Source organism: Azospira restricta (assembly GCF_016858125.1).
In the GTDB taxonomy this organism is placed as follows: Bacteria; Pseudomonadota; Gammaproteobacteria; order Burkholderiales; family Rhodocyclaceae; genus Proximibacter; species Proximibacter restrictus.
Map to the genome: position 1 here is coordinate 3,069,633 of NZ_CP064781.1, position 56,661 is coordinate 3,126,293.

General features: G+C 68.3%; 49 protein-coding genes (2 of these 49 running past the window's edge). 13 read left to right on the forward strand and 36 right to left on the reverse strand.

Features of this window, described 5'->3' with window-relative positions:
• The 18 genes from IWH25_RS14745 to IWH25_RS14830 form a co-directional block, all read right to left on the reverse strand.
• Nucleotides 1–214 carry the start of an ATP phosphoribosyltransferase regulatory subunit gene (locus IWH25_RS14745; RefSeq protein ID WP_203386522.1) on the reverse strand. Its footprint begins 938 nt before the window's first position, so the window shows 214 of its 1,152 coding nt (coding positions 1–214); the start codon lies at nucleotides 212–214; its stop codon lies off the left edge, out of view.
• A complete protein-coding gene (locus IWH25_RS14750) occupies nucleotides 211–396 on the reverse strand; it encodes a DUF2065 domain-containing protein (protein ID WP_203386523.1) in 186 nt (61 codons plus the stop codon). The genes IWH25_RS14745 and IWH25_RS14750 overlap by 4 nt, the downstream gene beginning before the upstream one ends.
• A complete protein-coding gene (gene hflC, locus IWH25_RS14755; protein ID WP_203386524.1) occupies nucleotides 393–1,283 on the reverse strand; it encodes a protease modulator HflC in 891 nt (296 codons plus the stop codon). Before hflC ends, IWH25_RS14750 begins: the two co-directional genes overlap by 4 nt.
• Nucleotides 1,283–2,557, reverse strand: a complete 1,275-nt coding sequence (gene hflK / locus IWH25_RS14760) for an FtsH protease activity modulator HflK (protein ID WP_203389271.1) — start codon at nucleotides 2,555–2,557, stop codon at nucleotides 1,283–1,285. The genes hflC and hflK overlap by 1 nt, the downstream gene beginning before the upstream one ends.
• Nucleotides 2,558–2,577: 20 nt before the next feature.
• Entirely contained in the window at nucleotides 2,578–3,777 is a 1,200-nt protein-coding gene (hflX, locus tag IWH25_RS14765; protein ID WP_203386525.1) for a GTPase HflX, read from the reverse strand.
• Nucleotides 3,778–3,893: 116 nt separating this feature from the next.
• On the reverse strand, nucleotides 3,894–4,136 hold the full coding sequence (gene hfq / locus IWH25_RS14770) for an RNA chaperone Hfq (RefSeq protein ID WP_203386526.1): 243 nt from the start codon (nucleotides 4,134–4,136) through the stop codon (nucleotides 3,894–3,896).
• Nucleotides 4,137–4,225: 89 nt separating this feature from the next.
• A complete protein-coding gene (der, locus tag IWH25_RS14775; RefSeq protein WP_203386527.1) occupies nucleotides 4,226–5,608 on the reverse strand; it encodes a ribosome biogenesis GTPase Der in 1,383 nt (460 codons plus the stop codon).
• Complete coding sequence (gene bamB, locus IWH25_RS14780) at nucleotides 5,605–6,747, reverse strand: outer membrane protein assembly factor BamB (RefSeq protein WP_203386528.1); 1,143 nt, start codon at nucleotides 6,745–6,747, stop codon at nucleotides 5,605–5,607. Before bamB ends, der begins: the two co-directional genes overlap by 4 nt.
• Nucleotides 6,744–7,427: a YfgM family protein gene (locus IWH25_RS14785; protein WP_203386529.1), complete on the reverse strand. Its 684-nt coding sequence runs from the start codon at nucleotides 7,425–7,427 to the stop codon at nucleotides 6,744–6,746. The genes bamB and IWH25_RS14785 overlap by 4 nt, the downstream gene beginning before the upstream one ends.
• A complete protein-coding gene (gene hisS / locus IWH25_RS14790; RefSeq protein ID WP_203386530.1) occupies nucleotides 7,428–8,732 on the reverse strand; it encodes a histidine--tRNA ligase in 1,305 nt (434 codons plus the stop codon). It abuts the gene before it with no gap.
• Nucleotides 8,729–9,964: a flavodoxin-dependent (E)-4-hydroxy-3-methylbut-2-enyl-diphosphate synthase gene (gene ispG / locus IWH25_RS14795; protein ID WP_203386531.1), complete on the reverse strand. Its 1,236-nt coding sequence runs from the start codon at nucleotides 9,962–9,964 to the stop codon at nucleotides 8,729–8,731. Before ispG ends, hisS begins: the two co-directional genes overlap by 4 nt.
• Nucleotides 9,965–9,989: 25 nt before the next feature.
• On the reverse strand, nucleotides 9,990–10,877 hold the full coding sequence (locus tag IWH25_RS14800) for a helix-turn-helix domain-containing protein (RefSeq protein ID WP_203386532.1): 888 nt from the start codon (nucleotides 10,875–10,877) through the stop codon (nucleotides 9,990–9,992).
• Nucleotides 10,874–11,659 carry a type IV pilus biogenesis/stability protein PilW gene (gene pilW, locus IWH25_RS14805; protein ID WP_203386533.1) on the reverse strand — a complete coding sequence of 262 codons (786 nt, stop codon included), beginning with the start codon at nucleotides 11,657–11,659 and terminating at the stop codon, nucleotides 10,874–10,876. Before pilW ends, IWH25_RS14800 begins: the two co-directional genes overlap by 4 nt.
• Entirely contained in the window at nucleotides 11,656–12,750 is a 1,095-nt protein-coding gene (gene rlmN / locus IWH25_RS14810; protein WP_203386534.1) for a dual-specificity RNA methyltransferase RlmN, read from the reverse strand. The genes pilW and rlmN overlap by 4 nt, the downstream gene beginning before the upstream one ends.
• Nucleotides 12,751–12,778: 28 nt before the next feature.
• Nucleotides 12,779–13,207 carry a nucleoside-diphosphate kinase gene (gene ndk, locus IWH25_RS14815; protein WP_203386535.1) on the reverse strand — a complete coding sequence of 143 codons (429 nt, stop codon included), beginning with the start codon at nucleotides 13,205–13,207 and terminating at the stop codon, nucleotides 12,779–12,781.
• A gap of 143 nt (nucleotides 13,208–13,350) precedes the next feature.
• Nucleotides 13,351–14,634: a TRAP transporter large permease gene (locus IWH25_RS14820; protein WP_203386536.1), complete on the reverse strand. Its 1,284-nt coding sequence runs from the start codon at nucleotides 14,632–14,634 to the stop codon at nucleotides 13,351–13,353.
• Complete coding sequence (locus tag IWH25_RS14825; RefSeq protein WP_203386537.1) at nucleotides 14,631–15,401, reverse strand: TRAP transporter small permease; 771 nt, start codon at nucleotides 15,399–15,401, stop codon at nucleotides 14,631–14,633. Before IWH25_RS14825 ends, IWH25_RS14820 begins: the two co-directional genes overlap by 4 nt.
• Nucleotides 15,402–15,463: 62 nt before the next feature.
• Nucleotides 15,464–16,471: a TRAP transporter substrate-binding protein gene (locus IWH25_RS14830; RefSeq protein WP_203386538.1), complete on the reverse strand. Its 1,008-nt coding sequence runs from the start codon at nucleotides 16,469–16,471 to the stop codon at nucleotides 15,464–15,466.
• A 140-nt stretch (nucleotides 16,472–16,611) separates the two neighbouring features.
• Between IWH25_RS14830 and IWH25_RS14835 the strand changes: the two genes are divergently transcribed.
• The 3 genes from IWH25_RS14835 to IWH25_RS14845 are packed head-to-tail and all read left to right on the forward strand — an operon-like array spanning nucleotide 16,612 to nucleotide 21,682.
• Nucleotides 16,612–18,591: a sensor histidine kinase gene (locus IWH25_RS14835; RefSeq protein WP_203386539.1), complete on the forward strand. Its 1,980-nt coding sequence runs from the start codon at nucleotides 16,612–16,614 to the stop codon at nucleotides 18,589–18,591.
• Nucleotides 18,592–18,598: 7 nt separating this feature from the next.
• The gene (locus IWH25_RS14840) at nucleotides 18,599–19,198 is read left to right on the forward strand and encodes a response regulator transcription factor (RefSeq protein ID WP_203386540.1); all 600 of its coding nucleotides are present in this window, start codon (nucleotides 18,599–18,601) and stop codon (nucleotides 19,196–19,198) included.
• Between the two features lie 9 nt (nucleotides 19,199–19,207).
• Nucleotides 19,208–21,682, forward strand: coding sequence for an EAL domain-containing protein (locus IWH25_RS14845; RefSeq protein ID WP_203386541.1), 2,475 nt, complete (start codon nucleotides 19,208–19,210; stop codon nucleotides 21,680–21,682).
• Here the strand turns inward: IWH25_RS14845 and tilS are convergent.
• Both tilS and IWH25_RS14855 read right to left on the reverse strand, forming a co-directional pair.
• Nucleotides 21,654–22,967 carry a tRNA lysidine(34) synthetase TilS gene (tilS, locus tag IWH25_RS14850; protein ID WP_203386542.1) on the reverse strand — a complete coding sequence of 438 codons (1,314 nt, stop codon included), beginning with the start codon at nucleotides 22,965–22,967 and terminating at the stop codon, nucleotides 21,654–21,656. The two genes, IWH25_RS14845 and tilS, sit on opposite strands and share 29 nt — an antisense overlap.
• Nucleotide 22,968: 1 nt before the next feature.
• Nucleotides 22,969–23,937, reverse strand: coding sequence for an acetyl-CoA carboxylase carboxyltransferase subunit alpha (locus IWH25_RS14855; protein ID WP_203386543.1), 969 nt, complete (start codon nucleotides 23,935–23,937; stop codon nucleotides 22,969–22,971).
• A 185-nt stretch (nucleotides 23,938–24,122) separates the two neighbouring features.
• On the opposite strand from IWH25_RS14855, the gene IWH25_RS14860 reads away from it, so the two are divergent.
• From IWH25_RS14860 to IWH25_RS14870, 3 genes are read left to right on the forward strand one after another with little or no spacing between them, the layout of a single operon-like run.
• Complete coding sequence (locus IWH25_RS14860; RefSeq protein ID WP_203386544.1) at nucleotides 24,123–27,059, forward strand: EAL domain-containing protein; 2,937 nt, start codon at nucleotides 24,123–24,125, stop codon at nucleotides 27,057–27,059.
• Nucleotides 27,049–28,125: an ATP-binding protein gene (locus tag IWH25_RS14865; RefSeq protein WP_203386545.1), complete on the forward strand. Its 1,077-nt coding sequence runs from the start codon at nucleotides 27,049–27,051 to the stop codon at nucleotides 28,123–28,125. Before IWH25_RS14860 ends, IWH25_RS14865 begins: the two co-directional genes overlap by 11 nt.
• The gene (locus IWH25_RS14870; RefSeq protein ID WP_238998917.1) at nucleotides 28,122–30,092 is read left to right on the forward strand and encodes an ATP-binding protein; all 1,971 of its coding nucleotides are present in this window, start codon (nucleotides 28,122–28,124) and stop codon (nucleotides 30,090–30,092) included. The genes IWH25_RS14865 and IWH25_RS14870 overlap by 4 nt, the downstream gene beginning before the upstream one ends.
• 17 nt (nucleotides 30,093–30,109) lie before the next feature.
• Here the strand turns inward: IWH25_RS14870 and IWH25_RS14875 are convergent, their stop codons facing one another.
• Nucleotides 30,110–30,727 carry a DNA-3-methyladenine glycosylase family protein gene (locus tag IWH25_RS14875; protein ID WP_203386546.1) on the reverse strand — a complete coding sequence of 206 codons (618 nt, stop codon included), beginning with the start codon at nucleotides 30,725–30,727 and terminating at the stop codon, nucleotides 30,110–30,112.
• A 72-nt stretch (nucleotides 30,728–30,799) separates the two neighbouring features.
• On the opposite strand from IWH25_RS14875, the gene mobA reads away from it, so the two are divergent.
• Entirely contained in the window at nucleotides 30,800–31,384 is a 585-nt protein-coding gene (gene mobA / locus IWH25_RS14880; protein ID WP_203386547.1) for a molybdenum cofactor guanylyltransferase MobA, read from the forward strand.
• Nucleotide 31,385: 1 nt separating this feature from the next.
• Here the strand turns inward: mobA and IWH25_RS14885 are convergent, their stop codons facing one another.
• Both IWH25_RS14885 and IWH25_RS14890 read right to left on the reverse strand, forming a co-directional pair.
• Nucleotides 31,386–33,428, reverse strand: a complete 2,043-nt coding sequence (locus IWH25_RS14885; protein WP_203386548.1) for a sensor histidine kinase — start codon at nucleotides 33,426–33,428, stop codon at nucleotides 31,386–31,388.
• Entirely contained in the window at nucleotides 33,425–34,843 is a 1,419-nt protein-coding gene (locus tag IWH25_RS14890; RefSeq protein ID WP_203389273.1) for a sigma-54-dependent transcriptional regulator, read from the reverse strand. The genes IWH25_RS14885 and IWH25_RS14890 overlap by 4 nt, the downstream gene beginning before the upstream one ends.
• Before the next feature lie 271 nt (nucleotides 34,844–35,114).
• On the opposite strand from IWH25_RS14890, the gene IWH25_RS14895 reads away from it, so the two are divergent.
• Both IWH25_RS14895 and IWH25_RS14900 read left to right on the forward strand, forming a co-directional pair.
• Complete coding sequence (locus IWH25_RS14895) at nucleotides 35,115–36,314, forward strand: EAL and HDOD domain-containing protein (protein ID WP_203386549.1); 1,200 nt, start codon at nucleotides 35,115–35,117, stop codon at nucleotides 36,312–36,314.
• A gap of 5 nt (nucleotides 36,315–36,319) precedes the next feature.
• A complete protein-coding gene (locus IWH25_RS14900; protein WP_203386550.1) occupies nucleotides 36,320–38,812 on the forward strand; it encodes a putative bifunctional diguanylate cyclase/phosphodiesterase in 2,493 nt (830 codons plus the stop codon).
• 10 nt (nucleotides 38,813–38,822) lie between these two features.
• Here the strand turns inward: IWH25_RS14900 and IWH25_RS14905 are convergent, their stop codons facing one another.
• From IWH25_RS14905 to IWH25_RS14960, 12 genes are all read right to left on the reverse strand, one after another.
• Nucleotides 38,823–39,455 (reverse strand): MBL fold metallo-hydrolase, encoded by a 633-nt coding sequence (locus IWH25_RS14905; RefSeq protein ID WP_203386551.1) that lies wholly within the window; start codon nucleotides 39,453–39,455, stop codon nucleotides 38,823–38,825.
• An 88-nt stretch (nucleotides 39,456–39,543) separates the two neighbouring features.
• Entirely contained in the window at nucleotides 39,544–39,786 is a 243-nt protein-coding gene (locus IWH25_RS14910) for a hypothetical protein (RefSeq protein WP_203386552.1), read from the reverse strand.
• Between the two features lie 146 nt (nucleotides 39,787–39,932).
• Nucleotides 39,933–41,360: a dihydrolipoyl dehydrogenase gene (gene lpdA, locus IWH25_RS14915; protein ID WP_203386553.1), complete on the reverse strand. Its 1,428-nt coding sequence runs from the start codon at nucleotides 41,358–41,360 to the stop codon at nucleotides 39,933–39,935.
• An 87-nt stretch (nucleotides 41,361–41,447) separates the two neighbouring features.
• Nucleotides 41,448–42,677, reverse strand: coding sequence for a 2-oxoglutarate dehydrogenase complex dihydrolipoyllysine-residue succinyltransferase (odhB, locus tag IWH25_RS14920; RefSeq protein WP_203386554.1), 1,230 nt, complete (start codon nucleotides 42,675–42,677; stop codon nucleotides 41,448–41,450).
• 25 nt (nucleotides 42,678–42,702) lie between these two features.
• On the reverse strand, nucleotides 42,703–45,534 hold the full coding sequence (locus IWH25_RS14925) for a 2-oxoglutarate dehydrogenase E1 component (protein WP_203386555.1): 2,832 nt from the start codon (nucleotides 45,532–45,534) through the stop codon (nucleotides 42,703–42,705).
• A gap of 111 nt (nucleotides 45,535–45,645) precedes the next feature.
• On the reverse strand, nucleotides 45,646–46,944 hold the full coding sequence (gene gltA, locus IWH25_RS14930) for a citrate synthase (RefSeq protein ID WP_203386556.1): 1,299 nt from the start codon (nucleotides 46,942–46,944) through the stop codon (nucleotides 45,646–45,648).
• Between the two features lie 54 nt (nucleotides 46,945–46,998).
• Nucleotides 46,999–47,259 (reverse strand): FAD assembly factor SdhE, encoded by a 261-nt coding sequence (locus IWH25_RS14935; protein WP_203386557.1) that lies wholly within the window; start codon nucleotides 47,257–47,259, stop codon nucleotides 46,999–47,001.
• A gap of 1 nt (nucleotide 47,260) precedes the next feature.
• Nucleotides 47,261–47,971 carry a succinate dehydrogenase iron-sulfur subunit gene (locus IWH25_RS14940; RefSeq protein WP_203386558.1) on the reverse strand — a complete coding sequence of 237 codons (711 nt, stop codon included), beginning with the start codon at nucleotides 47,969–47,971 and terminating at the stop codon, nucleotides 47,261–47,263.
• A 21-nt stretch (nucleotides 47,972–47,992) separates the two neighbouring features.
• The gene (gene sdhA, locus IWH25_RS14945; RefSeq protein ID WP_203386559.1) at nucleotides 47,993–49,768 is read right to left on the reverse strand and encodes a succinate dehydrogenase flavoprotein subunit; all 1,776 of its coding nucleotides are present in this window, start codon (nucleotides 49,766–49,768) and stop codon (nucleotides 47,993–47,995) included.
• Nucleotides 49,769–50,116, reverse strand: coding sequence for a succinate dehydrogenase, hydrophobic membrane anchor protein (gene sdhD, locus IWH25_RS14950; RefSeq protein WP_203386560.1), 348 nt, complete (start codon nucleotides 50,114–50,116; stop codon nucleotides 49,769–49,771).
• The gene (sdhC, locus tag IWH25_RS14955) at nucleotides 50,113–50,505 is read right to left on the reverse strand and encodes a succinate dehydrogenase, cytochrome b556 subunit (RefSeq protein ID WP_203386561.1); all 393 of its coding nucleotides are present in this window, start codon (nucleotides 50,503–50,505) and stop codon (nucleotides 50,113–50,115) included. The genes sdhD and sdhC overlap by 4 nt, the downstream gene beginning before the upstream one ends.
• A gap of 101 nt (nucleotides 50,506–50,606) precedes the next feature.
• Nucleotides 50,607–51,359, reverse strand: a complete 753-nt coding sequence (locus IWH25_RS14960; RefSeq protein WP_203386562.1) for a GntR family transcriptional regulator — start codon at nucleotides 51,357–51,359, stop codon at nucleotides 50,607–50,609.
• A 208-nt stretch (nucleotides 51,360–51,567) separates the two neighbouring features.
• Here IWH25_RS14960 and IWH25_RS14965 point away from each other — a divergent pair, with 208 nt between their 5' ends.
• The 3 genes from IWH25_RS14965 to IWH25_RS14975 all read left to right on the forward strand — a co-directional run bounded on the left by IWH25_RS14965 (nucleotide 51,568) and on the right by IWH25_RS14975 (nucleotide 55,544).
• Complete coding sequence (locus IWH25_RS14965; RefSeq protein ID WP_203386563.1) at nucleotides 51,568–52,554, forward strand: malate dehydrogenase; 987 nt, start codon at nucleotides 51,568–51,570, stop codon at nucleotides 52,552–52,554.
• 151 nt (nucleotides 52,555–52,705) lie between these two features.
• Nucleotides 52,706–53,890 (forward strand): amino acid ABC transporter substrate-binding protein, encoded by a 1,185-nt coding sequence (locus tag IWH25_RS14970; protein WP_203386564.1) that lies wholly within the window; start codon nucleotides 52,706–52,708, stop codon nucleotides 53,888–53,890.
• A gap of 10 nt (nucleotides 53,891–53,900) precedes the next feature.
• Nucleotides 53,901–55,544 (forward strand): ATP-binding protein, encoded by a 1,644-nt coding sequence (locus tag IWH25_RS14975; RefSeq protein ID WP_238998918.1) that lies wholly within the window; start codon nucleotides 53,901–53,903, stop codon nucleotides 55,542–55,544.
• On the opposite strand, the gene IWH25_RS14980 is transcribed toward IWH25_RS14975, so the two are convergent.
• On the reverse strand, nucleotides 55,538–56,095 hold the full coding sequence (locus tag IWH25_RS14980) for a cytochrome b (protein ID WP_203386565.1): 558 nt from the start codon (nucleotides 56,093–56,095) through the stop codon (nucleotides 55,538–55,540). The two genes, IWH25_RS14975 and IWH25_RS14980, sit on opposite strands and share 7 nt — an antisense overlap.
• 111 nt (nucleotides 56,096–56,206) lie before the next feature.
• On the opposite strand from IWH25_RS14980, the gene IWH25_RS14985 reads away from it, so the two are divergent.
• Nucleotides 56,207–56,661, forward strand: partial view of an HpcH/HpaI aldolase/citrate lyase family protein gene (locus tag IWH25_RS14985; protein ID WP_203386566.1) — the 5' portion only. 532 nt of this gene lie beyond the right edge of the window; the window shows 455 of its 987 coding nt (coding positions 1–455); the start codon lies at nucleotides 56,207–56,209; its stop codon lies off the right edge, out of view.

The following is a 56,661-nucleotide window of genomic DNA, read 5'->3' on the forward strand; positions in this document are numbered from 1 at the left end:
GCCCGGACACCTGGTCGACCAGCTTGAAGGTGCGCAGCTTGAGGTCCTGGCCCGAGCCGGTCAGCAGCGAATCGAGGTACTCGATCAGCGGCGGCATCACCAGCTCGTAGCCATGCACGCGGAAGAGGTCGAGGACGGCGCGGCGGCGGCGCTCGATCGCGGCCGCCTCAAGCGGCAGCGCGTCGGCGAGGTATTCGGGAAGCAGCCAGTTCATTTGAAGATCATGATCAGGATCAGGCCGACCAGCATCGAGGTCAGGCCGACGAAGCGGATCTGGCCATCGGAAAACTGGATCAGCCGGCGGAACGTTTCCCGCCACGCATTCGGCGCGAGGAAGGGCAGCAGCCCCTCCAGCACCAGCATCAGCGCGAAGGCGAGCAGGATCGTCTCGGTCATTTGCCGGGTTTCTCGCCGCCGCGGCCCTGGCTCTTCAGGTACTTGAAGAAGTCGGAATTCGGCTCGACGACGATCACGTCGCCCTTGTTGCGGAAGCTCGAACGGTAGGCTTCGAGGCTGCGATAGAAGGCGTAGAACTCCGGGTTCTGGTTGAAGGCCGCGGCGTAGATCGACGCCGCCTTGGCATCGCCCTCGCCCTTGACCTTCTGCGCCTCGCGGTAGGCCTCAGCGACGATCACCTCGCGCTGCTTGTCGGCGTCGGCACGGATCTTCTCGGCCTCGGCGGAACCCTGCGAACGCAGCTCGTTGGCGACGCGCTTGCGCTCGGCCTCCATGCGGCGATAGACCGACTCGCTGACCTCGGACGGCAGGTCGACGCGCTTGATGCGCACGTCGACGATCTGCACGCCGATCTTGCGCGCGTCCTGGTCGGCCTTGGCGCGCATGTCTTCCATGATCTTGTCGCGTTCGCCGGAGACGACGTCATGCACGGTGCGCTTGCCGAACTCCTCGCGCAGGCCGGCGTTCACGGTCTGCGACAAACGGGTACGCGCGCGCACCTCGTCGCCCTGCACCGAGATGTAGTAGAGCTTGGGATCGACGATCCGCCACTTGACGAAGGAATCGACGAGCACGTTCTTCTTCTCCGAGGTGATGAAGCGCTCGGGCTCGTTGTTGTCCATCGTCAGGATGCGCCGGTCGAAGTAGCGCACGTTCTGGATCATCGGCCACTTGAAGTTGAGGCCGGGCTCGGAGATCACTTCCTTGACCTCGCCGAGTTGGAAGACGATCGCGAACTGGCGCTGGTCGACGGTGAAGATCGACAGGCCGAGGACGACCAGCAGCGCGCCGAGGGACGCGGCGACGAAGGAGAGGTTGTTTTTCATCAGCGGGACTCCCGGTCGCGGCGCAGGCCGATTTCACGGTCGCGCGACGAGTAGCCGCCGCCGACGCCCGGCGCCTTCTCCACCTGCGGCGGCGCCTCGTTGGAAACCACCGGCCCGGCGGCGCGGGGAACGACCGCCGAGTCCGTGTTGGTGGCGACTGCCGGCGTCGCAGCGGCAGCCGCGTTCATCAGCTTGTCGAGCGGCAGGTAGAGCAGGTTGCCCTGCCCCTTGGCATCGACCATCACCTTGCTGGTGTTGGCATAGACGGTCTGCATCGTTTCCAGGTACATGCGCTGGCGCGTCACCTCCGGCGCCTTCGCGTATTCCGTGTGGATCTGGCGGAAGCGCGAGGCATCACCCTCGGCGGTAGCGATGATGCGCTGCTTGTAGCCGTCGGCCTCCTGCATCAGGCGGGCGGCGGTACCCTGCGCCTTCGGGATGACGTCGTTGGCGTAGGCCTGGCCCTCGTTCTTCTGCCGTTCGCGGTCCTGGCCGGCCTTCACTGCGTCGTCGAACGCGGCCTGCACCTGCTCGGGCGGCTGCGCGTTCTGCATCGTCACCTTGGAGATCATGATGCCGGTCTTGTAGCGGTCGAGGATGTCCTGCATCAGCTTCGAGGCGTTCGCCGCCACCTGCTCGCGGCCCTCGTAGAGGACGAAGTCCATCCTGCTCTTGCCGACGATCTCGCGGATCGCCGTCTCCGCCGCCTGCATCACCGAATCGTCCGGATGGCGGTTCTGGAAGATGTACTCGACCGGGTCCTTGAGCACGTACTGCACCGCGAACTGGATGTTGATGATGTTCTCGTCGTCGGTCAGCATCAGGGCTTCCTTGAGCACCTTGTTCTTCTCGCTGCCACGGTAGCCGACCTCGATCGTGCGCACGCCGGTCAGGTTCACCAGTTCGTGCGACTGGATCGGATACGGCAGGCGCCAGCGCAGGCCGGGCTCGGTGGTTTCCTTGAACTTGCCGAACTGCAGCACGAGGCCGCGGTAGGCCGCATCGACGATGTAGAAGCCGCTCGCCAGCCAGACGACGACGAGCAGCGCGACCAGGATGCCGATGCCGCCGCCGAGGAACTTCGGGTCGAATTCGACCGGCGGGCGGTTGCCGCCGTCGTTGCCGCTGCCACCGCCCTTCCTGCCGAACAAGCCCGACAGCTTGCGGTTGAAGTCGCGCCACAGTTCCTCGAGGTCGGGCGGGCCCTGGTTGGGGCGCCGGCCGCCGCCGTTGTCGTTGCCGCGGTTGCCCCATTGCGGGTCGTTCAGCGACATGAGTAGTCCGAAGGTCGAAATCATTGGGGGGTGCCTGTGTCGATCACGGATTCCAGAAGCGTCGAAGCGCCTTCGACGGAAGGGTCGGCAGCGTGCGCTGCCTGCGCGCGCTGCAGTTTAATTCGTTGCGCCTTCTCCACGGCCTGCTCGGCGAGCGCCTGGCGCAGCAGCGGCAGGCCTTCGCCGGTGACCGCGCTGACGCGAACGCGGCGGATTCTACCATATTCGTCCCGCTCGGCCGCCGCCGGCAGCGCCGTCAGGTCCTGCTTGTTGAGCACGACGATCTGCGGCACGTCGGCGGCACCGATCTCGGCGAGCACCTTGTCGACCTCCTGCATCTGCTCCTCGCGCGCCGGGTTCGCCGTATCGACGACGTGCAGCAGCAGGTCGGCCTCGGCAGTCGCTTCCAGCGTCGCGTGGAAAGCGGCGACCAGCGAGTGCGGCAGGTCGCGGATGAAGCCGACGGTGTCGGAGACGACGATGTTGCCCGCCCCCTCCAGCCACAGCTTGCGCGAGGTGGTGTCGAGCGTCGCGAACAGCTGGTCGGCAGCATAGACGCCGGCGTGCGTCAGCGCGTTGAACAGCGTCGACTTGCCGGCGTTGGTGTAGCCGACCAGCGAGACGTTGAGCACGTCGCCGCGCGCGCGCGCCTTGCGCTGCACGCCGCGCTGCCGCTCGAGCTTGACGAGGCGCTCCTTGAGCAGCCTGACGCGGTTGCCGAGCAGCCGGCGGTCGGTCTCGAGCTGGGTCTCGCCCGGGCCGCGCAGGCCGATGCCGCCCTTCTGCCGTTCGAGGTGGGTCCAGCCGCGCACCAGCCGGGTCGCCAGGTGTTCCAGCTGCGCCAGCTCGACCTGCAGCTTGCCCTCGGCGCTCTGCGCGCGCAGCGCAAAGATGTCGAGGATCAGCGCGGTGCGGTCGACCACCCGGACCTTCAGCTCGCGCTCGAGGTTGCGCTGCTGCGCCGGCGACAGCTCGTGGTTGAAGATCACCAGCCCGGCGTCGGCGGCGGCGACGGTCGCCGCGATCTCGTGCACCTTGCCCTTGCCGGCGAAGGTCGCCGGATCGGGGCTGGCGCGCCGGCCGAAGACGATCTCGGCGACCTCGGCGCCGGCCGACTCGGCGAGCAGGCGAACCTCTTCGACGTCTTCGTGCAGGTCGGCGCGACCGAAGTCGAGCTGGACGATCACCGCACGCTCACCGCCGGCCGGACGTTCGAACATGGGAGGCGTTTTCGGAATTCAGAATGCAAGCGGCCCGCCGCGCTGGCGGCAGGCCGGGGAAAAAGACTGCATCAGCGGCTCGCGCGCCGGGGGCGCGCCAGCGGGACGGCAGGAGTTCACTCGCCGCCGTTGCCGCCGTCCTGCTGGATGCTGACCGGACGGGCCGGCACGACGGTCGAGATCGCGTGCTTGTAGACCATCTGGGTCACCGTGTTCTTGAGCAGCACGACGTACTGGTCGAAGGATTCGATCTGACCCTGCAGCTTGATGCCGTTGACCAGATAGATCGAAACCGGCACGTGCTCGCGGCGCAGGGTGTTGAGGAACGGGTCTTGTAGAAGTTGCCCTTTGTTGCTCATGGTTGAAACTCCATGCTTATGTGGTTATGAAAGCTGCGGTACCGGGAGAGTATCGGAAAACCCGACGAAAAGCCAACAATCCCGGCAAATCAGGTCGGCCGGGAACTGCGCGGCCCCCGTTTCGAACCCGGCTTGTCGATGTGCCGTTCGGCCTTCGCGGCGTACGGGTTCTCGGAGGTGTTGAACTGGATCTTCAACGGCGTTCCCTGCAATTTGAACGCTTCGCGGAAGTAATGTTCCAGATAGCGGCGATAGCTGTCGGAAACGTGGTCGAGGGCGTTGCCATGCACCACGATCAGCGGCGGGTTCATGCCGCCCTGGTGCGCATAGCGCATCTTCGGCCGGAACGCGCCGTGGCGCGGCGGCGCCTGCCGGGTCACGGCGTCGAGCAGCGCCCGCGTCAGCTTCGGCGTCGGCAGCTTGGCCATCGCCGCCGCGTAGGCGCCGTCGACCGAGCGGAACAGGCTGTCCAGCCCCTGCCCGCGCAGCGCCGAGATGTAGTGGAAGCGGGCGAAGTCGAGGAATTTCAGCTTGCGCTCGAGCAGCTGCTTGACCTGCTCGCGGGTGTAGCCTTCGAGGCCGTCCCACTTGTTCACCGCGACCACCAGCGCCCGCCCCGACTCCAGCGCGAAGCCGGCGATGTGCGCGTCCTGGTCGGAGATGTCCTGCTGCGCGTCGAGGACGAGGATGACCACGTTGGCGTCCTCGATCGACTGCAGCGTCTTGATCACCGAGAACTTCTCGATCGTCTCGAAGACCTTGCCCCGCCGGCGCAGGCCGGCGGTATCGATCAGCGTGTATTTCCGGCCGGCGCGCTCGAAATCGACGTGGATCGCGTCGCGCGTGGTGCCCGGCATGTCGAAGGCGATGACCCGCTCCTCGCCGAGCAGCGCGTTGATCAGCGTGCTCTTGCCGACGTTCGGGCGGCCGGCGATGGCGACCCTGACCACGCCGTCGTCGGCGACGTCCTCTTCCGGCTCCGGATAGGGGTCGAGGACCAGGTCGAGCAGGTTGCGCACGCCCTCGCCGTGCGTCGCCGAAATGCTGTACGGCTGGCCCAGGCCGAGCTCGTGGAAATCGGCGACGGCGATGCCCCGGTCCAGGCCTTCGGACTTGTTCACGGCAACGAAGACCGGACGGTCGATCTTGCGCAGCTTGTTGGCGATCTCCTTGTCCTGCGCGGTGATGCCGACGCGGCCATCGACGACGAAGACGATGATGTCCGACTCGGCGATCGCCTGCTCGGTCTGGCGCGCCATCTCGTGCATGATGCCGTCCTTGGCGAGCGGTTCGAAGCCGCCGGTGTCGACGACCAGGAAGGGTTTCCTGCCGAGCTTGCCGTGGCCGTAGTGGCGGTCGCGGGTGAGGCCGGGGATGTCGGCGACGATCGCATCGCGCGACTTGGTCAGGCGGTTGAACAGCGTCGACTTGCCGACGTTCGGTCGGCCAACGAGAGCGATGGTCGGCTTCACTGGACTTCCAGCGCCATCACGGTGCCGCCCCAGGTCTGCAGCACGAAGCGGTTGTCGACCACGCGCAGCGGCGCCGTCACCGGCGTGCCGTCGGTATTCACGCGGGCGACGAAGGCGCCGTCCTCGCGGCTGAGAAAATGGACGACGCCCTTGACGTCGGCGACCGCGACCAGGCGGCCGCGCGCGGCCGGCGCGGTGAGCTGGCGATGCGCGAGCTTGTCCTGCTTCCAGATGCTGGCGCCGCTGGCGAGGTCGAGCGCATGCACCGCCCCCTTGTCGTCGGCGACGTAGACATAGCGGCTGTCGGCGGCCAGGCCGGCAGCGCTCGACATGTCGCGCGCCCAGGCCAGATTGCCGGTATTCAGGTCGAAACAGGCGACCCGTCCCTGGTAGGCAACGGCGCAGATCATGCGGCCGGCAAGGATCGGCGCGCTGGTGATGTCGGCGACGCGGTCGAGTTCGGTGGTGCCCTTCGGCAGCGCCACCGTGCCTTCCCAGGCCGAGGCGCCGTTGTTGGTCGTGACTGCCAGCAGCTTGCCGCCGGGGAAGCCGGCGAAGACGTAGCTGCCGTCGACCAGCGGCGCGGCGAAGGTGCGCAACGACAGCGGCGGCGTCTGCCGCTGGTACACCCACTTGCGCTTGCCGTCGGCGACGTCGAAGGCGTAGAGGCGGTTGTCGCCGCTGCGCACGACGACCAGCGCGGCGTCGACCGCCGGCGCCGCCAGCACCTCGCTGGACACCTTGGCCCGCCAAATTTCCTTGCCGTCGGCAGCGTCGAGAAGCAGCACGTCGCCCTTCGCCGAGCCGACGACGACGCGCCGGCCGTCGCTGCCGACGCCGCCGGACAACGGCACGCCGACGTTGACCTTCCAGCGGACGACGCCGTCCTCGATGCGCAGCACGTCGCCCTTGGCGCCGGCGACGAAGATCGCGTTGCCCGATACCGCCGGCGTGAACACGTAGTTCTCGCCCTTGCCGGCATTCTCCTTCCAGACGACGCGCACCTCGGCCGCGGACGGAATCGGCGGCAGCTCGGCCATCTTCGGCGCCGACGAGGCGAACGGGTTGAGGCTGTCGAGACTCGAGCAGCCGGCCGCCAGCACCGCGGCGGCGAGGATCAGTAGCGGGCGCAGGCTCACTTCGTCTCCCCGAGCGAATCGAGCTTCTGCTGCAGCATCTCGCGGTACGGCGCATTCGCCTCCTTCGCCTGCAGCGTGCTGCGCGCCTTGCCGTCCTTGGCGGCGTTCTCCAGCGCCGCGAGCGCACCGCGGTAGGCGGCGGCGGCCTCGGCCTTCTTGCCCTGGGCGGCGAGGACGTCGCCGCGCAGCTCGCCAAAGCGCGTCTCGAAGCTCGCGCCGTGGCCGGCGGCGAGCACCTTCAGCGCCTCGTCGTAGGCCTGCTCGTCGAGCAGCAGCGCGGCCAGCCGCAGGCGGCCGATATCCTTCAGCTCGTCCTTGCCGTTCTCGGCGACCCAGGCCAGCTGCGCCTTCGCGCTCTTCGCGTCGCCCGCCTCGAACAGTGTCTTCGCCGCGGTCAGCGCGCCGAGCGGCGCGTAGGTGGTGCCGCCGAACTTCTCGACCAGCTCGCCGGCGGCGGTCTTGGTCTTCTGCGTATCCCTTTCCAGCGCCGCGCGCTGCAGCACGCCATAGACCGCCGACGCCTGCGTCGCCTGGTTGCGTTGATACCAGTTCCAGCCCTGCCAGGCGAGGACGCCGAGCGCCGCCGCGGCGACGATGCCGGTCACCAGATTGCCGTACTGCTTCCACCAGGCCTTGAGTTCGGCCAGCTGTTCCTGTTCTTCCAGATCGTAGGCAGCCATTTACGCTTCTTCCTTTTCGTTCTCGTCTTGCCAGTCCAGCATCGCATCCATGATCGCCGCCGCCAGCTGGTCGGCCGGCACGCGCTTCTGCCCGTCGCCCGCCTCGCGCAGCGGCTTCAGGCTGACCTCGTTGGCCGCCGCCTCGTCGTCGCCGATGATAACGGCAAAGGCGGCGCCGGAGCCGTCGGCCTTCTTCATCTGCGACTTGAACGAGCCGCCGCCGCAATGCAGCACGACGTCGATGCCGTTGTCGCGCAGCCCTTCGGCGACGCGGAAGGCCATCCGCGACGCGGCCTCGCCGGCATGCACGACATAGACGTCGGTGCCGCGCTTCGCCGGCTCGCCGCCGCTGTCCTTGATCAGCGCGATCAGGCGCTCGACGCCCATGGCGAAGCCGCAGGCCGGCGCCGCCTTGCCGCCGAGCTGGCCGACCAGGCCGTCGTAGCGGCCGCCGGCGCAGACGGTGCCCTGCGCGCCGAGGCGGTCGGTGACCCACTCGAAGACGGTCAGGTTGTAGTAGTCGAGACCGCGCACCAGGCGCGGGTTGATTTCGTACGGCAGGCCGGCGTCCTTGAGGATGCGCTGCACGGCGTTGAAGTGTTCGAGCGAGGCCTCGCCGAGGTAGTCGATCAGCTTCGGCGCGCCGCCGATCATCTCCTGCATCGCCGGGTTCTTCGAGTCGAGGATGCGCAGCGGGTTGCTGTACAGGCGGCGCTTGGCGTCCTCGTCGAGCAGGTCCTTGCGTTCCTCGAAGTAGGCGATCAGGTCGGCGCGGTGCCGCGCGCGCTCGTCCGGCTGGCCGAGGGTGTTCAGCTGCAGCGTGATGCCTTCCAGCCCGAGGTCGTCCCACAGGCGGGCGCCCATCAGGATCATCTCGGCGTCGATGTCCGGGCCGGCGAAGCCGAGCGCCTCGACGCCGACCTGGTGGAACTGGCGATAGCGCCCCTTCTGCGGCCGCTCGTGGCGGAACATCTGGCCCAGGTAGTAGAGACGCTGCGGCTGCTGCGCGATCAGGTTGTGCTGGATCACCGCGCGCACGCAGCCGGCGGTGCCTTCCGGACGCAGCGTCAGCGGCTCGCCGTTGAGGCTGTCGACGAAGGAGTACATCTCCTTCTCGACGATGTCGGTCACTTCGCCGATGGCGCGCTTGAACAACGGCGTCGGCTCGACGATCGGCATGCGGATCGGCCGGTAGCCGTAGCTCTGCAGCCACGCGCGGACGGTGTCCTCGAACAGTTCCCAGAATTCGGCCTCGTCGGGGAGGATGTCGGGCATCCCCCGTACGGCCTGGATGTTGTTGCTCATGCGTGCGGATTCTTTCTCTGGTAGGTGCGGGCCACGTAGGCGTCGACGATGGCGGTGAACTCCTCGGCGATGTTGTCGCCCCTGAGCGTGACGGTCTTGACGCCATCCTCGAACACCGGCGCCGCCGGCGCTTCGCCGGTGCCGGGCAGCGAGATGCCGATGTTGGCGTGCTTCGACTCGCCGGGGCCGTTCACGATGCAGCCCATCACCGCCAGCGTCATGTTCTCGGCGCCGTCGTACTGCTCGCGCCATTGCGGCATCCTGGCGCGGACGTGTTCCTGGATGGTCTGCGCCAGTTCCTGGAAGAAGGTGCTGGTCGTGCGGCCGCAGCCGGGGCAGGCGGTGACCATCGGCGTGAACGCGCGCAGGCCCATGGTCTGCAGCATTTCCTGCGCGACGATCACTTCCTGCGTGCGCGAGCCGCCGGGCTCCGGCGTCAGCGAGACGCGGATCGTGTCGCCGATGCCGTCCTGCAGCAGCACGCCCATCGCCGCGGTCGAGGCGACGATGCCCTTCGAGCCCATGCCGGCCTCGGTCAGGCCGAGGTGCAGCGCGTAATCCGATTTCGCGGACAGCGCGCGGTAGATGGCGATCAGGTCCTGCACGCCGGACACCTTGCAGGAAAGGATGATGCGCTCGGCCGGCAGGCCCAGCTCTTCCGCCTTCGCCGCCGATTCGAGCGCCGAGGCGACCATCGCCGCGTGCATCATCTCGACCGAATCGAGCGGTTCCGGGCGTTTCGCGTTCTCGTCCATCATCCGCGCCAGCAGGTCCTGGTCGAGGCTGCCCCAGTTCACGCCGATGCGCACCGGCTTGTCGTAGCGGCAGGCGAGCTCGATCATCTGCGCGAACTGCTCGTCCTTCTTCCTGCCGAAGCCGACGTTGCCGGGATTGATGCGGTACTTGGCCAGCGCCTCGGCGCAGGCCGGGTGGTCCAGCAGCAGGCGGTGGCCGTTGTAGTGGAAGTCGCCGATCAGCGGCACGTCGACGCCCATGCGGTCGAGCTGCTCGCGGATCTTCGGCACCGCGGCCGCCGCCTCGGGCGTGTTCACGGTGATGCGCACCAGCTCGGAACCGGCGCGCGCGAGTTCGGCGCACTGCACCGCGGTGGCGACGTGGTCGGCGGTGTCGGTGTTGGTCATCGACTGGACGACGACCGGGGCATCGCCGCCGACCGTCACCTTGCCGATCCTCACCGCCCGCGTCGGGCGGCGCTTGATGCTCTGCGTCATGCTTGCTTGCTTCTCTACTGGAACGTCATTCGACGGTGATGCGCGCCACGTCGTCCTTGCTGCGCGGCTGCAGCTCGACGTTGCGCCCCTGATAGGAGACCGTCACGTGGGCGGCGTTGCCGACCACCAGCGAATACGGCGGCTGGCCGTCGACCTCGCGTTCGCTGCCCGCCGGGTTGAGCTGCGAGAAGATGATCTGTCCGCTGCGGTCGCGCACTTCGACCCACGACGGCTGCGCGAAGCGGAGCTTGAGCGCATTCGCGGAGACGGCCGCGGCGGCCGGCACTTCCTTCGCTGCGCTCTCGGCGGCGGCGGTCGCCAGCGCCGGCGGCGCCGCGACGGCTTCCTGCGCGGCGGCCGCGCCCGTCGGCGCAGCTGCAGCCACCGGCGCACTGCCGGCGTCGCCGGCGGGACCGCCGGGCGGGAACAGCGGCGCCGGTCCGGTCGCCGCCGGCGCTTCCTCCTTCGGCGCCGACTGCCACAGGTCGGGCGGCACGACGAAATAGGCGACGACGGCGACCGCGACCAGCACGAAGCCGGCCAGCACCGCCGCGTAGTCGCGTTTCTGCGCCTGCCCGACCGGCGGCATCACCGCCGTGGCGTTCTGCGGCAGGTCGAGCCGCGGCGGCGTCGGCGCCGGCGCGTCGAGATCGGCCAGCAGCTCGTCGATGGGCAGCTGCGCGAAGCGCGCGTAATTGCGGACGAAGCCGCGGATGAAGGCGTGCCCCGGCAGGCCGGACCAGTTGCCCGTTTCCAGCGCCTCGATCTGCCGCGGCGACAGCTTCAGCGCCGCGGCGACGTCCGCCGCGCTCAGTCCCTTCGCCTCGCGTGCCGCGCGCAGGCGTTCGCCGACGCTGGGCTTCGCCGCGACGGCGACCTCCTCCACTTGCCCTTCCAGGCTGATTTCGCTCATTCGTAGTTTCCCTTGAGCAGTTCTTGATATTCCTTCGAGGTCGGGAACTTGCGCCGCAGCTGCGTGACGTAGCCGACTTCGGCATCGCGGTCGCCGACCTTGCGCTCGATGCGCGCACCGAGCCACAGCGCCTCGGCGTTCGGCTCGACCTTGCGCACCAGCTCGCCGATCTGCTTGCGCGCCTCGTCGAGGCGGCCGGTGCGGTAGTTCAGTTCGGCCAGGCGCAGCGTCGCCACCGGGCTGCCGCCGGAGAAGCGATAGGCCTTCTCCAGGTAGTCGGCGGCGAGCGGCAGGTCGCCCATGTTCATCGCGCACTGGCCGGCGTTCAGGTAGGCACGGTCCGGCGTCTGGTACAGCCGGTTGCGCAGCGCGCGCTCGAAATGCGGCATCGCTTCCTTGCCGCGGTTGTTCTGGCACAGGAACCAGCCGTAGTTGTTGGCGATCTCCGGGTCATCCGGCGCGTAGCGCAGCGCATCGCGGAAATTGTCGTCGGCGTGGTTGGGTTCCTTCAGGAAGTGGTGCACCAGTGCCCGCATGCTGTAGGCCGGGGCGTAGGTCGGATCGATGTAGATGGCGACGGTCAGCTCCTCCATCGCCACCGGGATGTTGCCGTCCTGGAAGTAGAGCGCGCCCAGTTCGGTATGCACCTTCGCCCGGCTGCGCGGGTCCTTCGCCGTCGCCTCCGGGTTGCCGCCGCCCTGCTGTGCCAGCGCGGCGGGCGGCAGCAGGAAGGAGATGGCGGCGGCCAGCGCGAGCGAGAAACGGACAACGGAAGCAATCATGATCGGGCCTCATGCACTTCGATGATGCGGCGGGAGGTGCGCCGGGTCTTGTCCTGCACCTGACCGGCGAGCTGGCCGCAGGCGGCGTCGATGTCGTCGCCGCGCGTCTTGCGCGTCGTCGTGACGATGCCGGCGTCGATCAGGATGCCGGCGAAACGGCGGATCCGCTCCGGCTTCGAGCGCAGGTACGGCGAGCCGGGGAACGGATTGAAGGGGATCAGGTTGAACTTGCACGGCACGTCGCGCGTCAGCGCGAGCAGCTGCCGGGCATGCGCGTCGGAGTCGTTCACCCCGTCGAGCATCACGTATTCGAAGGTGACGAAGTCGCGCGGCGCCTTCTCCAGATAGCGCCGGCAGGCGGCCATCAGCTCCGAGAGCGGGTACTTCTGGTTGATCGGCACCAGCTCGTCGCGCAGCGTATCGTTCGGCGCGTGCAGCGAAACGGCGAGCGCCACCGGGCATTCGTCGCGCAGGCGGTCCATCGTCGGCACCAGGCCCGAGGTGGACACGGTGACGCGGCGCCGCGACAGGCCGTAGGCGTTGTCGTCGAGCATCAGGCGCAGCGCCTTGACGGTGTTGTCGAAATTGGCGAGCGGCTCGCCCATGCCCATCAGCACGACGTTGCTGATGATGCGGTCGCCCTTCGGATCGAAGCCGAGGGCGCGGTTGGCCTGCCACAGCTGGCCGATGATCTCGGCCACGGTCAGGTTGCGGTTGAAGCCCTGCTTGCCGGTCGAGCAGAAGCTGCAGTCGAGCGCGCAGCCGGCCTGCGTCGACACGCACAGCGTGCCGCGGTCGTCCTCGGGAATGAACACGGTCTCGACGGCATTGCCGCCGCCGACGTCGATCAGGAACTTGCGCGTGCCATCGTCGGACAGCTTATCCGAGACGACCGCCGGCGGCGCCACGACCGCCATCGCCTTGAGCTTTTCGCGCAGGCTCTTGGCGATGTCGGTCATCGCGTCGAAGTCGCTCTGCCCGAAACGATGCATCCAGCGCAACACCTGGCGCGCCCGGAACGGCTTTTCGCCGATGCTGGCGAACCAGGCGGTCAGGCCTTCGGCATCGAAATCGAGCAGGTTGACGGTCATGCTGAGTTGCTGTGCTTCGTCTTTCGACTCAGCGACCCGAATAGACGTTCATTTCCGGGAAGAAGAAGGCCACTTCCACCTTGGCGGTGTCCGGGCCGTCCGAACCGTGCACGGCGTTGGCGTCGATCGACTCGGCGAAGTCGGCGCGGATCGTGCCCGGCTCGGCCTTCTTCGGATCGGTGGCGCCCATCAGCTCGCGGTTCTTGGCGATCGCGTTGTCGCCTTCCAGCACCTGGATCATCACCGGGCCGGAGATCATGAAGGCCACCAGATCCTTGAAGAACGGGCGCTCCTTGTGCACGGCGTAGAACTGACCGGCTTCCTGCGGCGACAGCCAAGCCATCTTGGAAGCGACGATCTTCAGGCCGTTCGACTCGAAACGGGAGTAGATCTTGCCGATCACGTTCTTGGCGACAGCGTCCGGCTTGATGATCGAAAGGGTGCGTTCAATGGCCATTCTAAAGCTCCAAAATACAATGGTTTAGTGAGATGAAACGGGCGATTTTAGCAGTTTTCAAGGCTTTCTTTTGCTCCGCCAAGAAAAAAGCGCGCCGGGGTTGCCCTCCGGCGCGCTCAGGAACGCAAGCTAGTACCCGGTCGTCACATCATGCCGAGCGCGCGCGGCAGCCACAACGACATCGTCGGCCAGTAGGTGACGAGCACGAGGAAGCCGAGCATCGACAGCAGCCACGGCCAGACGGCGACGGTCAGCTCGGTGATGCCCATCTTGGTGATGCCGGAGGCGACGTAGAGGTTGAGGCCGACCGGCGGGTGGCACATGCCGACTTCCATGTTCACCACCATGATGATGCCGAAATGCACCGGATCGATGCCCAGCTTCATCGCCACCGGGAACAGGATCGGCGCGAAGATCAGCACGATCGACGACGGCTCCATGAAGTTGCCGGCGAGCAGCAGGATGATGTTCACCGCCAGCAGGAAGGTGATCACCCCCAGGCCGTGGCCCAGCATCCAGTCGGCCAGCGCCTGCGGGATGTTCTCGTTGGTCATGATGAACGAGAAGAGCACGGCGTTGGTGATGATGTAGAGCAGCATCGCCGACATGTTGGCCGAGTTCAGCAGCACCTTCGGTACGTCCTTCAGGCCCATGTCCTTGTAGATGAACACGGCGACGACGAAGGCATAGACGGCGCTCATCGCGGCGGCCTCGGTCGGCGTGAACATGCCGGAGTAGATGCCGCCCATCACCACGACGATCAGGAATAGGCCCCAGGCCGACTTGCGGAAGGCGTCCAGACGCTCCTTCCACGACGCCTTCGGCTGGCGCGGGTAGTTGAACTTCTTGGCGCGATACCAGGTGACGCCGCCCAGCGTCGCCGCCAGCAGCAGGCCGGGGATGACGCCGGCCATGAACAGCGCGCCGACCGAGGTGTTGGTCGCCACCGAGTACATGACCATCACGATCGACGGCGGGATCAGGATGCCGAGCGCGCCCGAGGTCGAGATGACGCCGGCGCCGAACTTGTTCGGGAAGCCCGCCTTGACCATCGCCGGCAGCAGGATCGAACCGATCGCGACGACGGTCGCCGGCGACGAGCCGGAGACCGCGGCGAACAGCGCGCAGGCCAGCACGCCGGCGAGGCCGAGGCCGCCGTACCAGTGGCCGACCATCGAGGTGGCGAAGTTGATCATCCGCTTCGCCACGCCGCCGTGCGTCAGGAAGTTGCCGGCGAGGATGAAGAACGGGATGGCCATGATCTCGAACTTCTCGATGCCGGTGAACAGCTTCAGCGCGACCGATTCGAGCGGCACCTGCGTCATCGTGAACAGGAAGGTGAGCACGGTCAGGCCGAGCGAAATCGAGATCGGCATGCCGGTCAGCATCAGCACCGCCAGCAGGGAGAAAATCACGAGGGCGTTCATTGCTGATCTCCTTCCTTGCCGGGGGTACGGCGGTCGTCGCCGGCGCGGCGGTCGTCGCCGGCGCGGCGCTCGTCGCCGACGCGGCGCTCGCCGACCATGGTGTGCTTCAGGTCGTGCATGTGCAGGTTGTCGTCCATCGAATACGGGTTCAGGTTGACATCGGGCAGCGGCTTTTCCTCATCCAGCCCTTCGACATGGCCGTGATCGTGGTGCGGCAGTTCGCCGGTACGGATGAAGGCGACGCAGACCTGCAGGAAGCGGAAGCACATCAGCGACGAGCCGAGCGGGATCGCGCTATAGACGATCCAGGTCGGCCATTCGAGGTCGGGCGTGATCGGCCCTTCGAAGAGGTCGCCCATCTCGAGGCCGAGGAATTTGAAGATCGCGTAGTGGGCACCGTTCTCCCAGACGAAGGTCGCGCCGAGCGCGGCGATGACGCCGGTGAACAGCGCGCCGGCGAGCAGGCCGAAGACGATGAACTTGCCGCGCATCGCGTCGTCGAGGCGGTTGATCAGCACGTCGACGCCGACGTGGATGCCGGTGCGCACGCCGTAGGCGGCGCCGAACTTGGCCATCCAGACGAACATGATGATGCACAGCTCCTGCGCCCAGCCGACGTTGAGGGTCAGCAGCCAGTCCTGCAGGCCGGGAATGTCCACGCCCGCGAGATAGCGGTGCATGACCGAGATGAAGATGATGATCGTCGCCGCTCCCATCAGGAAGGTGACGAGCAGCTCCTCGAGGTGATTGAGTGCCCTGTTAAGCATTGGTGTTCCCCCGAATGCCCGGGCGCCACGGCGCCCGGGATTCTTCTTGTTGGATCAGGCGATCAGAGCTTGGCCGGGTTGAAGCCGGTGGCCTTGTAGACGCTCTCGATCACTTCCTTGCCGATGCGGCCTTCCATCTTCTGGTGCACCGGCACCAGCGCCTTCTTGAAGGCGGCGCGCTCGTCCTTGGTCGGCACGTAGACGGCGGTCTTGCCCGACTTCTTCACCGCTTCCAGCGAGTTGTCGTTCTCGATCTTGGCGATCTGGTTGGCGTAGCGGGTCGCCTGCTCCATCGCGTCGTCGAGCTGCTTGCGCACGTCGGCCGGCAGGCCGTCCCAGAACTTCTTGTTCACGATCACCGCGTAGCCGAGGTAGCCGTGGTCGGTGATCGTCAGGTGCTTCTGCACCTCGTGCATCTTCTGCGTGTACAGGTTCGAGATCGGGTTCTCGGTGCCGTCCACGACGCCGGTCTGCAGCGCCTGGTACACCTCGGAGAAGGCCATCACCTGCGGCAGCGCGCCGAGCGCACGGACCTGCTCCTCGAGCACCTTCGACGACTGGATGCGCAGCTTCTTGCCCTTCAGGTCGGCCGGGGCCTTGATCGGGGTGTTCGCCGAGAACGACTTGAAGCCGTTGTCCCAGTAGGCGAGGCCGCGGATGCCCTTCGGCTCCAGCTTCGCCAGCAGCTGCTTGCCGACGTCGCCCGTGGTGACCTTGTGCAGGTCGTCGTAGTTGTCGAAGATGTACGGCAGGTCGAAGACCTCGAATTCCTTGACGCCGAGCGGGCCGAACTTGGCCAGCGACGGGGCCAGCATCTGCACGGCGCCGAGCTGCAGCGCCTCCATCTCTTCCTTGTCCTTGTACAGCGTCGAGTTGGCGTAGACCTCGACCTTGACCTTGCCCTTGGTCAGCTCGTCGGCCTTCTTCGCGAAGTATTCGGCGGCCTTGCCCTTCGGCGTGTCGGCGGCGACGACGTGGCTGAACTTGATCACGATCGGCTGCTGCGCGAAGGCAGCGACCGAGAAGGCGCAAGCGGCCAGGCCGACCATCAGTTTCTTGGAAAATTTCATCGTTATCTCCTCCAGAAGGTGTTCAGGATCAGGCGGGACGGTTTCCCGACTGGGCGCAGTATCACAAATGGCCGGCAAGCGATTAATTGTGGATATCCACAATCCGCCGGCGCGCGAACGCGAGGAGTAAGATGCCCACCATGAATTCCGCCGGATCGAACACCCGCGCGCCCGGTACGGCCCCCGCCTGGTCGAGCTGGTACCTGACGATGCCCAAGCTGGCGGTCGGGCTGCTGGTCATCCTGCTCGTCGCGCTGCTCTGGCTGCTGCAGGACAACGAGAAGGAAGAGCAGCGGGCGACGCTGATCGCCGACGTGCTCTGGCTGGAACAGAGCTTCCGCTTCCACCTCGAGAACAACACGGTGCAGCTGCAGCAGCTGGCGCTCGACCTGGGCCACGCCGACGCCTCGGACAAGCTCTTCGACACCCGCGTCCGCCACCTGATCCGGACCAACCCGGAACTGGTCCAGGTCGCCTGGCTGGACAACGACGGCGTCACCCGCGAGGCGCTGCCCAGCCACATCTCGCCGCGCCGGGGCGCGGGCAGCGAGCGCGGCCGCGGCGAGGACAGCTTCGAGCTGGCGCGCAAGCTCGGCAAGCCGATCTTCTCGCGCACCTACCTCAGCCAGGACGAGGCCTTCTTCGAGCTCTACGTGCCGCTCTACCGCGGCGACCAGCTGGCCGGCATGTTCGTCGCGACCCATTCGCTGCACAGCCTGGTCGGCCAGATGGTGCCGTGGTGGTTCGTCGAGAAGTACCGGCTGCAGGTGCTCGACGACGACGGCAAGGTGCTCACCGCGAAATCCAAGCTCGACCCCGGGCCGGCGGCGCTCACGCACCAGGTCGCGCTCGACCCGCCCGGCTACGGGCTGACGCTGCAGGCGACGGCCAACCGGGTGGTGACCAGCACCGCGCAGAACCTGATCATGACGCTGATCATCTTCCTCGCCGGCGCCGTGTTCTGGAGCCTGTGGGCGATCCGCGGGCTGATGCGGCACCGTCTCGCGGCGGAGCAGGCGCTGCGCTCGGAGCACGCCTTCCGCAAGGCGATGGAGGATTCGCTGACGGTCGGCATGCGCGCCCGCGACCGCGAGGGGCGCATCACCTACGTGAACCCGGCCTTCTGCGAGCTGACCGGATTTGCCGCCGACGAGCTGATCGGCGCGCTCCCCCCCTACCCCTACTGGGATCCGGAACAGCTCGAGCGCACGCGCGAGATGCACGAGAAGGTGCTCGACGGCCTCGCCCCTTCCGAGGGCTTCGAGATCCACGGCCGGCGCAAGGACGGCCGCTACTTCGACGCCCTCGTCTACGAGGCGCCGCTGATCGATGCCGACGGCCGCCACACCGGCTGGATGGGCTCGGTGCTCGACATCACCGAGAAGAAGCGCGCCGAGGAACTGGCCCGGCAGCAGGAGGAGAAGCTGCAGGCCACCTCGCGCCTGGTGACGATGGGCGAAATGGCGTCCACGCTGGCGCACGAGCTGAACCAGCCGCTGGGGGCGATCTCCAGCTACAACGCCGGCTGCCTGAACCGGCTCGAATCCGGCAACTACACTCCCGAGGAGCTGCGCGCCGTGCTCGAGAAGCTGGGCGTGCAGGCGCAGCGTGCCGGCCGCATCATCCGCCGCGTGCACGACTTCGTCCGGAAGCGCGAGCCGGTGCTCGCCGAATGCGACCTCGCCGAGCTCGTCGACGACGCGATCGGCTTCATCGAGCACCTGGCGCAGAAGCGGCACGTCCGCATCGCGCGCGAGCTGCCCGGCTGGCGGCCGCCGCTCCTGGCCGACCAGGTGATGGTCGAGCAGGTGCTGCTGAACCTGATGCGCAACGCGATCGAGGCGATGGGCGACACGCCGCCGGAGCTGCGCCGGCTGGTCGTGCGCGTGACGCAGAACGAGCGCGAGGTCGAGGTGCGCGTCATCGACAACGGCAGCGGCATCGCCGACGCGGTTCGCGAGCGGCTGTTCACGCCGTTCTTCTCGACCAAGCCGGACGGGATGGGAATGGGCCTCAACATCTGCCGTTCCATCATAGAATTCCACAAGGGCCGCCTGTGGGTCGAAGCCAACCCGGCCGGCGGCAGCATCTTCGCCTTCACCCTGCCCTTTGCCCCCTGAGGCCGCGATGAGCAACCAGGTCTATCTTGTCGACGACGACGACGCGATCCGCGATGCGCTGGGCTGGCTGCTGCAATCGCGCGGCCTCGCCTGCCGCGGCTTCGCCTCGGCCGAGGACTTCCTCGCCGCATGGACGCCGCAGCTCGCCGGCTGCCTGCTGCTCGACATCCGCATGCGCGGCATGAGCGGGCTGCAGCTGTTCGACCGGCTGCTCGAGCTCGACAGCCGCCTGCCGGTGATCTTCATGACCGGCCACGGCGACGTGCCGATGGCCGTCTCGGCGCTGAAGAAGGGCGCCTTCGATTTCGTCGAGAAACCCTGCAACGACAACGAACTGGCCAACCGCGTGCTGGAGGCCCTGCAGCAGGACGCCAGCAACCGCGCCTCGGCGGCGAGCAGCGAGTCGATCAACAGCCGGCTCGAGAAGCTGACCGCGCGCGAGCGCCAGATCATGGAACTGATCCTCGCCGGCAAGTTCAACAAGGTCATCGCCGACGAGCTGCAGATCAGCATGCGCACGGTCGAGGTGCATCGCGCCAACCTGTTCGAAAAGATGGGGGTGCGCACCGCCGTCGAACTGTCGCAGCTGATGACCGGCCGACGCTGAGGCAGGACGATGACGCAGGCCCCCGCCCAGCCCGCCGCGCTCGCCACCGAGGACGGCGCGCTGCTGCAGGCCCTGCTCACCGCCGAACTGGGCCAGGCGATCATCGCCGTCGACCGCGACGGCCGCATCCGCCACTGCAACCCCCTCGCCCGCCGCCTGCTCGAACCCCTCGCCGGCCCGCTCGCCGGCCGGCTGCTGGCGGAGATCCACGCCGAACTGGGCGTCGACCCGCGGCGCTACCTGGCCGCCGCGGAGAAAGCGATCGCCGACGGCAGCTACCGCTTCCGGCAGAAGATCGAAACCGCGGCCGGCACCGTCCACCTCGACTCCTGCATGCTGCCGCTGTACGCCGCGCCGCTGCAGCTCGCCGGCTTCGCGCTGGTCTCCCGCGACTGCACCGAGCTCGTGCAGGCCGACGACATCCGCCGCAAGCTGAGCCGTGCCGTGGAGCAGAGCCCGGTGGCGATCATCATCACCGACACCGAGGGCCGCGTCGAATACGTCAATGCGCGCTACAGCGAGGTCACCGGCTACCGTCCCGAGGAAGTGATCGGCAGCAAGGTCGGCCTGCAGAAATCCGGGCTGACGCCGCCGGAAACCTACGTCGACCTGTGGCAGACGATCCGCCGCGGCGAGGACTGGCGCGGCGAACTGTGCAACCGGCGCAAGGACGGCCGGCTCTACTGGGACAGCGTGCACATCGTGCCGATCGTCGACGAGCGCGGCGCCGTCAGCCACTACCTGAGCATCCAGGAGGACATCAGCGCGCGCAAGCAGAGCGAGGAGACCATCCGCCTGTGGGCGACGGTGTTCGAGAACAGCGGCGAGGCGGTGATGATCACCGACACCGACAACCGCATCATCTCGGTCAACCAGGCGTTCACGCACATCACCGGCTACGCGCCGGGCGAGGTGATCGGACAGAACCCGTCGATGCTCGGCTCCGGCCGCCACGACGCCGCCTTCTTCGCCGACATGTGGCACCGCCTCAACGCCGGCGGCCACTGGCAGGGCGAGATCTGGGACCGCAGGAAGAGCGGCGAGGTGTACCCGAAATGGCTGGGCATCTCGGCAGTGCGCGACGACCACGACCGGCTGACGCACTACGTCGCGGTCTTTTCCGACATCAGCGAGCGCAAGGCGGCCCAGGAGCGGATCGAGTACCTCGCCCGCCACGACCCGCTGACCGGCCTGCCCAACCGGACCACGCTCGCCGACCGGATGGAGCAGGCGCTGGCGTACGCCGAACGCGCCGGTAGCCAGGTCGCCCTGCTCTTCCTCGACCTCGACCGCTTCAAGACGATCAACGACTCGCTCGGCCACCCGGTCGGCGACGCGCTGCTGCAGGAGCTGACCCGCCGCCTGAAGGCCGCGGTGCGCGAGACCGACACCATCAGCCGCCTCGGCGGCGACGAATTCGTCGTCCTCGTCGGCGACCTCGCCGACGCCAACACCGCCGCCGAGATCGCCGGCAAGATCCTTGATCTCGCGCAGCGCCCGTTCGTCCTCGACGGCCGCACGCTGTCGACCTCGATCTCGGTCGGCATCACGCTGTTCCCGGACGACGGCCGCGACTTCGAGACGCTCCTGAAGAAGGCCGACATCGCGATGTACCACGCCAAGGACGCCGGGCGGAACACCTACCGTTTCTTCACCGAGCAGATGAACGCGCACGCGCTCGAGCGCCTGCTGATCCAGAACCACCTGCAGCAGGCGATCGCCAGGAACGAGTTCGTGCTGCACTACCAGCCGCAGGTGGCGCTCGACACCGGCCGCATCATCGGCGCCGAGGCGCTGGTGCGCTGGCGCAACCCGGACCTCGGCATGGTTCCGCCCGACCGCTTCATCCCGATGGCCGAGGAGAACGGCGCGATCGTCGCCATCGGCGACTGGGTGCTGCGCGAAGCCTGCCGCCAGGCGAAGGCGTGGCGCGACGAAGGACTGGACGCGATTCCGGTGGCGGTGAACATCTCGGCGCTGCAGCTGAAGCACGGCGACTTCGTCGAGCGCGTGCTGCGCATCCTCGCCGACACCGGCCACGACCCGGCGATGCTCGAACTCGAATTCACCGAGTCGATCCTGATCCAGGACATCGAGCGCGTGCTCGGCCAGGTGCGCCGGCTGAAGGCGCACGGCATCACCGTCGCCATCGACGACTTCGGCACCGGCTACTCGAGCCTCTCCTACCTGAAGCGGCTCGACGTCGACCGGCTGAAGATCGACCGTTCGTTCATCCGCGACATCGGCAGCGACCCCGACGACGCGGCGATCGTGCGCGCGGTGACGCAGATGGCGCGCAGCCTGCGCCTGAAGATCCTCGCCGAGGGCGCCGAAACCGCCGAGCAGACGCGCTTCCTGCTCGCCGAGGGCTGCCGCGAGGTGCAGGGCTTCCTCTACTCGCGGCCGCTCGCCGCGGAGGCCTTCGCCAAGCTCTACCGCGAATCCGGCGGCCTGCTCAGCCGCCCGCCGCAGTTTCCCAGATAGGCAGCACGCCGGCTTCGCCCGCCGCCGCCGCGTAGCGCGCGTCGACGCCGAGGCCGGCGACCCACACCAGCGCGTCGCCGCACCACAGCAGCGGCAGCCGCCCGCGCTGCCACGGCGGCAGCGCCGACTCCTGCAGCAGTTTCTTCAGCGGCCGCCGCGGCCGCCGCGGGTCGGGCTGCAGGTGCTCGCCGCCCCGCCGCACGCGGATCGCGCACGCCGTGCCGGCCAGCGCCGTAAGGCGTACGCCGATGCCGTCGCCGGCACGAAAGCGCAGCACGCCGCCGGCCCACGGCAACTCCGCCTCGCCGTGCCAGGGCAGCGCCGCCGCCGGCGTTTCCGGCGGACAGAGGAACAGCTGCCCGCGGAAGACGCGCAGCGCACCGTCGTCGAGCGGAAAGGCGGGCGCCGCGCCGGCCTCCGCCGCCGCCAGCTGGCGCAGGATCTCGCCGAGGTAGCGGGCGTCCGGCATGCGCCAGCCGTGGTGGCGCAGGTGGTGCCGCAGCAGGTTGCCGCGCCGCGCCGCCGGCAGTGCATTGAACGCCGCCAGCCGCAGCCGTTCGCCGTCGACGACGGCCGCCGCGTCGATTGCCGCCAGCGCGTCCGCCAGCGCGACGTTCTCGGCAAGGTGCGCGGCGCTGCGCGCGAGCGCCGCCGCCGGGTCGGGGAAGATGCCGGCCAGCCGCGGCAGGATGTCGTTTCTCAGGAAATTGCGGCGCAGCCGGCTGTCGGCGTTGCTTTCGTCGTCGATCCAGGTAAGCCCGCGCGCCTGCAGCCAGGCCTCGATCTCGCCGCGCGCCGTCGCCAGCAGCGGCCGCACCAGACGCAGCGAAGCGCCGGCAGCGAGCAGGCGCTCTTCCGGCATCGCCGCCAGGCCGTGCGCACCGGCACCGCGCAGCAGGTTGAGCAGCAGCGTCTCCGCCTGGTCGTCGCGGTGGTGCGCGAGCGCCAGCCAGTCGGCGTCGCAGCCGGCGAAGGCGGCGTAGCGCGCGCGCCGGGCGGCGGCTTCCAGGCCCTCGCCGCGTTCGTCATCGACGCGGACGCGGACGACCTGCAAGGGAAGGTCGAGGGAACGGCAGCGCTCGGCGCAGCCGTCGGCCCAGGCGTCGGCATTGGCCGACAGGCCGTGGTGGACGTGCAGAGCGGACAGCTGCAGCGGCAGCGCGGCGCGGACCTCGGCCAGCGCCTGCAGCAGCGCGACCGAGTCGCGCCCGCCGGAGAGGGCGACGCAGACGCGCCGGCCCTGCGGGAGCCGCGGCGCGAAGAAAGCCGCGACCCGTTCCGGCAAGTCAGTGGGCGGGCTGTTCCTTGAAGCGGCCATAGGCCATCAGCCGCTCGAAGCGGGCGGCCAGCAGCTCGTCGGCGGAGAGGCCGGCGGTCTGCTTCAGCGCGTCCTGCAGCGCCTTCTTCAGGTTCTGCGCCATCGCCGCGTGGTCGCGGTGGGCGCCGCCGCAGGGCTCGTTCACGATCTTGTCGATCAGCCCCAGCGTCTTCAGCCGCGGCGCGGTGATGCCCATCGTCTCGGCGGCGTCGGCGGCGCGCTCGGCGCTCTTCCACAGGATCGACGCGCAGCCTTCCGGCGAGATCACCGAGTAGGTCGAGTACTGAAGCATCTGCACGACGTCGCCGACGGCGATCGCCAGCGCGCCGCCGGAGCCGCCTTCGCCGATGATGGTGACGATCACCGGCACCTTCAGCTCGGCCATCACGTACAGGTTGCGGCCGATCGCCTCGGACTGGCCGCGCTCCTCGGCGTCGATGCCGGGATAGGCGCCCGGCGTGTCGACGAAGGTCATCACCGGCAGGCCGAACTTCTCGGCCAGCTTCATCAGCCGCAGCGCCTTGCGGTAGCCCTCGGGGCGCGGCATGCCGAAGTTGCGGAAGATCTTTTCCTTGGTGTCGCGGCCCTTCTGGTGGCCGATGACGATCACCGGCTGGCCGTTGAAGCGGGCGATGCCGCCGACGATCGCATGGTCGTCGGCGAAGGCGCGGTCGCCGTGCAGCTCGCGGAAATCGGTGAAGATGCGCTCGATGTAGTCGAGGGTATAGGGTCGCTGCGCGTGGCGCGCCACCTGCGCGACCTGCCACGGCGTCAGCTTGGCGTAGATGTCCCGGGTCAGCTGCTCGCTCTTCTTGGCGAGGCGGGCGATCTCTTCCGAGATGTCGACCGCCGAGTCGTCCTGGACGAAGCGCAGCTCTTCGATCTTGGTTTCGAGTTCGGCGATCGGCTGCTCGAAATCGAGGAAACTGATTTTCATGGAGGGCCTGCTTGTTTGGGTCGGCGCGTATTCTACCGCAAAGGCAAAATGCCGCCGGTCGGCGAAAGCTCATTCCGCATCGCGGAAAAGGCAGGGCGGCGCCGCCCGGCTGCGGCGCCGCGGTTCCCCGCTCCGGCGAGAACCATTACACTGGCGTAAAGCGTGTAAACAAGGGGAAGACGGGGATGATCGACGGTGACGGGCGGGCTCCGCCGCGGATCCTGGTCGTCGACGATACGGCGGCCGACCTGGTGCTGATCGCCGGCATGCTGCGCCCGCTCGGCGGCGAGACGAGCACCGCTGCCACCGGCGCCGAAGCGCTCGCGGCGGCGCGCGGCGCCCCCCGTCCCGACCTGATCCTGCTCGACATCATGATGCCGGAGCTGGACGGCTACGCGGTCCTCGCCGAGCTGCGCCAGGACCCGGCGACGCGCGACATCCCGGTGATCTTCGTCACCGCCCGCCACGACGTCGACGAGGAGGCCCGCGGGCTGCGTGCCGGCGCCGCCGACTTCATCGCCAAGCCGATCCACGCCGCCACGCTGCTCGCCCGCGTCCGCGGCCAGCTCGACCTGGCGCGCGCCCGCCGGCTGCTGACCGGCCAGCGCGAATGGCTGGAACAGGAGGTCGCCCGCCGCCTGGCCGAGAACATGAAGCTGGAAGCCCGCCTGCAGCTGGCGCTCGACGCGTCCGGCCTCGGCGTCTGGGAGTACGCCCACGACAGCGGCCGCAGCCAGTGGTCGCCGGCGCTGTGCGCGATGCTCGGCTACCGGGCCGGGCCGGCCAGCCTCGACGACTATCTCGACCTGATCCACCCGGAGGACCGGCCGCAGGTCGAGGCCGTCCTCGCGCCGGCGCTGCGCGCGGGGCAGCCGATCCACGTGCCGGAGTACCGCATGCGCCGCGGCGACGGCAGCTGGCTGTGGACCGAGACGCGCGGCCACGTCGTCGCCCGCGACGACGACGGACGGCCGCGGCTGACCATGGGCACGATCGCCGACATCAGCGTGCACAAGGCGGCGGAGACCGAGCGCATGCTCTCGGCGGCGGTCCTTGCCGGCATCGACAACGGGATCAGCATCACCGACGCCGGCGGCACCATCCTGCTCGTCAACCAGGCGTTCTGCCGCGCCACCGGCTACGACGTCGGCGAGCTCGTCGGGCAACGCATGCAGCTGCTGCATTCCGGCCGGCACGACGCCGGCTTCTACCGCACGATGTGGCAGCAGATCGCCGACACCGGCAACTGGCAAGGGGAAATCACCAACCGCCGCAAGGACGGCGAGCTGGTCACCGAATGGCTGAGCGTGTCCACCGTCCGCGACGCCAGCGGCCGCACCACCAACTACATCGGCATCTACAGCGACCTCGCCGGCCGCCGCGCCGCCGACCTGCGCATCCAGTACCTGTCGAGCCACGACCCGCTGACCGAACTGCCCAACCGCAACCTGCTGATCGACCGGCTGGCGCAGGCGGTGCTGACCGCGCAGCGCTTCCGGCGCACGGTGGCCTTCATCGCCCTCGACATCGACCACTTCCACGCGGTCAACGAAACGCTGGGCGCGCACGCCGGCGACCGCATCCTGGTCGAGCTGGCGCGCCGGCTGACGCTGCAGATGCGCGACGGCGACACGCTCGGCCGCAAGTCGGGCGACGAGTTCGCCTTCGTCATGGCCCACATCGCCCACGAACGCGACCTGCTGCCGCTGGTCGCCCGCATCCAGGAGGCGATCGCCGCGCCGTTCGAGCTTGCCGGGCAGCGCGTCACGCTCAGCGCGGCGATCGGCTGCAGCCTCTACCCGCGCGACGGCAGCAACGCCGAGGCGCTGGCGCGTGGCGCCGACATCGCGCTCGCCCGCGCGCGCCAGGCCGGCCGCGGCACCGCCCGCTTCTTCTCGCCGCAGATGGAGGCCGAGGCGAAGCGGCAGGCGGCGCTGGAAAGCGGGCTGCGCACGGCGATCGCGCGCAACGAACTGAGCGTCGCCTACCAGCCGCAGGTCAGCCTCGACAGCGGCAACCTGCTCGGCATGGAGGCGCTGCTGCGCTGGCACAGCCCGGAGTTCGGCGAGGTCGCGCCGGCCGAGTTCATCCCGGTCGCCGAGGAAGCCGGGCTGATCGCCGCGATCGGCGAATGGGTGCTGCGCACCGCCTGCAGCCAGACCCGCCGCTGGCTCGACCTCGGCCAGACGGCACTGCGCGTCAGCGTCAACCTGTCGCCGCGCCAGTTCCACCACGCCGATCTGGTCGCGCTGGTGCGCCAGGCGCTCGCCGACAGCGGCCTGCCGCCGGCGGCGCTCGAGCTGGAAATCACCGAGGGCGCGGTGATCGACGACATCGACAACGCGGTCGCCGTCTGCCGCGCGCTGAAGGAGCTCGGGATCAAGCTGTCGCTCGACGACTTCGGCACCGGCTACTCGTCGCTGTCGTACATTTCCCGCTTCCCGTTCGACAAGCTGAAGATCGACCAGAGCTTCATCCGCGACATCGTCGAGAACCCGGTCAACGCGGCGATCGCGACGGCGGCGATCGTCATGGCGCGCAGCCTCAATCTGACGGTGATCGCCGAAGGGGTCGAGACCGAGGCGCAGGCGCGCTTCCTGCGCGCACGCCACTGCGACGCGATGCAGGGCTACCTGTACAGCCGGCCGCTCGACGCCGACCGTTTCGGGCGGCTGCTCGCCGGCGACCGGCGCCTCGCGCTGGCCGCCGACGAGGAGGCGATGCCGACGCTGCTGCTGGTCGACGACGAGCCGCAGGTGCTGATCTCGCTGTCGCGGCTGCTGCGCCGCGAGGGCTACCAGATCCTCACCGCCGGCAACCCGCAGCAGGCCTTCGACCTGCTCGCCCGCCACCGCGTCGACGTCGTCGTCTCCGACCAGCGCATGCCGGAGATGTCGGGCACCGAATTCTTCGCCCGCGTCCGCCAGCTCTACCCGCAGACGGTCCGCCTCATCCTCACCGGTTACAGCGACCTCGACACGGTGACCGACGCCGTCAACCGCGGCGCGATCTACAAATTCCTCGGCAAGCCCTGGGACGACGACCAGGTCCGCGAGCAGATCCGTGCGGCCTTCCGCCTGGTCCGCGAGCGGGCGCAGGCGGAGGCTCCGCATGCACCCTAGGGCATCCACCCTGCTCCGGCGCCTGCTGCCCGCCTGCGCGCTGCTCGCGATCGCCGTCGCCTGGCTCGCCGTGCGGCACGCCGACGCACTCCCGCTCGGCCTCGCCTGGGCGGCGGCGCTGCTCGTGCTGCTCGTCGTCGAGACCCGGCGCGGGCTGGCGCGCACCGCGCACGAACGCGCCCTCGCCGAGAACCTGGAGGCGCAGCGCGCGCTGAACAGGAAGCTGGAGGAAGCGCACAACCTGCTGCTGCAGTCGGAGAAGATGGCCTCGATCGGCCAGCTGGCGGCCGGCGTCGCGCACGAACTGAACAACCCGATCGGCTTCGTCCATTCCAACCTGGGCACGCTCGACGGCTACCTGCACGACCTGATGGCGATCATCGATGCCGCCGAGCGCATCGGCGAGCCGCCGTCGGAGATCGCGGCGCAGCGCGCGGCACTGGCCAAGCTGAAGGCCGACCTCGACTTCGCCTACCTGCGCGAGGACATCTTCAACCTGGTCGGCGAGTCGCGCGAGGGCCTCGCCCGCGTCAAGCGCATCGTGCAGGACCTGAAGAACTTCTCGCGCGTCGGCGAGAACGAATGGCAGTGGGCCGACCTGCACCAGGGCATCGATTCGACGCTGAACATCGTCTGGAACGAGCTGAAGTACAAGTGCACGGTGATCAAGGACTACGGCGAGCTGCCGCCGGTCTATTGCCTGATCTCGCAGCTCAACCAGGTGTTCATGAACCTGCTGGTCAACGCCAGCCAGGCGATCGAGACGCGCGGCGAGGTGGTGATCCGCACCCGCCGCGTCGGCGACGACATGGTCAGCGTCGAGGTCGCCGACACCGGCACCGGCATCAGCGAGGACAACCTGAAGCGCATCTTCGACCCGTTCTTCACCACCAAGCCGGTCGGCACCGGCACCGGCCTCGGCCTGTCGCTGGCGTACAGCATCGTCGAGCGCCACCACGGCCGGATCGAGGTCGACAGCAAGCCCGGCGAAGGCACCACCTTCCGCGTGCTGCTGCCGGTGGCCCCGGCCGCGGCGACACCCCCGCCAGCGGAAGCCGTATCATGAGCGACGACGAAGGCGTGGAAAAAGGGCAGCGCATGGATTCATTCGTACTCGACGAACGCTTCCTCACCGGCGAACTGCAGGTCGACGGCGAGCACCGGACGCTGGCCGGGTACATCAACGACGTACTCGGCGACCTCAGCACGACGACGACGCGCGCGCAGGTCGAGGAAACGCTCGACCGGCTGCTGGCATACGCCCTCGCCCACTTCCGGCACGAGGAGGCGCTGATGCGGCAGTGCGGCTGCGACGAGCGCTTCGTCGCCGGCCACACCCGCGTGCACGAGGACTTCGCCGAGCAGGTGACGAAGATGCGCAAGACCCTGGTCGGCGCCGACGACGCCGAGCAGCTGCTGCGCTTCCTGACCGCCTGGCTGGCGCACCACATCCTCGATCTCGACCAGTCGATGGCGCGCCAGATCCGCGCCATCCGCGGCGGCACGCCGGCGGCGCAGGCCTTCCGCGACGAACAGGCGCGCGGCGGCGACCCGACCTCGCTGCGCCTGCTCGACGCGATGAACTCGCTGTACCGGCTGGTCGCCGCGCGCAACGACGCGCTGCTCGGGATGAACCGCAAGCTGGAGCAGGAGAACGCCGCGCGCACCGAGGCGCTGTCGGCGCTGCACGACATGGAGCGCTACCTGTCGCAGATCATCGAAGGCGACCCGGTACCGACCTTCGTGATCGACGCCCACCACTGCATCACGCACTGGAACCGCGCCTGCGCGCAGTTCACCGGCCGCCCGGCGGCGGAGATGATCGGCACCGACCACCAGTGGTCGCCGTTCTACCCGGCGGCGCGGCCGACGATGGCCGACCTGATCGTAAACGGCGGCATCGAGAGCCAGGTCGCCGAGTACTACCGCGGCACCTTCCGCCGCTCGCCGATCATCGACGGCGCCTACGAATCCGAGAACTTCTTCCCGACCATCGGCGGCGGCGGCCGCTGGCTGTACTTCACCGCGGCGCCGCTGCGCGACGTGAACGGCACGCTGATCGGTGCCATCGAAACGCTGCAGGACGTCACCGAGCGGCGCGACGCCGAGGCGGCGCTGCGCCAGCATCAGGAGCAGCTCGAGCAGGCGATCGCCGAGCGCACCGCCGAACTGGCCGACGCCAACGCCCGGCTCGCGCGCGAGCACCACGAACTGCAGCAGCTGCTGCACAAGGTCGAGCAGACGCAGCAGCAGCTGCTGCAGTCGGAGAAGCTGGCGGCGATCGGCCAGCTCGCTGCCGGCGTCGCGCACGAGATCAACAACCCGGTCGGCTTCGTCAGCTCCAACCTGGGCACGCTGAAGGACTACGTCGGCCGGCTGCTCGACGTGATCGGCGCCTACGAGCGGGCCGTGCCGGAGATGCCCGACGCGGTGCGCGCGGCGCGCGCCGACGCCGACCTCGATTTCCTGCGCGACGACATCCCGGCGCTGCTCGCCGAATCCGCCGACGGCCTGCAGCGCGTTTCGCGCATCGTCCGCGACCTGAAGAACTTCTCGCGTGTCGACGAGGCCGAATGGCAGTCCGCCGACCTCAACGCCGCGCTCGAGAGCACGCTCAACGTGGTCTGGAACGAGCTCAAGTACAAGGCCGAGGTGGTCCGCGAGCTGGACGGGATTCCGGCGGTCGAATGCGTGCCGGCGCAGATCAACCAGGTGTTCATGAACCTCCTGATCAACGCCGTGCAGGCGATCCCGGAACGGGGCCGCATCACGCTGCGCTCGGGCAGCGGCGACGGCTGCGTCTGGTTCGAGGTCGCCGACACCGGCTGCGGCATGCCGGAAGCGGTGCAGAAGCGCATCTTCGAGCCCTTCTTCACGACCAAGCCGGTCGGCAAGGGCACCGGCCTCGGGCTGTCGATTTCCTACGACATCGTCGTCAAGAAGCACGGCGGCCGCTTCGACGTGAGCAGCGCGCCGGGCGCCGGCACCACCTTCCGCATCACGCTGCCGGTGGCGCAGGCGGTCGAGGGCTGACGCGGCGGCTCGGTGTTTCAGTACTCGACCGGCAGTGGGTCGAGGCTGCGCCACAGGTACCAGGTCGCCACCGAGCGCCACGGCCGCCAGCGCTGGCCGAGCTCGGCCAGCGCCTGCTTCGGCGGCCGCTCGCCGCCGCAGTAGTGCAGCGACACCGCCTTCTGCAGGCCGAGGTCGTCGAGCGGAAAAACGTCCGGGCGCAGCAGGTTGAAGATCAGGAACATCTCCGCCGTCCACCGGCCGATGCCGCGCACGTCGCACAGCTCGACGATCACCGCCTCGTCGTCCATCGCCGCCCAGCGCGCCGGATCGACGCGGCCCTCGACGAAGTGCGCGGCGAGGTCGACCAGGTACTCGGTCTTGCGCGCCGACAGGCCGCAGCCGGCCAGGCCGCCGGCGCCGGCGGCGAGCACCGCGGCCGGCGAGACGGTGCCGACGGCGGCGGCGAAGCGCGCCCACACCGCATCCGCCGCCTTGACCGAGATCTGCTGGCCGACGATCGAGCGCGCCAGCGTGCCGAAGGCGTCGCCGCGCGAAACCAGCGACATGCCGCGATAGCGCCGCACCAGCGCCGCCATCGTGCCGTCCTCGCGCGCCAGCGCGCGCGATGCCTTCTGCCAGTAGTCGGGAACCATGGCCGCATTGTAGCCCGCGCCGGCGCGTACAATCCGCACCATCGAAACCGCCGGAGCGCAGGAAGGCACAGCATGCAAGCACCGCACACGGGCATCACCGGCGTCGTCCTCGCCGGCGGCCAGGGCCGCCGCATGGGCAGCGTCGACAAGGGGCTGCGCGAATTCCGCGGGCGCCCGCTGGCGGCCTGGGCGATCGAGCGGCTGGCGCCGCAGGTCGACGAGCTGTTCGTCAGCGCCAACCGCAACGCCGACATCTACGCCGGCTTCGGCTACCCGGTGCTCGGCGACCTCGTCGCCGGCTACGCCGGGCCGCTCGCCGGCCTGCACGCGGCGCTGACGCACGCGACGCGGCCGCTGGTGGCGACGGTACCCTGCGACTCGCCCTTCCTCCCCGCCGACCTCGTCGCCCGGCTGGCCGCAGGGCTGGCCGAGAGCGGCGCGGCGATCGCCATCGCCCGCACCGGCAGCCAGCCGCACCCGGTGTTCTGCCTGTGCCGGCGCGAGCTGCTGCCCGGTCTCGCCGCCTACCTCGAACGCGGCGAGCGCCGCTTCGAGACCTGGTTCCGCGCGCAGGCCGCGGTCGAGGTCGCCTTCGACGACGAGGCGGACGCATTCGTCAACATCAACACCAGCGACGAGCTGTCGGCGCTGGAATAGCTCAGATCTCGCCGGAATAGACCGGCTCGGCGAGCAGCCAGACGCTGAACTCGGCGCCCTGCCCGGGGGCGCTGTCGACGGCGATGCGGCCGCCGTAGCGCTTGACCAGCGAATGGCTGATCGACAGCCCGAGACCGGTGCCCTGGTTCTTCTTGGTCGTGAAGAAGGGATCGAAGACGCGCGGCAGGTCTTCCGCCGGAATGCCGCGGCCGCTGTCGCGCACGGCAAGGCGCACGCCGCGGACGGCGCCGTCCTCGCGCCAGTCCTCGCTGGTGAGCGTCAGCGTGCCGCCGTCGGGCATCGCCTGCACCGCGTTCACGATCAGGTTGATCAGCACCTGCTGCAGTTCCTGGCGGTTGACCTGCACCCATTCCGTCGCCGCCAGCGCGCGCACCACCTCGATGTTGCGCTTGCCGAGGTGGTGCTGCGCCAGCACCAGGCAGTCGGCGAACACCGCGTTCACGTCGACCGCCTCGACGTAGCCGGCGAACTCGCCGGGACGCGCGAACTGCAGCAGCTTGGTGACGATCACGCGGATGCGGTGCACCTGCTCGTCGATCAGGCGGATCTCCTGGCGCACCGGCGCGGCCGCATCGCCGAGCACCTCGCGCAGCACGTCGAGGTTGCCCTGGATCACCGCCACCGGGTTGTTGATCTCGTGCGCGACGCCGGCGGTCAGCTCGCCGATCGCGGCCAGCTTCTCGCTGGTCACCAGCTGCCGCTGCGTCTGGCGCAGCTCCTCGTTCGCCGCCTTCAGTTCCTGCGTGCGCTCGACGACCTTGCAGTCGAGCTCGTTCGCCCAGCGCTGCAGTTCGTTGCGCTTGTCGTCGAGCACGTCGAGCAGGCGGTCGAATTCGGCGGCGAGCCGCCCCAGCTCGTCGCGGCTGCCGGTACCGCCGACGCGGGCGGCGACATCGCCGCGCTCGATGCGGGCGATGGTCCGGTTCATCGAGGCGATCGGCGTCATGATGTCGCGCGCCCACTTCAGCGACCAGGCGCAGCCGATCAGGCTGATCACGGCGAACACCGCGAAGATCAGCGCCAGCGCGTTCTCCTTGGCGTTGCGGAACGGCGCCTCGAGGAAGCCGACGTAGAGCATGCCGACGCGCTTGCCGAAGCTGTCCGTCACCGGCTCGTAGCCGGAGACGTAGAAGTCGTTCACGACGAAGGCGGTATCGAGCCAGGTGTTGCCGTTCTCCAGCACGTGCTCGCGCACCTGCTGCGAGACGCGCGTGCCGAGCGCGCGCTCGTCGCCGAACAGGCGGACGTTGGTGGCGATGCGCGTGTCGCCGAGGAACAGCGTCGCCGTGCCCTTGCTGCCGAGCGGCAGCGAGCCGTCGCGATAGACGATGGCGTTGATCGTGTCGACGAAGCCGAGGTTGCCGTTCAACAGCATGCCGCCCTCGAGCACACCGACCACCTTGCCGGCGGCATCGGCGATCGGCGCCGCGGCATGGATCATCATGCCGCGGCCTTCGCTGGTCCGCGCGTCCGGTGCCGCCAGCGGCGTCGGCACGATATTGATCGCCGCGCGGTCGGCGAGCGAGGGGTCGATCGCCGCCAGCGCCGCCTCGTCGTAGACGTCGATGACGCTGCCGGCGCGGCCGGCGAGCGCGCCGGCGACCACCGGCCAGTCCGCATGCCGCGCCTCGCGCACCTGCGCGGCGCTGGCGTGGCGGACACGCCCGTCGGCGTCGAGCACGTACATGAAGTCGAGGCCGTGCCGGCGGCGTGCGCGGCCGATCTCCTCGGCGATGCGCACGCGGTCGCCGCCGGCCAGCGCCGCGTGCAGGCGGTGCTCGTCGGCGAGCGCCTCGACGCTGCCGCCGACGCCGCGGATGACGCGGTCGAGGTATTCGTGCGCGGTGACCAGGTCGCTGCCGACCTTGTAGGTGAGCAGCTGGTGGTAGCTGGTATTGCTCCAGTACCAGACGAGCGCCATGATCAGCGGGAAGCCGAGCAGCAGCGGCGCCAGCGCGAGGAACAGCAGCTTGGCGCGGACCGAGGCGGCGAATACCGCGGCGACCCGGGCGAGCGGGTTCATGAAGGCTCGTAGACCTCGTCGGGCGCAGCGGCCGTCTCGTCGCGCGACGCCGAACGCCCCCATTCGGCGCACTTGCGCTCCAGCGTCTTGCGCGAAACGCCGAGGCGCCGCGCCGCCTCCGACTTGTTGCCGCCGACCGCGGCGAGCACGCGCTGGATGTGCTGGCGCTCGACCTCCTCCAGCGTCAGCTCCTCGCCGGCGATGGCCGGTGCGCCGTGCGCGGCGGCGATGCTGAGCGCCGGGAAGGCGCCGAGAATCAGCGAGCGCTCGACGAAGTTGCGCAGTTCGCGGACGTTGCCCGGCCACGGGTAGGCCGCCAGCCGGGCGACGATGTCGGCGCCGAGCGGCAGCGGCTCGACGCCGAGCTGCGCCGAAAAGAGCGCCATGAAGTGCCGCGCCAGGTCGGGAATGTCCTCGGTGCGTTCGCGCAGCGGCGGGATCGTGATGTCGACCACCGCCAGCCGGAAGAACAGGTCCTGGCGGAAGCGGCCGGCGGCGACCTCTTCCTGCAGATCGCGGTTGGTGGCGGCGATGATGCGCACGTCGACCGGCACCTCGCGCGCCGAGCCGACCGGCCGGATGCGCCGCTCCTCGAGCGCGCGCAGGAGCTTGGTCTGCATCGCCAGCGGCAGCTCGCCGATCTCGTCGAGGAACAGCGTGCCGCCGTGCGCGTAGTAGAAGAGCCCGTTGCGCGCCTCGCTGGCGCCGGTGAAGGCGCCCTTGACGTGGCCGAACAGCTCGCTCTCGATCAGCTCGGGCGAGATCGCCGCGCAGTTGACCGGCACGAACGGCCGCTGCGCGCGCTTGCTCATCTGGTGCAGCGCGCGCGCCGTGACCTCCTTGCCGGTGCCGGACTCGCCCTGCAGCAGCACGGTGGTCGGCATCGGCGCGATGCGGCGGACGAGACTGCGCAGCGTCTGGATCTGCGGCGAACGGCCGACGAAGCCTTCGACCTCGGCGCACAGCTCGGCCAGTTCGCGGCGCAGCACGAAGTTCTCGCGGGCGAGGCGGGCGCGCTCGAAGCAGCGCTTGATCGAGTTGAGGATCTGGTCGACGCGGAAGGGCTTCAGGATGAAGTCGGAGGCGCCGCCGCGCAGCGCGCTGATCGCCGTCTCCATGTCGGCGAAGGCGGTGATCAGCACGACGTCGCCGGCGTAGCCGCCGCGGCGCAGCTCGAGCAGCCAGTCGATGCCGCTTTTTCCCGGCAGCGAGATGTCGAGGACGATCAGGTCGAAGTGCAGGCGGGCCATCAGCTCGGCGGCGTCCTCGACGTTGCCGGCCGATTCGACCTGGCCGCAGCGCGCCTTCAGCGCGCGCTCGAGAAAGCTGCGCATGCCCGCCTCGTCGTCGACGATCAGGATGGAGAAGGCCTGCCAGCCACCGAAATCGGATGCGGCCTCGTTGTCGTATTGCATCACTTCCCAGCCCCTTCTGGCGGCGCACCCGCGCCCGGTCCGGCGCGACACTGCGAAGACGTTATTCGATCATGCGCCGGCAGGCCACCGCAAGCCGCCGCGCCGGGAAATACAAATCACGATAGAAATCTGGCGCAACCTACTGAACATCCTGCATAATCCCGGCGAACAGTCCTTCAGGGCACCACGCACCCGGAAGCACAGACGAATGGTCGGCGCCGGCCCGCGAGGGACGCGGTCGGCGCCGCATACCGGACACAAGGACACCGCGATGCAGGCGTACCACTATTTCAGACCGCTGCTCTCTCCGGCCAAGGCCTGGACGGCCTTCCGCTGGCAGCCCGTCCCGGTCGCCGACGACCTGGCGGCGCTGACGGCGATGGCATCGGCATGCGAGCCGCTGGCGCGGACCTTCCCCATCCTCTTTCCCTGCGCCCCCGGCTGGCTGGCCGACGGCGCCTTCCACCGCCTGCTCGGCGTCCTCGGCGACGGCCGGGCGATTCCGTGCCTGCCGGCCGCCGCGGCGGCCGACCCGGCGGCGGAAACCGCCTGCCGGCAGCTGCGCGGCAAGGGGCAGCCGGTGGCGATCGAGGTCGCCGACGGCGATGCGCTGCGCAAGCTGCAGCCGGCGAGCTACGACCACCTGCTGCTGGACGCCCGCAGCGCCCGCAACGGACTGCCGCTGATCGACCTGATCAACGCCCACCAGGCCGGCTTCACGCTGGTCGCCGCCGGCACCGTCACCCACGAACTGTTCGACTGGGCCTGCGCCAAGCGCTTCGCGCTGACCTCCGGCGAATTCATCGCGCTGACCGATCCGCGCCATCCGGTCGACGCCGACACGACGCGGCTGAAGCTGCTGAAGCTGCTCAGCCTGGTCGTGCAGGACGCCGACACGCGCGAGATCGAGGAGATCTTCCGCCAGGAGCCGAAGCTCTCGTACAACCTGCTGCGTCTGGTGAACTCGGTCGCGGTCGGACCGCGCACGCCGATCACCGGTTTCAACCAGGCGATCACCGTGCTCGGCCGGCGCCAGCTGCAGCGCTGGCTGCAGCTCTTGATCTACGCCAACCAGTTCACCCAGGGCAACCTGCCGAACCCGCTGCTGCAGCTCGCCGCCGCGCGCGGCCGGCAGATGGAACTGCTGGTCGCGACGCAGCCGGCCGACCCGGCGCTCGACGACGCCGGCGAGGCCGCGTTCATGGTCGGCATCTTCTCGCTGCTCGACACGCTGCTGCACATGCCGATGCGCGAGGTGCTCGCCTCGCTGCCGGTGGCACCGCCGATCGCCGACGCGCTCGGCGAACGCGGCGGCCTGCTCGGCAGGCTGCTCACCGCGGTGACCGCCGCCGACGCCGGCGACTTCGAGGTCGCCGGCGCGATCCTCGACGGCCTCGGCGTGCCGGCGCGAACGCACGTCGACGCGCAGATCGCCGCCTACTTCTGGGCCAGCCGCATCAACCTCGAATGAACGGAATGGCACCGGCACAAGGCCAGTCGCTTTCTCCGGGTTTCGATGCCGGGGCCACCGAGTTCGAGCTGGCGGCCCAACTCTACCAGGCGATCTTCTTCCACGACGGGCCGATCGCCCGCGACACGGTGCGCGCGCTCTGCTGCAGCGCGCTGGCGAGCCCCGACGGCTGCTTCGTGCTCGGCGACGGGCTCGCCGGCGACGCGCCGTGGGCCGCCCTGCAGATTCAGTCGCGCGCCTCCGGGACGCTGGCGGCGGGGCAGCCGCCGCTCGGCGCCAGCCAGCCGAACCGCCTCGGCCTCGACCTGGTCTTCGCCGGCCGCCACCTCGGCTTCCTCGGCGTCGCCGCCCGCGCCGGCGGCTACGACGGCGAGGCGCTGCGCCGCTTCGCCGACCTCGGCGCGCTGCTCGCGTCGATGCTGCATGCGCGCACCAGCCACGACCAGCGTGTCGAGGCGCTCGCCAGCAGCGAGCGCGAGATCCGCCGCCAGTCGCAGATGCTCGACCAGATCCACGACTCGGTGATCACGATGGACCCGCAGGGCTACATCACCGGCTGGAACGCCGGCGCCGAGCGCCTGTTCGGCTACGCGGCGAGCGAGGTGATCGGCCGCAACATCCTGCTGCTCTACGCCGACGAGGACGAGAGCATGGAAGGCTTCTTCAACGCCTTCCTCGCCGACGGCAGCCGCGAGATGAAGGTGCGCCGGCGCAAGAAGTCGGGCGAGGTGTTCTGGGCCAGCGTTTCGCTGTCGGTCTCGCACGACGAGGACGGCACGCCGAGCGGCCTGATCGGCTACGTGGTGGACATCAGCGACCAGCAGTGCGCCGAGGAAAAACTGCGGCTGCACGCGCGCATCTTCGAATGCGCCGGCGAGGCGATCATGGTCGCCGACGCCGGCGAGCGCATCGTCTCGGTCAACCAGGCGCTGTGCGACATCACCGGCTTCGCCGAGCGCGAGCTGCTCGGCTGCACGCCGGCGCTGATGAACCTCGGCAGCGGCGGTGCCCGCTGGGACGAGATCCGCCGCGCGCTCGATGCGCAGGGATACTGGTCGGGCGAGCTGCAGCCGCTGCGCAAGGACGGCGCCGCCTACCCGGCCTGGGTATCGGTCAGCCTGGTGCGCAACACCGCGGACGCGCCATCCCACTACTGCTTCGTGTTCGCCGACATCAGCGCACGCAAGGAGGCCGAGGAGCAGATCTACCGGCTCGCCTACTTCGACCCGCTGACCGGCCTGCCCAACCGCTCGCTACTCTTCTCGCTGCTCGCGCAGGCGATCACCGAGGCGCACCGCAAGCACGAACACGGCGCGCTGCTGTTCGTCGATCTCAACCGCTTCAAGCACATCAACGACTCCTTCGGCCACACGCCGGCGGATGCGCTGCTCGCCGAGGTCGCCCGCCGGCTGACGCGCAGCCTGCGCAAGGAGGACGTCGTCTCGCGGCTGGGCGGCGACGAATTCGTGATCGCGCTGTTCGACATCAACCGCCGCGAGGACGCGGCGATCGTCGCGCGCAAGCTGCTGGCGGTGCTCGCCGAGCCCTTCTTCGTCGAGCAGCACGAGGTATTGCTGTCGGCCTCGATCGGCATCAGCATCTTCCCGGAGGACGGCCGCGACGCGGAAACGCTGATCCGCAACGCCGACGTCGCCATGTACCGCGCCAAGCAGACCGGCAGCAGCAGCTACCTCTACTACTCGCGCGAGATGAACCTGCGCTCGCTGGAACGGCTGAAGCTCGAGGGCAGCCTGCGCCACGCGCTCGACCGCGGCGAGTTCCGGCTGCACTACCAGCCGCAGGTCGATCTCGCCAGCGGCCGCATCACCGGCGCCGAGGCGCTGCTGCGCTGGGAGATGCCGGGGCACGGCATGGTCCCGCCGGCGCAGTTCATCCCGGTCGCCGAGGAAACCGGGCTGATCGTGCCGATCGGCGAATGGGTGGTCGACGCCGCCTGCCGGCAGCTGCGCGCCTGGCTGGATGCCGGGCAGGCGCCGGTGAAGATCGCCGTCAACCTGTCGCCGCGGCAGTTCAGCCAGAACCTGCCGCGCACGGTACTGGGCATCCTGCGCGCGCACGACATCCCGGCCGAGCTGCTCGAAGTCGAGATCACCGAGAGCATGCTGATGCACAACGCCGACTCGGTCGTCGCGATGATGCAGGAGTTCGCCGCCGCCGGCGTCTCCATGTCGCTCGACGATTTCGGCACCGGCTACTCCAGCCTGTCCTACCTGAAGCGCTTCCCGATCAACACGCTGAAGATCGACCAGTCCTTCGTCCGCGGCATTCCGCGCGACGCCAACGACAGCGCAATCGCGACGGCGATCATCGGCATGGCCAAGGCGCTCAACCTGAAGGTGATCGCCGAAGGCGTCGAGACCGCCGAGCAGCAGGACTTCCTGAAGAGCGCCGGCTGCGACGAGATGCAGGGCTACCGGTTCAGCAAGCCGCTGCCGGCGGACCCGTTCGCGGCGCTGCTCTGCGCCAGCAACGGCTGATCCGGCCGGATCAGCCGTTCACGAAGGGATTGAAGCGCCGCTCCTCGCCGAAGGTCGACATCGGGCCGTGCCCGGGGATGAAGTCGACGTCGTCGCCGAGCGGCAGCAGGCGCTCACGGATCGACGCGATCAGCGTGTCGTAGTCGCCCTTGGGGAAATCGGTGCGGCCGATCGAGCCCTGGAACAGCACGTCGCCGACGATCGCCAGCCGGCTCGGCGCGTGATAGAAGCAGACGTGGCCCGGCGTGTGCCCGGGGCAGTGGATGACCTCAAGCACCTGGTTGCCGACGCTGACCCGGTCGCCGTGCGCCAGCCAGCGGTCCGGGGTGAAGCTCTTCACCGCCGGGAAGCCGAACATCCTGCTCTGCTGCGGCATGCCGTCGATCCAGAACTGGTCCTCGCGCTGCGGCCCCTCGATCGGGACGCCGAAGCGCTCGGCGAGCTCGGCGACGCCGCCGGCATGGTCGATGTGGCCGTGCGTGACGAGGATCTTCTCCAGCGTCAGCCCCTCGCGCTCGAGCACGCGCAGGATCAGCGGCAGGTCGCCGCCGGGGTCGCTGACCGCAGCGCGGCGCGTCTCCTCGCACCACAGCACGGTGGCGTTCTGCTGGAAGGGGGTGACCGGGACGATGACGTATTTCATGCCTTGGCGCTCTGCAGGAAAGGGCGGAAAGGCCGGCGGCAGCCGGCGGCGAGGCGCGATGATAGCACTGCCGGCGCGCGCGCCGCGCTCAGGGCCGGACGTCGATGCGGACAGCCTCGACCAGCGCGTGGAACTCGGCGCGCAGCTGCGCCTCGCTGCAGCCCATCAGCACGCCGTCCTCGATCGCGTCGCGCAGCATCTGCTCGAGCTCGCGGAAATTCTCGTTGAGCACCTTGACCTTCTCGGTGCACGACACCGCCGCACCGGCGTCGGAACGCCAGACCGGCAGCGCGGGATCTTCGGGGTTGGACAGCTTGCGTGTGGAACTCATGGCAGTACGGATCGGAAGCGACGGGGAAACGCCGGCGGCGGGCGATGCCTGCATGGTGCGGCCCCGCGCATGACGCGTCAAGCGGCGCCGGCGCAAAAGAAAACGGGACGCCGCAGCGTCCCGTCTTGCCGACGACAGCGATGCGCTCAGAAATGCAGCGGCCGCTTGTCGCAGGCCAGCGCCGCCTCGTGCACCACCTCCGACAGCGTCGGGTGCGCATGACAGATGCGGGCGAGGTCTTCGGAAGCGGCGCCGAACTCCATCGCGACGACGCCTTCCGAGATCAGCTCGGAGGCGTTGGCGCCGATGATGTGCACGCCGAGGATGCGATCGGTCTCGGCGTCGGCCAGCATCTTGACGAAGCCGGTCGGGGCGCCCATGCCGAGCGCGCGGCCGTTGGCCAGGAACGGGATCTTGCCGGCCTTGTAGGCGATGCCGTCGGCCTTCAGCTGCTGCTCGGTCTTGCCGACCCAGGCGATCTCCGGGCTGGTGTAGATCACGTACGGGATGGTGTCGAAGTTGCAGTGACCGGACTGGCCGGCCATCAGCTCGGCGACCATCACCGCCTCTTCCATCGCCTTGTGCGCGAGCATCGGACCGGAGACGACGTCGCCGATCGCCCACACGCCCGGCAGGTTGGTGCGGCAGTGGCCGTCGACGTTGATCTGGCCGCGCTCGGTGAGCTGCAGGCCGACCGCCTCGGCGTTCAGGCCGTCGGTGTTCGGCACGCGGCCGACGGAGACGATCAGTCGGTCGGCGTCGAGCTTCTGCGCCTTGCCGTCCTTGTCGGTGTAGTCGATGGCGACGCCCTTCTTCGACACCTTCACCTCGCCGATCTTGACGCCGGCGTGGATGCCGAGGCCCTGCTTGGTGAACACCTTGAGCGCTTCCTTGGCGACATCGACGTCGGCGACCGACAGGAAGTCGGGCATCGCTTCGAGAATGGTCACTTCGGAGCCGAGGCGGCGCCAGACCGAGCCCATTTCCAGGCCGATCACGCCGGCACCGATGATCGCCAGCTTCTTCGGCACGGCGTCGATGTCGAGCGCGCCGACGTTGTCGCAGACGATCTTGTTGTCGACCGGGATGCCCGGCAGGTGGCGCGGCTTCGAGCCGGTGGCGACGATCACCTGCTTGGCCTCGACCACCTCGTCGCCGACCTTGACCTGCCAGCCGCCGTCCTTGCCGGCGCCGATGAAGGAGCCGTGGCCGTTCAGCAGCGTCACCTTGTTCTTCTTGAACAGGCCCTTGATGCCGCCGGTCAGCTGGCCGACGATGGTGTTCTTGCGGCCGAGCATCTTGGCCACGTCGATCTTCGGCGTGCCGACCTGGATGCCCTGGTCGGCGAAGTCGTGCGCCGCTTCCTCGAACATGTGCGAGGTGTGCAGCAGCGCCTTCGACGGGATGCAGCCGACGTTCAGGCAGGTGCCGCCGAGGCGCGGCTCGCCCTTCGGATCGGCGTAGGGGTTCGATTCGCAGCAGGCGGCCGAGAAGCCGAGTTGCGCGGCGCGGATCGCGGCCACGTAGCCGCCGGGGCCGCCGCCGATGACGAGGACGTCGAATTGCTTGGACATTGTTCTTTCTCCTGTAGGGAACGGAAAAACGGGGCGCCGGCAAGGGGCTTCTGGCCCCCTGCGTGACACCCCGCTATTCCTGATGCATTAGACGCCGAGCAGCAGGCGGGCCGGATCTTCCAGCGCTTCCTTCATCGTCACCAGACCGAGGACGGCTTCGCGGCCGTCGATGATGCGGTGGTCGTAGGACATCGCCAGGTAGTTGATCGGGCGCACGACGACCTGGCCGTTCTCGACGACGGCACGGTCCTTGGTCGCGTGGATGCCGAGGATCGCCGACTGCGGCGGGTTGATGATCGGCGTCGACAGCATCGAGCCGAACACGCCGCCGTTGGAGATCGAGAAGGTGCCGCCGGTCAGTTCCTCGATCGACAGCTTGCCGTCCTTGGCCTTCTGGCCGAACTCGCCGATCTTCTTCTCGATGTCGGCGATGCTCATCTGGTCGACGTCGCGCAGGATCGGCACGACCAGGCCGCGCGGCGAGCCGACGGCGATGCCGATGTCGATGTAGCCGTGGTAGACGATGTCGTTGCCGTCAACGGACGCGTTGAGGATCGGGAACTTCTGCAGCGCGGCGACCGCGGCCTTGACGAAGAAGCCCATGAAGCCGAGGCGGACGCCGTGCGCCTTCTCGAACTTCTCGCCGTACTGCTTCCTGAGCGCCATGATCGGGGCCATGTTCACTTCGTTGAACGTGGTCAGGATCGCGTTCTCGTTCTTCGACTGGATCAGGCGCTCGGCGATGCGCGCGCGCAGGCGCGACATCGGCACGCGCTGCTCCGGACGGTCGCCCAGCGGCACCGCGACCGGCGGCGTCGGCAGCGCGGCCTTGGCGGCGGCCGGCGCGGCGACCGGGCCGGCCTTCGGCGCGGCGGCGAGCGCATCGGCCTTGGTCACGCGACCGCCGCGGCCGGAGCCGGCGACGTCGGCGGCAGCGATGCCCTTCTCGTCGAGGATCTTGCGCGCGGCGGGCATGGCGACGCCGGCGGCGGCCGGCGCGGCAGCGGCCGGCGCAGCCGCCGGTGCCGGCGCGGCGGCCTTCGGCGCCTCGGCCTTCGGCGCGGCGGCGCCGGCCTTGGCGGCGGTGTCGATCTTGGCGATCACTTCACCCGAGACGACGGTCTCGCCGTCGCCCTTGATGATTTCGACCAGCACGCCGCCATCCGGCGCCGGCAGCTCGAGGACGACCTTGTCGGTCTCGATGTCGATCAGGTTTTCGTCGCGCGAGACGGCCTCGCCGGCCTTCTTGTGCCAGGAAACGAGGGTGGCCTCGGCCACGGACTCGGACAGTTGCGGAACTTTGACGTCGATGATCATTGTTATCTCCGTACTTCGTGCTGGGTTAGTACTCGATCTTGCCCAGGGCGGACTCGATGAGCGTCTTCTGTTGGAGGGCGTGCTTCGCGGCGTAGCCGACCGCCGGCGAGGCCGAGGCCGGACGCGAGACGAGCAGCAGGTGGCGCTTCTCGCCGACCGAGCGCACCAGGTGCTGGCGCGACGCGAGCCAATACCACGCGCCCTGGTTGCGCGGCTCGTCCTGCACCCAGACCACCTCGGTGGCCTTCGGATACTTGGCGAGCTCGGCCTTCAGCGCCTCGTCCGGGAACGGGTAGAGCTGTTCGACGCGGGCAATGGCGATGTGGTTGGCCTTCTTCTCGCGGCGGGCGGCGACCAGGTCGTAGTAGACCTTGCCCGAGCAGAGGATCAGGCGCGTCACCTTCTTCGCGTCGAGCTTGTCGGTCTCGCCGATCACTTCCTGGAAGCGACCGCCGGCCAGGTCGTCGAGCGAGGCGATGGCGTCCTTGTGGCGCAGCAGCGACTTCGGCGAGAAGACGATCAGCGGCTTGCGCTGGTTGCGCACGGCCTGGCGGCGCAGCAGGTGGAAGATCTGCGCCGGCGTCGTCGGCTGGCACACTTCCATGTTCATCTCGGCGCAGAGCTGCATGTAGCGCTCGATGCGCGCCGACGAGTGCTCCGGTCCCTGGCCTTCGTAGCCGTGGGGGAGCAGCATGGTCAGGCCGCAGGCGCGACCCCACTTGGCTTCGCCCGAGGCGATGAACTGGTCGATGACGACCTGGGCGCCGTTGGCGAAGTCGCCGAACTGGCCTTCCCAGACCACCAACTCGTACGGGTTGGCCGAGGCGTAGCCGTAGTCGAAGGCGAGCACGGCTTCTTCCGACAGCACCGAATCCCAGCACTGGAAGCCGGCCTGCTTTTCCTGCAGGTTGGCCAGCGGGTGGTAGGTACCGGCGGCCCAGTTCTCGCGGTTCTGGTCGTGCAGCGCGGCGTGACGGTGGAAGAAGGTGCCGCGGCCGACGTCCTCGCCGGAGATGCGGACGCCGTAGCCGGAGACCAGCAGCGAGGCGTAGGCCAGGTTCTCGGCCATGCCCCAGTCGATCGGCAGCGTGCCCTCGCCCATCGCGCGACGGTCGTCGATGATTTTCTTGACGCGGCTGTGCAGCGTGAAGCCTTCCGGGGTCGTCGTCAGGCGCTCGGCCAGGCGCTTCAGCTCCTTGAGCGGCACCGTCGTGTCGCAGTTCGGGATGTACTTCTTGGTCAGGAACGGCGACCAGTCGATGGTCATCGGGTGCTTGTAGCCGGCGAGCACCGGGTTGTACAGCAGCTCGCCCTTGTCGAGGTGGGCGCGGTACTCCTTGATCATCTCGTCCGGGCCGTCGGCCGCCAGCACGCCTTCGGCGACCAGCCGGTCGGCGTACAGCTTGCGCGTGCCCGGGTGCTGGCTGATCTTCTTGTACATCAGCGGCTGCGTCACCATCGGCTCGTCCTGCTCGTTGTGGCCGAGCTTGCGGAAGCAGATGATGTCGATGACGACGTCCTTCTTGAACTTCTGGCGGAACTCCATCGCCACCTGGGTGACCAGCGCCACCGCTTCCGGATCGTCGCCGTTGACGTGGAAGATCGGCGCGTCGGCCATCTTGAAGATGTCGGTGCAGTACAGCGACGAGCGGTAGTCGCGCGGGTCCGAGGTGGTGAAGCCGATCTGGTTGTTCACCACGATGTGCACCGTGCCACCCGTGCCGTAGCCGCGGGTCTGCGCGAAGTTGATCATTTCCTGGTTGACGCCCTGGCCGGCGACGGCGGCGTCGCCGTGGATCAGCACCGGCAGCACCTTGTCCTTGCCGTTCTCGCCGCGGCGGGTCTGGCGCGAGTAGACCGAGCCGACCACCACCGGGTTGACGATCTCGAGGTGCGACGGGTTGAAGGCCAGCGTCAGGTGGCACGGGCCGCCCGGGGTCGCGACGTCGGACGAGTAGCCCATGTGGTACTTGACGTCACCGGCCGAGAGGTCGGAGGCCTTCTTGCCTTCGAACTCGTCGAAGAGCATCGACGGCGCCTTGCCCAGCGTGTTCACGAGGACGTTCAGGCGGCCGCGGTGGGCCATGCCGATGACGATCTCGTCGACGCCGAGGCCGCCGGCGACGCGCACCAGCTCATCCATCGACACGATCAGCGACTCGCCGCCCTCGAGCGAGAAGCGCTTCTGGCCGACGTAGCGGGTATGCAGGTAGCGCTCCAGCGTCTCGGCCGCGGTCAGGCGCTCGAGCAGGCGCTTCTTCTGCTCGGCGGTATAGGCGGCCTTGCTGCGGATCGGCTCGAGGCGCTCCTGGATCCAGCGCTTCTCGGCGATCTCGCTCATGTACATGTATTCGACGCCGACCGAGCCGCAGTAGGTCTCCTTCAGCGCCTCGAACAGCTGGCCGAACGGCGCGTGCTCGGGGCAGCCCTTGAACGAGCCGACGTTGAAGGTGGCGTTCTTGTCGGCGTCGGAGAAGCCGTAGAACGACGGATCCAGCTCGTGCAGCTCCGGACGCGGCATGCGCTTCAGCGGATCGAGGTTGGCCCAGCGCGTACCCATGAAGCGGTAGGCGTTGATCAGTTGCAGGACGCCGACCTGCTTCTTGTCGTCGACCTGGACGCCGGCGGCGGCGGGACGGAAGCCGCCGTTCTTCGCCTGCTCGGCGAAGGCGGCGATCACCGGCGCGTGCGGAATGTCGCGGGCGACGAAGCCCGGCATCTGCGCCAGCTTGTCGAAATAGTCGCGCCACTCGTCGGGCACGGAGGTCGGATTGTCGAGATAGTTTTCGTACAGCTCCTCGACGAACGGCGCATTGCCGCCGAAGAGATAGGAGTTGCCGAACAGCTGCGTCATCATGGCTTCACCTGTGGTAGCGGGTGTTGTTTCAGTCGGAGAAGCCGGCGGCGCTTCGGTAAGCACCCGCCGGCCCATGCAGAAAGGGGCGGTCCATCGCCGCCCCTGTTTTTCTTACGCGCGCTTGGCGAGCGGTACGACGTCGCGCTTGGCGGCGCCGATGTACAGCTGGCGCGGACGGCCGATCTTGTACTCCGGATCGGTGATCATCTCTTCCCACTGCGTCATCCAGCCGACCGTGCGGGCCAGCGCGAAGATGCAGGTGAACATCTCGGTCGGGATGCCGATCGCCTTCTGCACGATGCCCGAGTAGAAGTCGACGTTCGGGTAGAGCTTCTTCTCGACGAAGTACTGGTCTTCCAGCGCGATCTTCTCGAGTTCCTTGGCCAGCTTGAACAGGCGGTCGTTCTCGAGGCCCAGCTCCTGCAGCACGTCGTCGCAGACCTTGCGCATCAGCTTGGCGCGCGGGTCGAAGTTCTTGTAGACGCGGTGGCCGAAGCCCATCAGCTTGAACGTGTCGTTCTTGTCCTTGGCGCGCTTGATGTACTCGCCGACGCGCGAGACGTCGCCGATCTCTTCCAGCATCTGCAGGCAGGCCTCGTTGGCGCCGCCGTGCGCCGGGCCCCACAGGCAGGCGATACCGGCAGCGATACAGGCGAACGGGTTGGCGCCCGACGAACCGGCCAGGCGGACGGTCGAGGTCGAGGCGTTCTGCTCGTGGTCGGCGTGCAGCGTGAAGATGATGTCGAGCGCGCGCGCCAGCACCGGGTTGGCGACGTACTTCTCGCACGGGTTGCCGAACATCATGCGCATGAAGTTCGAGGCGTAGTCGAGCTCGTTGTCCGGGTACATGAACGGGGCGCCGGTCGAGTACTTGTAGGCCATGGCGACGATCGTCGGCATCTTGGCGACCAGGCGGTTGAAGCTGACGCTGCGATGCTCGGCGTCCGAGAAGTCCATCGCGTCGTGGTAGAACGCCGACAGGGCGCCGACGACACCGGTCATCACGGCCATCGGGTGCGCGTCGCGGCGGAAGCCCGAGTAGAACTTGGTCAGCTGCTCATGCACCATCGTGTGCTTCTTGATGGTGTTTTCGAAGCTGGTCTTCTGCGTGGCGTTCGGCAGCTCGCCGTTCTTCAGCAGGTAGGCGACTTCGAGGAAGTTGCAGTTCTCGGCGAGTTGCTCGATCGGGTAGCCGCGGTACAGCAGCTCGCCCTTGTCACCGTCGATGAAGGTAACTTTCGATTTGCAGCTGGCGGTCGAGAGGAAGCCGGAATCGTACGTGAACAGACCGGTTTTTCCGCCCAGGGTACGAATGTCGACACAGTCGTTGCCATGGGTCGGCGACATGATCGGGAATTCGACGGGAGCCTGTCCGTCGATGCTCAGAGTTGCCTTGCGTTCGGTCGTCATGGTGTTAATCCCTTGTACAGGTTATGTTTTCCAGCTTCCACGGTGGCCGCCAACCTACAGCGGCTGCCTTACTTCACTCTTACGCAGCAGCGCCACGATTCCGGCCTGCCGCGCGTCCTCGCACTCCTCGGTCCCGTTAACCAGCGGCCAGAGGTCGTGATCTTCCATGTCCGCCAGCTCCGCGAACACATGCTGGTCCGCGTCGCTGAGCTTGGGAAACTCCTCGACGAGGAACTTCCCGAGGATCAGGTCCAGCTCCAGCAGGGCGCGGCGGGTGCAGCGCCACTGCAGGCGGTTCAGCGCATCGTGATCCACGTCAGACCGCGCGCCGGACCATCATTTCCTTGATCTTGCCGATCGCCTTGGTCGGGTTGAGACCCTTCGGACAGACGTCGACGCAGTTCATGATGGTGTGGCAACGGAACAGGCGATACGGATCCTCGAGGTTGTCGAGGCGCTCGTTGGTCGCCTGGTCGCGGGTGTCGGCGATGAAACGGTAGGCGTTGAGCAGGCCGGCCGGGCCGACGAACTTGTCCGGGTTCCACCAGAACGACGGGCACGAGGTCGAGCAGCAGGCGCACAGGATGCACTCGTAGAGGCCGTTCAGCTCCTCGCGGTCCTCCGGCGACTGCAGGCGCTCGCGCTCCGGCGGCGGATCGTTGTTCACCAGGTAGGGCTTGATCGAGTGGTACTGCTTGAAGAACTGGGTCATGTCCACGATCAGGTCGCGGATGACCGGCAGGCCGGGCAGCGGACGCAGGACGACCGGCTGCTTGAGGTCCTTGATCTCGGTCAGGCAGGCGAGGCCGTTCTTGCCGTTGATGTTCATCGCGTCGGAGCCGCAGATGCCCTCGCGGCACGAGCGGCGGTACGACAGCGTGTCGTCCTGGGCCTTCAGCTTGGTCAGGACGTCGAGCAGCTTGCGATCGGTCTCGTCCACCTCGATCGAGAAGTCCTGCATGTACGGCGCGTTGTCCTTGTCCGGATCGTAGCGGTAGATCTTGAACTGCATGGTACGGGTAGCCATTTACATTGACTCCTAACGCGATCAGTACGAGCGCGTCTTCAGCGCGATGGTTTCGACGGACAGCGGGGTCATGTTGACCGGCTTGTACGACAGCTTGTTACCGTCGCGCTGCCACAGCGTGTGCTTGTGCCATTCCTTGTCGTTGCGGCCGTTCGGGAATTCCGCCGTATCCGGCGCGTCGTCGCGGACATGGGCGCCGCGCGATTCCTTGCGGGCATTGGCACAGATCATCGTCGACTTGGCCACTTCGATCAGGTTGTCGAGTTCGAGCGCTTCGACGCGGGCGGTGTTCCAGACCTTGGACTTGTCCTTGATCTCGGTGATCGCCACCTGCTTCTCGATTTCCAGGATCTTCTGCACGCCCTCTTCCAGCTTGTCCTTGAAGCGGAAGACGCCGCAGTGGTTCTGCATCGTACGCTGCATCGCGAGGCGGGTTTCATGCACATTGCTGCCGTTCTTCTGGTTTTCCAGACGGGCGAGGCGGGCCAGGGTCTTGTCGGCGAAGTTGGCCGGCAGTTCCTTGTGCGTCTTCGGCATCTTCGCCATGTCCTCGATGACGGTATCGCCCGAGGACTTGCCGAAGACCAGCAGGTCGAGCAGCGAGTTCGTACCGAGGCGGTTGGCGCCGTGCACCGAGGCGCAGGCGCACTCGCCGGCAGCGTAGAAGCCGGTGACGGTCGAGCCGTTCTCGTTGATCACCTGGCCCTTGTAGTTGGTCGGGATGCCGCCCATCTGGTAGTGGCAGGTCGGCACGACCGGGATCGGCGCCTTGATCGGGTCGATGCCGGCGAACTGGATCGAGATCTCGCGGATGCCCGGGAGGCGCTTCATGATCGTCGCCGGGTCGAGGTGGGTGATGTCGAGCGTGACGAAGTCCTTGTTCGGACCGCAGCCGCGGCCTTCGTTGATCTCGGTGACCATCGCGCGCGAGACGACGTCGCGCGAGGCGAGGTCCTTGGCGTTCGGCGCGTAGCGCTCCATGAAGCGCTCGCCGGCAGCGTTCCTGAGGATGCCGCCTTCGCCGCGGACGCCCTCGGTGATCAGCACGCCAGCGCCGGCGACGCCGGTCGGGTGGAACTGCCAGAACTCCATATCCTCGAGCGGGATGCCGGCGCGCGCCGCCATGCCGAGGCCGTCGCCGGTGTTGATGAAGGCGTTGGTCGAGGAGTAGAAGATGCGGCCGGCACCGCCGGTCGCGAAGACGGTGGCCTTGGCGTGGAAGGCGACGACCTCGCCGGTTTCCATTTCCAGCGCGATGACGCCGAGCACCTGGCCGTCTTCGTCGCGGATCAGGTCGAGCGCCATCCACTCGACGAAGAACTGGGTGTTGGCCTTGACGTTGCGCTGGTAGAGCGCGTGCAGCATGGCGTGGCCGGTACGGTCGGCGGCGGCGCAGGCGCGGCGCACCGGCTTCTCGCCGAAGTTCGACATGTGGCCGCCGAACGGGCGCTGGTAGATCTTGCCTTCGTCGGTACGGTCGAACGGCATGCCGAAGTGCTCGAGCTCGACGACCACCTCCGGCGCCTTGCGGCACATGAACTCGATCGCGTCCTGGTCGCCGAGCCAGTCGGAACCCTTGACGGTGTCGTACATGTGCCAGTGCCAGTGATCCTCCTCGGAGTTGCCGAGCGAGGCCGAGACGCCGCCCTGGGCAGCGACGGTGTGCGAACGGGTCGGGAAGACCTTGGACAGGACGGCCGTCTTCAGGCCGGCTTCGGACAACTGGATCGCGGCACGCAGGCCGGCGCCGCCGGCGCCGACGATCACCGCATCGAACTTACGGACAGGAATACTCACTTACAGCCTCCACAGAATCTTGGCAGCCCAGCCGGCGTAGCCGACCAGCGCAGCGATCGTTGCAATCATCAGAACCAGGCGCAGACCATCGGGCTTGACGTAGTCCATCCAGATGTCGCGGACGCCGATCCAGACGTGCCAGAAGAGGCTGATGAAGAAGAGGAAGGTCATGAACTGCATGAAACCGTTGGCGAAGATCGAACGCCAGGCTTCGTAGCTGCTCGGACCCAGTGCGCCGAGGGTGGCGAGGAGGATCAGGGTGTAGATCGCCATCACCAGCGCGGTGGCGCGCTGGGCGATCCAGTCCTTGAGGCCGTAGCCGGCCCCGACAACGATGCGGTTGATCATAGCAGTACCTTCGCTCCGACGATGAGGGTGAGCGCGATGCTCACGGCGAACACGACCTTGCTCGAGAAGCGGGCCGACTGCAGGTCGATGCCCTTGTGCAGGTCAAGCAGCAGGTAGCGGATGCCGGCGCAGAAGTGGTGCATGTACAGCCAGAGCAGGCCGAGCAGGATGATCTTGACGAGGAAGTTGCTCGTCACCGCCTTGGCGGCGGCATAGGTCTCGGGGGAGGCGAGGCTCTGCTGGAAAAGCCACAGCAGGACCGGCAGGAGGAGGAAAAGCACGGCACCGCTGATTCGGTGCAGGATCGACAGAACGCCCGGTAGGGGCAATCTGATCGTTGCTAGGTCCAAGTTCTTTGGACGCTTCTTCTTGATAGCAATTTCTGCCATGAACGTCATCCCTCGTGTTACGCGGCTGATGCCGCCTTTTTTGTGAGCTGATCAGAATTTTGAATTATAACTTAACGCCCCACCCTGTTGCATCACTCCCCCTACGCCAATTCATTGAAATAGTGGAAATTGCGGGTGTCATAGAAACCGCGCCGCCACTCCACCGGCTTGTTGCCGTAGGTGAAGGCGACGCGCTCGACGAGGAGCAGCGGCTTGCCCTCCTCGACATGCAGCAGCTCGGCGGCGACCCCCTCGGCGGCGACCGCGCGCAGACGCTCCTCGGCGCGGATCATGCGCACGCCGTAGCGGCTCTCGAACAGGTCGTAGAGCGACTTGTCGCTCTGCTTCAGGATGTCGAGCGAGAGGTCCTGGAACAGCTCGCCGGGCAGGTAGATTTCGTCGAAGACCACCGCCTCCTCACCGAACTTGAGCAGGCGGCGCATGATGATGATCGGCGCCCCCGGCTCGAGGCCGAGCATGCGCGCGACATCGGCGCCGGCCTTGGCGCGGCCGCACTCGAGCGGCACGCTCTTCGACGGCTGCAGCTCGCCCTCGTTGGGAATCAGACGGAGGAAACGGAAGAAGGAACGCGGGTCGCTGTGCGTGGCGACGAAGGTGCCCTTGCCCTGGCGGCGCACCAGCAGGTTCTCGGCGGCCATCTCGTCGATCGCCTTGCGCACGGTGCCCTGCGAGACGTTGAAGCGGACGGCGAGTTCCGACTCGCTGGGGATGGCGTCGCCGGGTTGCCATTCCCCCGCCTCCAGGCTCTTCAGGATCAATTCCTTGATCTGCCTGTACAGCGGGCTGAAAGTGGGCGAAGGCGCGGTTGCGCGAGAGAGCGGAGACCGGTTCATGAGGACTTATTGGACCATAATTTGTAGAATTCGTCTATTCTACTTCTTATATCTTTTATAAGACAAAAGACGGAACATTGACACCCACCCCGACCGGGAATATGATCCCCCGGCTTCAGCTGCGCACTGGCATTTCAAAGAAGGCAGAGGGCGCGAAGCCAAAGGTTTTCCGTTTTTTCTTGTTCATCGTTTTCAACAGGAGCGCAACATGTCCAAAGCCCCCATGCGTGTCGCCGTCACCGGCGCCGCCGGCCAAATCGGCTACAGCCTGCTTTTCCGCATCGCCTCGGGTGAAATGCTCGGCAAGGATCAGCCGGTCATCCTCCAGCTGCTCGACCTGCCGCAGGCCCAGCAGGCCGTCAAGGGCGTGATGATGGAACTGGACGACTGCGCCTTCCCGCTGCTCGCCGGCATGGTCGCCACCGACGATCCGAACGTCGCCTTCAAGGACGCCGACGTCTGCCTGCTGGTCGGCGCCCGTCCGCGCACCAAGGGCATGGAGCGTGCCGACCTCTTGACCGCCAACGGCGCCATCTTCACCGTCCAGGGCAAGGCCATCGCCGAGAACGCCAAGGAAGACGTCAAGGTGCTGGTCGTCGGCAACCCGTGCAACACCAACGCCTACATCGCCGCCGCCGCCGCCAAGAAGGTCGGCCGCACCAACCCGAACAACTACCACGGCATGCTCCGCCTCGACCACAACCGCGCCCTGTCGCAGTTGGCCGAGAAGACCGGCCGCCCGGTCTCGTCGCTGTCGAAGCTGGTCGTCTGGGGCAACCACTCGCCGACGATGTACGCCGACTACCGCAACTGCGTGTCGAACGGCGACAACGTCAAGGCGCTGATCAACGACCACGCCTGGAACAACGACGTCTTCCTGCCGACCGTCGGCAAGCGCGGCGCCGCGATCATCGAAGCGCGCGGCCTGTCGTCGGCCGCCTCGGCCGCCAACGCCGCGATCGACCACATCCGTGACTGGGTGCTCGGTTCCGACGACTGGGTCACGATGGGCGTCCCGTCGGACGGCTCCTACGGCATCCCGAAGGGCATCGTGTTCGGCTTCCCCTGCGAGTGCAAGGGCGGTTCGTTCAAGATCATCCAGGGTCTCGAGATCGACGCCTACAGCCAGGAGAAGATCGCCATCACCCTGAAGGAACTGACCGACGAAGCCGAAGCGGTCAAGGACATGCTGTAATCCGGCGCATTCCCGCCTGAAAGGCCGCGGCATGCCGCGGCCTTTTTCTTTGCCCCCGCCCACCACGATCGGGCCGGCAACCGCAGGCTTCCTTGCCAAGCCCGGCAGCGCATGCCAGAGTAATACCATGCGTGACCGGAACGAAAAGATCGTGGACAACGGATTCACCATGCGGCGGCGTGTGCTCGCCGCGCTCGCCGCGACGGCGCTGGCGATGGCCCGTGCGCACGCGGCGCCCCCCGACCGCCCACCGCTGCGCATCGGCCTGTCGCTCGGCCTGACCGGCGTCTATGCCGCCGACAGCGAGATGATGGGCAAGGCCTATCGCCTCTGGGAGCAGGAGGTCAACACGCGCGGCGGCATCCTCGGCCGCCGCGTCGAGGTGCTGATCCGCGACGACCGCAGCGACATCGACACCGCGCGCGCCATCTACGAGGACTACACGCAGCGCGGGCAGAGCGACCTGGTGATGGGCCCCTTCTCCAGCGCCATCACCGCCGCCGTCGCGCCGATCATCGACCGCCATGGCTACCCGATGCTGGCGCCCGGCGGCGCCGCCGAAACGATGTGGCAGAAGGGCTACCGCAACCTGTTCGGCGTCATCCCGCCGGCCGGGCGCCACGCCATCGGCTTCCTCGCGCTGATCGCCGACGCCGGCATCGATGCGCTGGCGATCGTCCATGCCGACGATCCGTTCTCGACCGTGCTCGCCGAAGAGACACGCAAGTGGCTGCCGGAATACGGCATCCGGCTGACCTCGTTCGAGAAGGTCGCCAAGGGCCATCCCGACCTCGACGCCGCGGCGCAGGCGGCACGCCGTTCGGGGGCGCGGGCGCTGCTGATGGCCGGCCACTTCGACGAGTCGGTCAACATGCGCCGCGCCTTGCGCCGCATCGGATGGACGCCGGCCGCCTACTACGCCTCGGTCGGACCGGGGCTCGACAAGTACGGCAGCGTCCTCGGCGCCGCCGCCGAAGGCAGCTTCGCGACGACCACCTGGGAGCCGCACGAGAAGCTGCAACTGCCGGACGCCGACGACTTCCGCCGCGCCTTCCTGCGCCGCTGGGGCGAGTTGCCGAACTTCCTCGCCGCCCACGCCTACTCCGCCTGCCAGGTCCTGGAACGGGCGCTCATCCTCGCCGGCGGCTTCGACCGCGACAAGCTGCGCGACACCCTCTACCGCCTCGACATGAACGTGCTGATCGGGCGCTACGCGGTGGACCGGACCGGCCTGCAGACCAAGCGCTTCCCGCTCGTCGTGCAATGGCAGCGCGGCCGCCGCGAGATCGTGTGGCCGCCCGAGCTCGCCACCGCGCCGGCGCGGCTGGGACGCTAGGACGGCCGCCGTGAGCTGGCACCGCCGCCTCGCCATCCGCCTGCTGCTGCCGATCATCGGCTTCACGCTGCTGTTCGGCGCCGCCGTCTTCGCCTTCGTCGCCTACGCCACCTACCGCTTCGTCGACGAACAGGCGGAAAGCAGCCTGCGCTGGCGCGCCTACGCGCTGCGCCAGATCATCGACGACCAGGAGGACGAGCTGCAACGCACCGGCCAGGCCGGCAACCCGAGCGCCCGCCGCGACCGCAAAGTGAATGCGATGGTCGCGCTCGAGGACTTCGCCCGCGCCAACGGCCTGCGCGTCGCCGTCCGCGACGAAGCGGCGCAGCGCCTCTCCGCCTTCGGCGAGCTGCCGGTCGACATTCCGCCGGACGACGGCGGCAACCTCGACCGCATCGCCCGCTTCGACGCCGACGGGCACCGTTATCACGCGCTCAGCTTCACCTTCGAGCCGTGGCAGTGGCGGATCACCGTGATCGAGGACAACGCCCGCTACGCCGAGCTGCGCGCCGAGCTGACGCGCGCCGCGTGGGTTGCCGGCGGCGCGCTGACCGGCGCCACCTTCCTCTTCATGCTGTTCCTCGGCGCGATCACCAGAAAGCCGATCGATGCCATCGTCGGCGACCTCAAGGCCGGACAGGCGCCGCGCTACCGCGGCATCGCCGAATTCGAGTTCATGAGCGACTCGATCGGCGACATGATGCGCGCGCTGCAGGAGAAGAACGCCGCCATCGCGCGCTACCGCGACCACCTGGAAGCGCTGGTGGCCGAGCGCACGGCCGAGCTGTCGCGCGCCAACGAGGCGCTGCGCGAGACCAACCGCGAGCTCGAGACCACCCACGAGCAGCTGCTGCATTCGGAGAAGATGGCCTCGGTCGGCCAGCTCGCCGCCGGCGTCGCGCACGAGATCAACAACCCGGTCGGCTTCGTCAACTCCAACATGGCCGTGCTCGCCGAGTACCTGCAGAGCCTGCTGCAGCTGATCGAAACCTACGAGCGCCATGCGGTGCCGCGCCCGGACGACGCGGCGGCCGCCGGCGTGATCGAGGCGACGCGGCACAGGATCGACATCGACTACCTGAAGAGCGACGCCGCGGCGCTGCTCGCCGAGTCGCGCGACGGGCTCGACCGGGTCAAGCGCATCGTGCAGGACCTCAAGGAGTTCTCCCACGTCGGCGGCAAGGACTGGCAGCGCGCCGACGTCCACCGCACCCTCGACAGCACGCTCAACGTGGTGTGGAACGAACTGAAGTACAAGGCGCAGGTGGTCAAGGACTACGGCGAGCTGCCGGAGATCGAATGCCTGCCGTCGGAACTCAGCCAGGTGTTCATGAACATGCTGGTCAATGCCGGGCACGCCATCGCCGGCAACGGCGTCATCACCATCCGCACCGGCCGCGAGGGCGAGCAGGTCTGGGTCGAGTTCGCCGACACCGGCGGCGGCATCGCCCCCGAGCACCTGCCGAAGATCTTCGACCCCTTCTTCACCACCAAGCCGGTCGGCCAGGGCACCGGCCTCGGCCTCTCCCTCTCCTACGGCATCGTCCGCAAGCACAACGGCCGCATCGAGGTCGACAGCGAAGTCGGGCGCGGCACCTGTTTCCGCATCTGGCTGCCGATCGACCAGCCGCAGGCCGGCGCCGTCGCTCAGTGAGCGCCGCGCGCCGGCAGCATCCGCGCCAGCACGCCATCGCGACGCACGAACCGGTGCCACAGCGCCGCCCCGACGTGCGCGGCGACGAGCGCGATCATCAGGTTGCCGGCGGTCTCGTGCAACCGCTTCGCGGTCTTCGCCGCCGCCTTGCTGCCCTCGGCCCACAGCGGCAGCTCCCAGCCGAACAGGCTGACCGGCTTGCCGGCGGCGACCAGCACCGCCAGCCCGCTCAGCGGCAGCGCCAGCAGCAGCAGGTAGAGCACGCCGTGCGCGGCGGCGGCCAGCCGCGCCTGCCGGCTGCCGCGCGGCGCCGCGGGTTCCGGGCGCCGGCCGGCAGCGCGCCAGGCGATCCGGCAACAGGTCGCCAGCAGCACCAGCACGCCGAGCTGGAAGTGCCACAGCTTGACGCCGTCGCGCAGCGCATCGCCGCGCGGGAACCAGCCCTTGACCTCGATCAGTGCGATCGCCGCCAGCACCAGCAGCGCGGACAGCCAGTGCAGGCCGATCGCGACCCGATCGTAGCGCGCGGCATCGGCGCGTATCGTGCTCATCGCATGCTCCCGAAATATGAACCGGTGCGCATTCTCATGCCGCCCGCTTAACACGGCCTTAAGCGCCGGCGCGCGCTAAAATGGCCGCCTTCCCATCATCGCGCCCACGCCATGCCCGCACGCCCCCCCAGCGCCGTCCTCTTCGCCGGCGAGAAGCCCTTCCCGATCCTGCCCGCCGTCGACCACTACGCCGGCGCCGAGAAGCTGATGAAGAAGGCGATGCAGCTGCAGCGCGAACTGGGGCCGATCTTCGACATCACCTGCGACTGCGAGGACGGCGCCCGCGCCGGCGCCGAGCGCGAGCACGCCGAGATGTGCGCCGAGCTGATCATGGGCGCCGACAACGCCTTCGGCCGCGTCGCCGCGCGCATCCACGACGTCACGCACGCGCACTGGCGCGCAGACCTGGAGATCCTCGTCGGCCGCGCCGGCAGCCGCCTGCCCTTCGTCACGCTGCCGAAGCCGCAAAGCGCCGCCGACGTGGCGACGCAGATCGCCGCGTTGCGCGAAGTCGAGCGTGCCGCCGGCATCGCGCGCGAGATCCCGGTGCACGTGCTGATCGAGAC

What these genes read in the sequence shown, in the direction of transcription:
- IWH25_RS14785 (WP_203386529.1), bottom strand. Translation starts at nt 7,427, where the DNA reads ATGGCTGCCTACGATCTGGAAGAACAGGAACAGCTGGCCGAACTCAAG.
- IWH25_RS14830 (WP_203386538.1), bottom strand. Translation starts at nt 16,471, where the DNA reads ATGAAATTTTCCAAGAAACTGATGGTCGGCCTGGCCGCTTGCGCCTTC.
- hflX (WP_203386525.1), bottom strand. Translation starts at nt 3,777, where the DNA reads ATGTTCGAACGTCCGGCCGGCGGTGAGCGTGCGGTGATCGTCCAGCTC.
- IWH25_RS14835 (WP_203386539.1), top strand. Translation starts at nt 16,612, where the DNA reads ATGAATTCCGCCGGATCGAACACCCGCGCGCCCGGTACGGCCCCCGCC.
- hfq (WP_203386526.1), bottom strand. Translation starts at nt 4,136, where the DNA reads ATGAGCAACAAAGGGCAACTTCTACAAGACCCGTTCCTCAACACCCTG.
- IWH25_RS14900 (WP_203386550.1), top strand. Translation starts at nt 36,320, where the DNA reads ATGGCACCGGCACAAGGCCAGTCGCTTTCTCCGGGTTTCGATGCCGGG.
- IWH25_RS14980 (WP_203386565.1), bottom strand. Translation starts at nt 56,095, where the DNA reads ATGAGCACGATACGCGCCGATGCCGCGCGCTACGATCGGGTCGCGATC.
- hisS (WP_203386530.1), bottom strand. Translation starts at nt 8,732, where the DNA reads ATGAGCAACAACATCCAGGCCGTACGGGGGATGCCCGACATCCTCCCC.
- IWH25_RS14905 (WP_203386551.1), bottom strand. Translation starts at nt 39,455, where the DNA reads ATGAAATACGTCATCGTCCCGGTCACCCCCTTCCAGCAGAACGCCACC.
- IWH25_RS14895 (WP_203386549.1), top strand. Translation starts at nt 35,115, where the DNA reads ATGCAGGCGTACCACTATTTCAGACCGCTGCTCTCTCCGGCCAAGGCC.
- ispG (WP_203386531.1), bottom strand. Translation starts at nt 9,964, where the DNA reads ATGACGCAGAGCATCAAGCGCCGCCCGACGCGGGCGGTGAGGATCGGC.
- IWH25_RS14800 (WP_203386532.1), bottom strand. Translation starts at nt 10,877, where the DNA reads ATGAGCGAAATCAGCCTGGAAGGGCAAGTGGAGGAGGTCGCCGTCGCG.
- IWH25_RS14840 (WP_203386540.1), top strand. Translation starts at nt 18,599, where the DNA reads ATGAGCAACCAGGTCTATCTTGTCGACGACGACGACGCGATCCGCGAT.
- sdhC (WP_203386561.1), bottom strand. Translation starts at nt 50,505, where the DNA reads ATGGCAGAAATTGCTATCAAGAAGAAGCGTCCAAAGAACTTGGACCTA.
- rlmN (WP_203386534.1), bottom strand. Translation starts at nt 12,750, where the DNA reads ATGACCGTCAACCTGCTCGATTTCGATGCCGAAGGCCTGACCGCCTGG.
- IWH25_RS14940 (WP_203386558.1), bottom strand. Translation starts at nt 47,971, where the DNA reads ATGGCTACCCGTACCATGCAGTTCAAGATCTACCGCTACGATCCGGAC.
- lpdA (WP_203386553.1), bottom strand. Translation starts at nt 41,360, where the DNA reads ATGTCCAAGCAATTCGACGTCCTCGTCATCGGCGGCGGCCCCGGCGGC.
- pilW (WP_203386533.1), bottom strand. Translation starts at nt 11,659, where the DNA reads ATGATTGCTTCCGTTGTCCGTTTCTCGCTCGCGCTGGCCGCCGCCATC.
- mobA (WP_203386547.1), top strand. Translation starts at nt 30,800, where the DNA reads ATGCAAGCACCGCACACGGGCATCACCGGCGTCGTCCTCGCCGGCGGC.
- IWH25_RS14860 (WP_203386544.1), top strand. Translation starts at nt 24,123, where the DNA reads ATGATCGACGGTGACGGGCGGGCTCCGCCGCGGATCCTGGTCGTCGAC.
- IWH25_RS14855 (WP_203386543.1), bottom strand. Translation starts at nt 23,937, where the DNA reads ATGAAAATCAGTTTCCTCGATTTCGAGCAGCCGATCGCCGAACTCGAA.
- IWH25_RS14960 (WP_203386562.1), bottom strand. Translation starts at nt 51,359, where the DNA reads ATGAACCGGTCTCCGCTCTCTCGCGCAACCGCGCCTTCGCCCACTTTC.
- IWH25_RS14885 (WP_203386548.1), bottom strand. Translation starts at nt 33,428, where the DNA reads ATGAACCCGCTCGCCCGGGTCGCCGCGGTATTCGCCGCCTCGGTCCGC.
- IWH25_RS14750 (WP_203386523.1), bottom strand. Translation starts at nt 396, where the DNA reads ATGACCGAGACGATCCTGCTCGCCTTCGCGCTGATGCTGGTGCTGGAG.
- ndk (WP_203386535.1), bottom strand. Translation starts at nt 13,207, where the DNA reads ATGGCCATTGAACGCACCCTTTCGATCATCAAGCCGGACGCTGTCGCC.
- IWH25_RS14925 (WP_203386555.1), bottom strand. Translation starts at nt 45,534, where the DNA reads ATGATGACGCAGCTGTTCGGCAACTCCTATCTCTTCGGCGGCAATGCG.
- IWH25_RS14870 (WP_238998917.1), top strand. Translation starts at nt 28,122, where the DNA reads ATGAGCGACGACGAAGGCGTGGAAAAAGGGCAGCGCATGGATTCATTC.
- odhB (WP_203386554.1), bottom strand. Translation starts at nt 42,677, where the DNA reads ATGATCATCGACGTCAAAGTTCCGCAACTGTCCGAGTCCGTGGCCGAG.
- IWH25_RS14910 (WP_203386552.1), bottom strand. Translation starts at nt 39,786, where the DNA reads ATGAGTTCCACACGCAAGCTGTCCAACCCCGAAGATCCCGCGCTGCCG.
- IWH25_RS14825 (WP_203386537.1), bottom strand. Translation starts at nt 15,401, where the DNA reads ATGCTTAACAGGGCACTCAATCACCTCGAGGAGCTGCTCGTCACCTTC.
- IWH25_RS14875 (WP_203386546.1), bottom strand. Translation starts at nt 30,727, where the DNA reads ATGGTTCCCGACTACTGGCAGAAGGCATCGCGCGCGCTGGCGCGCGAG.
- IWH25_RS14965 (WP_203386563.1), top strand. Translation starts at nt 51,568, where the DNA reads ATGTCCAAAGCCCCCATGCGTGTCGCCGTCACCGGCGCCGCCGGCCAA.
- IWH25_RS14845 (WP_203386541.1), top strand. Translation starts at nt 19,208, where the DNA reads ATGACGCAGGCCCCCGCCCAGCCCGCCGCGCTCGCCACCGAGGACGGC.
- hflC (WP_203386524.1), bottom strand. Translation starts at nt 1,283, where the DNA reads ATGAAAAACAACCTCTCCTTCGTCGCCGCGTCCCTCGGCGCGCTGCTG.
- gltA (WP_203386556.1), bottom strand. Translation starts at nt 46,944, where the DNA reads ATGACGACCGAACGCAAGGCAACTCTGAGCATCGACGGACAGGCTCCC.
- sdhD (WP_203386560.1), bottom strand. Translation starts at nt 50,116, where the DNA reads ATGATCAACCGCATCGTTGTCGGGGCCGGCTACGGCCTCAAGGACTGG.
- IWH25_RS14865 (WP_203386545.1), top strand. Translation starts at nt 27,049, where the DNA reads ATGCACCCTAGGGCATCCACCCTGCTCCGGCGCCTGCTGCCCGCCTGC.
- IWH25_RS14820 (WP_203386536.1), bottom strand. Translation starts at nt 14,634, where the DNA reads ATGAACGCCCTCGTGATTTTCTCCCTGCTGGCGGTGCTGATGCTGACC.
- IWH25_RS14890 (WP_203389273.1), bottom strand. Translation starts at nt 34,843, where the DNA reads ATGCAATACGACAACGAGGCCGCATCCGATTTCGGTGGCTGGCAGGCC.
- hflK (WP_203389271.1), bottom strand. Translation starts at nt 2,557, where the DNA reads ATGTCGCTGAACGACCCGCAATGGGGCAACCGCGGCAACGACAACGGC.